Origin of the sequence: Streptomyces blattellae, from assembly GCF_009709555.1 — a bacterium.
Taxonomy (GTDB): Bacteria; Actinomycetota; Actinomycetes; order Streptomycetales; family Streptomycetaceae; genus Streptomyces; species Streptomyces blattellae.
This window is the reverse complement of sequence record NZ_WJBG01000147.1, coordinates 1-55,965: the sequence shown is the minus strand read 5'-3', so window position 1 is coordinate 55,965 and position 55,965 is coordinate 1. Positions and strand designations below refer to the sequence as shown.

At 70.6% G+C, this 55,965-nt stretch carries 51 protein-coding genes and 3 pseudogenes (1 of these 54 only partly in view); 26 read left to right on the top strand and 28 right to left on the bottom strand.

The window, feature by feature from the left end:
- On the top strand, positions 1-634 hold the final stretch of the coding sequence (locus tag GFH49_RS16165) for a glycoside hydrolase family 84 protein (protein ID WP_155056581.1). 1,373 nt of this gene lie to the left of the window's left edge; the window shows 634 of its 2,007 coding nt (coding positions 1,374-2,007); its start codon lies off the left edge, out of view; the stop codon is at positions 632-634.
- A 292-nt stretch (positions 635-926) separates the two neighbouring features.
- On the opposite strand, the gene GFH49_RS16160 is transcribed toward GFH49_RS16165, so the two are convergent.
- Positions 927-2,072, bottom strand: coding sequence for a flavin-containing monooxygenase (locus GFH49_RS16160; protein ID WP_230396327.1), 1,146 nt, complete (start codon positions 2,070-2,072; stop codon positions 927-929).
- Between the two features lie 414 nt (positions 2,073-2,486).
- Between GFH49_RS16160 and GFH49_RS16155 the strand changes: the two genes are divergently transcribed.
- Entirely contained in the window at positions 2,487-2,900 is a 414-nt protein-coding gene (locus tag GFH49_RS16155) for a Zn-ribbon domain-containing OB-fold protein (RefSeq protein ID WP_155056579.1), read from the top strand.
- 103 nt (positions 2,901-3,003) lie between these two features.
- Here the strand turns inward: GFH49_RS16155 and GFH49_RS16150 are convergent, their stop codons facing one another.
- Complete coding sequence (locus tag GFH49_RS16150; RefSeq protein WP_155056578.1) at positions 3,004-4,176, bottom strand: thiolase C-terminal domain-containing protein; 1,173 nt, start codon at positions 4,174-4,176, stop codon at positions 3,004-3,006.
- 76 nt (positions 4,177-4,252) lie between these two features.
- Between GFH49_RS16150 and GFH49_RS16145 the strand changes: the two genes are divergently transcribed.
- Positions 4,253-5,449 (top strand): acyl-CoA dehydrogenase family protein, encoded by a 1,197-nt coding sequence (locus tag GFH49_RS16145; protein WP_155056577.1) that lies wholly within the window; start codon positions 4,253-4,255, stop codon positions 5,447-5,449.
- On the top strand, positions 5,449-5,985 hold the full coding sequence (locus tag GFH49_RS16140; RefSeq protein ID WP_155056576.1) for a nitroreductase family deazaflavin-dependent oxidoreductase: 537 nt from the start codon (positions 5,449-5,451) through the stop codon (positions 5,983-5,985). The genes GFH49_RS16145 and GFH49_RS16140 overlap by 1 nt, the downstream gene beginning before the upstream one ends.
- Before the next feature lie 54 nt (positions 5,986-6,039).
- On the opposite strand, the gene GFH49_RS16135 is transcribed toward GFH49_RS16140, so the two are convergent.
- The gene (locus GFH49_RS16135; RefSeq protein WP_155056575.1) at positions 6,040-6,660 is read right to left on the bottom strand and encodes a LysE family translocator; all 621 of its coding nucleotides are present in this window, start codon (positions 6,658-6,660) and stop codon (positions 6,040-6,042) included.
- 82 nt (positions 6,661-6,742) lie between these two features.
- Here GFH49_RS16135 and GFH49_RS16130 point away from each other — a divergent pair, with 82 nt between their 5' ends.
- Positions 6,743-7,192, top strand: a complete 450-nt coding sequence (locus GFH49_RS16130; RefSeq protein WP_155056574.1) for an Lrp/AsnC family transcriptional regulator — start codon at positions 6,743-6,745, stop codon at positions 7,190-7,192.
- A gap of 195 nt (positions 7,193-7,387) precedes the next feature.
- On the opposite strand, the gene GFH49_RS16125 is transcribed toward GFH49_RS16130, so the two are convergent.
- On the bottom strand, positions 7,388-8,023 hold the full coding sequence (locus GFH49_RS16125; RefSeq protein WP_155056609.1) for a TetR family transcriptional regulator: 636 nt from the start codon (positions 8,021-8,023) through the stop codon (positions 7,388-7,390).
- A gap of 134 nt (positions 8,024-8,157) precedes the next feature.
- Between GFH49_RS16125 and kbpA the strand changes: the two genes are divergently transcribed.
- Positions 8,158-8,901, top strand: a complete 744-nt coding sequence (kbpA, locus tag GFH49_RS16120) for an AfsK-binding protein KbpA (RefSeq protein WP_155056573.1) — start codon at positions 8,158-8,160, stop codon at positions 8,899-8,901.
- 258 nt (positions 8,902-9,159) lie between these two features.
- Positions 9,160-11,538, top strand: coding sequence for a protein serine/threonine kinase AfsK (gene afsK / locus GFH49_RS16115; RefSeq protein WP_155056572.1), 2,379 nt, complete (start codon positions 9,160-9,162; stop codon positions 11,536-11,538).
- A gap of 207 nt (positions 11,539-11,745) precedes the next feature.
- Here the strand turns inward: afsK and GFH49_RS16110 are convergent, their stop codons facing one another.
- From GFH49_RS16110 to GFH49_RS16100, 3 genes are read right to left on the bottom strand one after another with little or no spacing between them, the layout of a single operon-like run.
- A complete protein-coding gene (locus tag GFH49_RS16110; protein ID WP_155056571.1) occupies positions 11,746-12,519 on the bottom strand; it encodes an enoyl-CoA hydratase/isomerase family protein in 774 nt (257 codons plus the stop codon).
- On the bottom strand, positions 12,516-12,932 hold the full coding sequence (locus GFH49_RS16105; protein ID WP_155056570.1) for a Zn-ribbon domain-containing OB-fold protein: 417 nt from the start codon (positions 12,930-12,932) through the stop codon (positions 12,516-12,518). The genes GFH49_RS16110 and GFH49_RS16105 overlap by 4 nt, the downstream gene beginning before the upstream one ends.
- Before the next feature lie 5 nt (positions 12,933-12,937).
- Positions 12,938-14,086, bottom strand: a complete 1,149-nt coding sequence (locus GFH49_RS16100) for a lipid-transfer protein (RefSeq protein WP_155056569.1) — start codon at positions 14,084-14,086, stop codon at positions 12,938-12,940.
- 145 nt (positions 14,087-14,231) lie between these two features.
- Here GFH49_RS16100 and GFH49_RS16095 point away from each other — a divergent pair, with 145 nt between their 5' ends.
- The gene (locus GFH49_RS16095) at positions 14,232-15,788 is read left to right on the top strand and encodes a FadD3 family acyl-CoA ligase (protein WP_230396321.1); all 1,557 of its coding nucleotides are present in this window, start codon (positions 14,232-14,234) and stop codon (positions 15,786-15,788) included.
- A 97-nt stretch (positions 15,789-15,885) separates the two neighbouring features.
- Here the strand turns inward: GFH49_RS16095 and GFH49_RS16090 are convergent, their stop codons facing one another.
- The 3 genes from GFH49_RS16090 to afsR form a co-directional block, all read right to left on the bottom strand.
- On the bottom strand, positions 15,886-16,812 hold the full coding sequence (locus GFH49_RS16090) for a hypothetical protein (RefSeq protein ID WP_230396320.1): 927 nt from the start codon (positions 16,810-16,812) through the stop codon (positions 15,886-15,888).
- 160 nt (positions 16,813-16,972) lie between these two features.
- Positions 16,973-17,146 (bottom strand): co-regulatory small protein AfsS, encoded by a 174-nt coding sequence (locus GFH49_RS39395; RefSeq protein WP_196218012.1) that lies wholly within the window; start codon positions 17,144-17,146, stop codon positions 16,973-16,975.
- 194 nt (positions 17,147-17,340) lie between these two features.
- Positions 17,341-20,334, bottom strand: a complete 2,994-nt coding sequence (gene afsR, locus GFH49_RS16085) for an SARP-family global regulator AfsR (protein WP_155056568.1) — start codon at positions 20,332-20,334, stop codon at positions 17,341-17,343.
- A gap of 186 nt (positions 20,335-20,520) precedes the next feature.
- On the opposite strand from afsR, the gene GFH49_RS16080 reads away from it, so the two are divergent.
- The 3 genes from GFH49_RS16080 (at position 20,521) to GFH49_RS16070 (ending at position 23,558) form a co-directional block, all read left to right on the top strand.
- Positions 20,521-21,753 carry an amidohydrolase family protein gene (locus GFH49_RS16080; RefSeq protein WP_196218011.1) on the top strand — a complete coding sequence of 411 codons (1,233 nt, stop codon included), beginning with the start codon at positions 20,521-20,523 and terminating at the stop codon, positions 21,751-21,753.
- Positions 21,750-22,700, top strand: coding sequence for an LLM class F420-dependent oxidoreductase (locus GFH49_RS16075; RefSeq protein ID WP_155056566.1), 951 nt, complete (start codon positions 21,750-21,752; stop codon positions 22,698-22,700). The genes GFH49_RS16080 and GFH49_RS16075 overlap by 4 nt, the downstream gene beginning before the upstream one ends.
- Before the next feature lie 222 nt (positions 22,701-22,922).
- Complete coding sequence (locus GFH49_RS16070) at positions 22,923-23,558, top strand: response regulator transcription factor (protein ID WP_328288281.1); 636 nt, start codon at positions 22,923-22,925, stop codon at positions 23,556-23,558.
- A gap of 235 nt (positions 23,559-23,793) precedes the next feature.
- Here the strand turns inward: GFH49_RS16070 and GFH49_RS16065 are convergent, their stop codons facing one another.
- Together GFH49_RS16065 and GFH49_RS16060 are read right to left on the bottom strand one after the other, a co-directional pair.
- A complete protein-coding gene (locus GFH49_RS16065) occupies positions 23,794-24,585 on the bottom strand; it encodes a hypothetical protein (protein WP_155056565.1) in 792 nt (263 codons plus the stop codon).
- A gap of 55 nt (positions 24,586-24,640) precedes the next feature.
- Entirely contained in the window at positions 24,641-25,387 is a 747-nt protein-coding gene (locus GFH49_RS16060) for a hypothetical protein (protein ID WP_196218010.1), read from the bottom strand.
- A gap of 198 nt (positions 25,388-25,585) precedes the next feature.
- Between GFH49_RS16060 and GFH49_RS16055 the strand changes: the two genes are divergently transcribed.
- From GFH49_RS16055 to GFH49_RS16040, 4 genes are all read left to right on the top strand, one after another.
- Positions 25,586-26,341, top strand: coding sequence for an SDR family NAD(P)-dependent oxidoreductase (locus GFH49_RS16055; protein ID WP_155056564.1), 756 nt, complete (start codon positions 25,586-25,588; stop codon positions 26,339-26,341).
- Between the two features lie 101 nt (positions 26,342-26,442).
- On the top strand, positions 26,443-27,561 hold the full coding sequence (locus GFH49_RS16050) for an LLM class flavin-dependent oxidoreductase (RefSeq protein WP_155056563.1): 1,119 nt from the start codon (positions 26,443-26,445) through the stop codon (positions 27,559-27,561).
- Positions 27,562-27,603: 42 nt separating this feature from the next.
- Complete coding sequence (locus GFH49_RS16045) at positions 27,604-29,370, top strand: N-acyl-D-amino-acid deacylase family protein (RefSeq protein WP_521969809.1); 1,767 nt, start codon at positions 27,604-27,606, stop codon at positions 29,368-29,370.
- A complete protein-coding gene (locus GFH49_RS16040) occupies positions 29,367-30,818 on the top strand; it encodes an aldehyde dehydrogenase family protein (RefSeq protein WP_155056561.1) in 1,452 nt (483 codons plus the stop codon). Before GFH49_RS16045 ends, GFH49_RS16040 begins: the two co-directional genes overlap by 4 nt.
- A gap of 253 nt (positions 30,819-31,071) precedes the next feature.
- On the opposite strand, the gene GFH49_RS16035 is transcribed toward GFH49_RS16040, so the two are convergent.
- Genes GFH49_RS16035 through GFH49_RS39385 form a run of 3 tightly spaced genes read right to left on the bottom strand, consistent with a single transcriptional unit; the run spans position 31,072 to position 32,070 of the window.
- Positions 31,072-31,488: a hypothetical protein gene (locus tag GFH49_RS16035; RefSeq protein ID WP_155056560.1), complete on the bottom strand. Its 417-nt coding sequence runs from the start codon at positions 31,486-31,488 to the stop codon at positions 31,072-31,074.
- Between the two features lie 55 nt (positions 31,489-31,543).
- Positions 31,544-31,843, bottom strand: a complete 300-nt coding sequence (locus tag GFH49_RS39390) for a type II toxin-antitoxin system PemK/MazF family toxin (RefSeq protein WP_196218009.1) — start codon at positions 31,841-31,843, stop codon at positions 31,544-31,546.
- The gene (locus GFH49_RS39385) at positions 31,840-32,070 is read right to left on the bottom strand and encodes a hypothetical protein (protein WP_196218008.1); all 231 of its coding nucleotides are present in this window, start codon (positions 32,068-32,070) and stop codon (positions 31,840-31,842) included. The genes GFH49_RS39390 and GFH49_RS39385 overlap by 4 nt, the downstream gene beginning before the upstream one ends.
- A gap of 169 nt (positions 32,071-32,239) precedes the next feature.
- On the opposite strand from GFH49_RS39385, the gene GFH49_RS16025 reads away from it, so the two are divergent.
- On the top strand, positions 32,240-32,989 hold the full coding sequence (locus tag GFH49_RS16025) for an endonuclease/exonuclease/phosphatase family protein (RefSeq protein WP_230396318.1): 750 nt from the start codon (positions 32,240-32,242) through the stop codon (positions 32,987-32,989).
- On the opposite strand, the gene GFH49_RS16020 is transcribed toward GFH49_RS16025, so the two are convergent.
- Positions 32,976-33,170, bottom strand: coding sequence for a DUF397 domain-containing protein (locus tag GFH49_RS16020; protein WP_155056557.1), 195 nt, complete (start codon positions 33,168-33,170; stop codon positions 32,976-32,978). The two genes, GFH49_RS16025 and GFH49_RS16020, sit on opposite strands and share 14 nt — an antisense overlap.
- 10 nt (positions 33,171-33,180) lie before the next feature.
- On the bottom strand, positions 33,181-34,032 hold the full coding sequence (locus GFH49_RS16015) for a helix-turn-helix domain-containing protein (RefSeq protein ID WP_155056556.1): 852 nt from the start codon (positions 34,030-34,032) through the stop codon (positions 33,181-33,183).
- A gap of 200 nt (positions 34,033-34,232) precedes the next feature.
- Here GFH49_RS16015 and GFH49_RS16010 point away from each other — a divergent pair, with 200 nt between their 5' ends.
- The 3 genes from GFH49_RS16010 to GFH49_RS16000 are packed head-to-tail and all read left to right on the top strand — an operon-like array spanning position 34,233 to position 35,182.
- Positions 34,233-34,673: an ATP-binding protein gene (locus GFH49_RS16010; RefSeq protein ID WP_155056555.1), complete on the top strand. Its 441-nt coding sequence runs from the start codon at positions 34,233-34,235 to the stop codon at positions 34,671-34,673.
- Positions 34,674-34,723: 50 nt separating this feature from the next.
- A complete protein-coding gene (locus GFH49_RS16005; RefSeq protein WP_155056554.1) occupies positions 34,724-34,990 on the top strand; it encodes a hypothetical protein in 267 nt (88 codons plus the stop codon).
- Between the two features lie 6 nt (positions 34,991-34,996).
- Positions 34,997-35,182: a hypothetical protein gene (locus tag GFH49_RS16000; protein ID WP_155056553.1), complete on the top strand. Its 186-nt coding sequence runs from the start codon at positions 34,997-34,999 to the stop codon at positions 35,180-35,182.
- Between the two features lie 48 nt (positions 35,183-35,230).
- Here GFH49_RS16000 and cyaB read toward each other — a convergent pair whose 3' ends face one another.
- On the bottom strand, positions 35,231-35,812 hold the full coding sequence (gene cyaB, locus GFH49_RS15995) for a class IV adenylate cyclase (RefSeq protein WP_155056552.1): 582 nt from the start codon (positions 35,810-35,812) through the stop codon (positions 35,231-35,233).
- A 432-nt stretch (positions 35,813-36,244) separates the two neighbouring features.
- On the opposite strand from cyaB, the gene GFH49_RS15990 reads away from it, so the two are divergent.
- Together GFH49_RS15990 and GFH49_RS15985 are read left to right on the top strand one after the other, a co-directional pair.
- A complete protein-coding gene (locus tag GFH49_RS15990) occupies positions 36,245-37,075 on the top strand; it encodes a transglutaminase-like domain-containing protein (RefSeq protein WP_155056551.1) in 831 nt (276 codons plus the stop codon).
- Positions 37,076-37,295: 220 nt separating this feature from the next.
- Positions 37,296-38,006 carry a hypothetical protein gene (locus GFH49_RS15985; RefSeq protein ID WP_230396317.1) on the top strand — a complete coding sequence of 237 codons (711 nt, stop codon included), beginning with the start codon at positions 37,296-37,298 and terminating at the stop codon, positions 38,004-38,006.
- A gap of 151 nt (positions 38,007-38,157) precedes the next feature.
- Here GFH49_RS15985 and GFH49_RS15980 read toward each other — a convergent pair.
- Positions 38,158-39,627, bottom strand: a pseudogene (locus tag GFH49_RS15980) (CehA/McbA family metallohydrolase).
- A 268-nt stretch (positions 39,628-39,895) separates the two neighbouring features.
- On the opposite strand from GFH49_RS15980, the gene GFH49_RS15975 reads away from it, so the two are divergent.
- Together GFH49_RS15975 and GFH49_RS15970 are read left to right on the top strand one after the other, a co-directional pair.
- The gene (locus GFH49_RS15975) at positions 39,896-42,526 is read left to right on the top strand and encodes a bifunctional FO biosynthesis protein CofGH (protein WP_155056550.1); all 2,631 of its coding nucleotides are present in this window, start codon (positions 39,896-39,898) and stop codon (positions 42,524-42,526) included.
- 71 nt (positions 42,527-42,597) lie between these two features.
- On the top strand, positions 42,598-43,158 hold the full coding sequence (locus tag GFH49_RS15970) for a hypothetical protein (protein WP_155056549.1): 561 nt from the start codon (positions 42,598-42,600) through the stop codon (positions 43,156-43,158).
- 15 nt (positions 43,159-43,173) lie between these two features.
- Here GFH49_RS15970 and GFH49_RS15965 read toward each other — a convergent pair whose 3' ends face one another.
- The 4 genes and pseudogenes from GFH49_RS15965 to GFH49_RS15950 form a co-directional block, all read right to left on the bottom strand.
- Complete coding sequence (locus GFH49_RS15965) at positions 43,174-43,743, bottom strand: hypothetical protein (protein WP_155056548.1); 570 nt, start codon at positions 43,741-43,743, stop codon at positions 43,174-43,176.
- The gene (locus tag GFH49_RS15960; RefSeq protein WP_155056547.1) at positions 43,733-45,685 is read right to left on the bottom strand and encodes a caspase, EACC1-associated type; all 1,953 of its coding nucleotides are present in this window, start codon (positions 45,683-45,685) and stop codon (positions 43,733-43,735) included. The genes GFH49_RS15965 and GFH49_RS15960 overlap by 11 nt, the downstream gene beginning before the upstream one ends.
- On the bottom strand, positions 45,685-46,212 hold the full coding sequence (locus tag GFH49_RS39380; RefSeq protein WP_196218007.1) for an effector-associated constant component EACC1: 528 nt from the start codon (positions 46,210-46,212) through the stop codon (positions 45,685-45,687). Before GFH49_RS39380 ends, GFH49_RS15960 begins: the two co-directional genes overlap by 1 nt.
- 52 nt (positions 46,213-46,264) lie before the next feature.
- Positions 46,265-46,765, bottom strand: a pseudogene (locus GFH49_RS15950) (DUF2165 domain-containing protein).
- Positions 46,766-47,276: 511 nt separating this feature from the next.
- Here GFH49_RS15950 and GFH49_RS15945 point away from each other — a divergent pair.
- A complete protein-coding gene (locus tag GFH49_RS15945) occupies positions 47,277-48,392 on the top strand; it encodes an ADP-ribosylglycohydrolase family protein (protein ID WP_155056546.1) in 1,116 nt (371 codons plus the stop codon).
- A 44-nt stretch (positions 48,393-48,436) separates the two neighbouring features.
- Here GFH49_RS15945 and GFH49_RS15940 read toward each other — a convergent pair whose 3' ends face one another.
- Complete coding sequence (locus GFH49_RS15940; protein WP_155056545.1) at positions 48,437-50,026, bottom strand: sodium:solute symporter family protein; 1,590 nt, start codon at positions 50,024-50,026, stop codon at positions 48,437-48,439.
- Between the two features lie 147 nt (positions 50,027-50,173).
- Positions 50,174-50,959: an SDR family oxidoreductase gene (locus GFH49_RS15935; protein WP_155056544.1), complete on the bottom strand. Its 786-nt coding sequence runs from the start codon at positions 50,957-50,959 to the stop codon at positions 50,174-50,176.
- A 75-nt stretch (positions 50,960-51,034) separates the two neighbouring features.
- Between GFH49_RS15935 and GFH49_RS15930 the strand changes: the two genes are divergently transcribed.
- Positions 51,035-51,874 carry a hypothetical protein gene (locus GFH49_RS15930; RefSeq protein ID WP_155056543.1) on the top strand — a complete coding sequence of 280 codons (840 nt, stop codon included), beginning with the start codon at positions 51,035-51,037 and terminating at the stop codon, positions 51,872-51,874.
- Between the two features lie 95 nt (positions 51,875-51,969).
- Here the strand turns inward: GFH49_RS15930 and GFH49_RS15925 are convergent, their stop codons facing one another.
- The 3 genes from GFH49_RS15925 to GFH49_RS15915 all read right to left on the bottom strand — a co-directional run bounded on the left by GFH49_RS15925 (position 51,970) and on the right by GFH49_RS15915 (position 54,431).
- Positions 51,970-52,179 (bottom strand): DUF397 domain-containing protein, encoded by a 210-nt coding sequence (locus GFH49_RS15925; protein ID WP_155056542.1) that lies wholly within the window; start codon positions 52,177-52,179, stop codon positions 51,970-51,972.
- Positions 52,180-52,394: 215 nt separating this feature from the next.
- Positions 52,395-53,252: a type II toxin-antitoxin system RelB family anti-toxin gene (gene relB / locus GFH49_RS15920; protein WP_155056541.1), complete on the bottom strand. Its 858-nt coding sequence runs from the start codon at positions 53,250-53,252 to the stop codon at positions 52,395-52,397.
- Positions 53,253-53,666: 414 nt separating this feature from the next.
- Entirely contained in the window at positions 53,667-54,431 is a 765-nt protein-coding gene (locus GFH49_RS15915; RefSeq protein WP_155056540.1) for a GOLPH3/VPS74 family protein, read from the bottom strand.
- A 227-nt stretch (positions 54,432-54,658) separates the two neighbouring features.
- On the opposite strand from GFH49_RS15915, the pseudogene GFH49_RS40130 reads away from it, so the two are divergent.
- A pseudogene (locus tag GFH49_RS40130) lies at positions 54,659-55,965 on the top strand (MSCRAMM family adhesin SdrC); the annotation flags it as partial.

Here is a 55,965-nt window from a genome sequence, read left to right as displayed (position 1 = left end):
GTCCGGCATCGTGCTCAACCCCATGAACCAGGCGTCGGCCAGCAAGGTGGCGCTCTACGGCGGAGCCGACTTCAGCTGGAACGACACCGCCTACGACCCGGAACGGACCTGGCGGGCCGCCGCCGACTACCTGTCCGGGGGCGACGCCAGGACCACCGAGGCGCTGCTGGCGTTCTTCGACACCCAGCACTACGCCTCCACCTTCGGCTCCACCCCGTGGCAGCCGCAGGCTCCCGAACTCACCCGCAGGCTGGACGCCTTCCGCACCACCTGGGCCGCCGGCGACCGGGAAACGGCGCTGCGCGAGCTGCGCCCGTACGCCGAGCTGCTGGCCGCCACCCCGGAGCGGCTGCGGGACGGCGTGCAGGACGAGGCGTTCATCGCCGACAGCGAACCATGGCTGGATGCGCTGGACCTGTGGGGCGAGGGGTTCCTGACCACCCTCGACGCCCTCGCGGCCAGGGCGGACGGTGACGAGGCGCGGGCCGCCGAGTTGTTCGACCGGGCCGCCGAACTCGCCGACGAGGCCGGGAAGATCAGGACGATCCCGGGCGAGACCAGGCCGGAAGGCACGGTCAAGGTGGCGGACGGCGTGCTCGACACCTTCCTGGAGGAGGCCCCGGAACTGGGCTGAGCGCCGGGGCGGGCTGAAGATTCAGCCGCCGGGACGGGCTCAGAATTCAGCCCGCCCCGGCGCCTGACCGGGACCCTCGCCCGGCACGCCAGCCGACCACCCGGCACGCCAGCCGACCACCCGGCACGGTCGCCGGGCAGCAGCGCCCAACCCCCGCGTCCGGCCGCCCCTCGAACCGATCCGGACCCGAGTCTGAGCCGGGGCATCCGCGGCTCCACGGCGCACGCGGGAGCAGGCCGGACAGGCCCACCCCGTGATCGGCCCGGCCTGCCACGGGCCGGACCTGCCTGCCTCACACCGGCAGCCGTGACACCGAACCCGCCCCCCTCTTCGCGATGGCCTTCGCGATCTTCTCGGCGTCGATGGCCAGCTCGCGGAGCATGCCGCTGATGGGGTTGGTGAAGCCGGTGAAGTACAGGCCGGGGGCGTGCTGAGGGGTGCGGGCGCCGTGGACGACCGGTTTGCCGCGGGCGTCGAGGACGTCGAGGTGGCCGATGAGGCCGTCGAGTGCCCGGACGTAGCCGGTGGCGGCGATCACGGTGTCCGGGCCGACGCGGTCGCCGTCGGCGAGGACGACCTTGCCGTCCTCGAAGCCGTCGACGGCGGCCACCACCTCGACGGCGCCCTTGCGCACGGCGTCGATGAGGCCGACGTCCTGCACCGGGATCGACCCCTCGTTGACCCGGCTGTAGAGGCCGGTGCCGGGGCGCGGCAGGCCGTGTTCCGAGAGGTCCGGCACGCTGAGCCTGGCCAGCGGACGGGCGAGGCGGTCGACGAGGCCGACCGGCAGCCGGCGGCACAGCACGCCCGTGTACTGGGCGGCCCAGCCCGCGGTCGACCGGCGCACGATGTGCGGGGCGGTGCGGACGGACAGCCGTACGCGGGAGGCGCCGCCCTCGACCAGGTCGACGGCGATCTCGGCGCCGGTGTTGCCGACGCCGACGACGAGCACGTCACGGCCGGCGTAGGGCTCGGCGTTGCGGTAGTCGGCGGCGTGCAGGAGTTCGCCGGTGTAGGAGCCGCGGCCGGGCCAGTCGGGGAGCCGGGGGGCGTGGTTGTAGCCGGTGGCGACGACGACCGCGGCGCCGGTGAGCTCGCGCCCGCCGGTGGCGTGCAGCAGCCAGCCGGTGCCGTCGGGGGCGCGGTCGACGCGGGAGACCTCGACGCCGGTGACGATCTCCAGCTCATGGTGCTCGGCGTACTTCTCCAGGTAGCGGACCACGTTGTCGCGGGACACCCAGCGTCCGAAGCGGCGCGGCATGGGCAGACCGGGCAGGCCCGAGAGGCGGCGGGTGGTGTGCAGACGCAGCCGGTCGTAGTGGCGTCGCCAGGACGCGCCCACGCGGTCGGACCTCTCCAGGACGACGGCGCGTATGCCGCGGGCGCGCAGGGCGTATGCGGCGGCGAGTCCGCCGGGACCGCCGCCGATGACGTACACCGGACGGTCTGCGGCGCTGTGCGCCGCGGAGGGTGCGGGGCTCTGTGCCGCGGAGGGTGCGGGGCTCTGTGCCGCGGAGGGTGCGGGGCTCTGTGCCGCTTGGTTCGCGGGAGATGCGGACGCGGTGGAGTCGGCCATGAGCGGGAGCGTAATCACGCCTCTGGTTGATGGGTCTCAGTCAAGACCGGAATTGGTTGCGGATTGATCACGCATGTAGGAGGAGTGGGTGGGATCGGTGGCGTAGGGCGACTGATTGTGGCGGCTTCACGGACCTGTTTCTGTTCGTCCGTATCTGTTCGTCGCGCGTCTCGCTCAGGGGCGCCGACAGCTCTTGCGTGACCGCGTCCCGGCTGCTGAACTGGACCGAACCGTCCTGACGCACCGTCAGATTCGGCAGCTGTCACAGGAGCGCGCATGGACGTCCCGGAGATCGACGCGTTCACCAGGGCCTACTGGGACGCGGCCGCGGAGGGCCGTCTGCTGATCCGCCGCTGCGGGGAGTGCGGCCGGGCCCATCACTACCCCCGCGAGTTCTGCCCCCACTGCTGGAGCGAGGACGTCACCTGGGAACCCGCGACCGGCCGCGCCACCCTCTACACCTGGTCCGTCGTGCACCGCAACGACCTGCCGCCCTTCGACGGGCGCACACCGTACGTCGCCGCGGTCGTCGACCTCGCGGAGGGGCCGCGGATGATGACGGAGGTCGTGGGGGGCGGGGAACTGCGGGTGGGGATGGAACTGGAGGTGGGGTTCCGGGAGGGGGTGCCGGTGTTCCGGGTTCCTGCCGCGAAGGCGAGACCGCCGGGTCGAAGGGGCGGAGTCCGGTGACTCCCGCCTCCCAGACGCGCGACGACCGCAGCAGACGTACGAACTCGGACTCCATGCTCCGATTGTCCCGTTGTTTACAGGCGCCCGTTCCCCCCGGCCGGCCTCAGCTCCCCAGCACCACCGTCCCCGACGAGCAGAACCACCCGCCCGTCCCGGACGCCACCGCGAGGCGCGGCAGCCGCCCGTCCGGTGTGCGGACCTGCCGCGCCCCGCCCACGTCCCCCCGCAACTGCCGCACCGCCTCCACCAGCAGGAACAGCCCGCGCATTCCCGGGTGCTGAGCCGAAAGGCCGCCCCCGTCGGTGTTCACGGGCAGTTCCCCGCCTACGACTTTCAGCCGGCCTTTCTCGACGAAGGCCCCGCCCTCCCCCTTCCGACAGAATCCCAGATCCTCCAGCGTCACCAGCGTCATGTACGTGAACGCGTCGTAGATCTCCGCGAAGTCGATCTCCTCCGGCCGTACACCCGCCCGCTCGAAGGCGAGCCGTCCGCTCACCGCCGCCGGGGAGACGGTGAAGTCCGGCCACTGGGACATCGCGGTGTGCGAGACATGCTCCCCGGTGCCCAGCACCCACACCGGCGCCGTACGGCAGTCCCGTGCGTACTCCTCCGCCGCCAGCAGCACCGCCGCCCCGCCGTCGGACCGTATGCAGCAGTGCAGCTTGGTGAAGGGGTCCGCGATCATCGGGCCGTCGAGCACGTCGCCGACGGTGATCGGGGTGCGGAACATCGCCTCCGGGTTCAGCGCGGCGTTCGCCCGCGCCTGCACCGCCACCTCCGCCAACTGCTCGATGGTCGTGCCGTGTTCGTGCATGTGGCGGCGGGCGGCCATGGCGTACTTGGCGATGAGGGTGTGGCCGTAGGGAACCTCGAACTGGAGCGGGCCGCGGGCGCCGAAGGACAGGTCGCCGGTCCTGCGGCCCGCCTTGATGTCGGCGCGGGCGGTCGAGCCGTAGACGAGCAGGACGGCGTTCGCGTGCCCGGCCGCTATCGCGTCGGTCGCGTGTGCGGCCATCACCTCCCAGGTGGAGCCGCCGACCGAGGTGGAGTCGACCCAGGTGGGGCGCAGGCCCAGGTATTCGGCCACCTCCGCCGGCGCCAGGGTGCCCAGGCCCGCCGACGCGAAGCCGTCGACGACGGCCTTGTCGAGGCCCGCGTCGGCCAGGGCGCGGCGGGCGGCCTGGGCGTGCAGGGCGTACGGGGTCGTGTCGGCCACGCGGCCGCAGTCGGAGAGGGCGGCGCCGACCACGGCGACTTTCCGGCTCCCGGGAATCATGAGCGGCCTCCTGCCCCTGTGCATCTCGTTCGCGGGCTCCTAATATGACGGCCCGTCAGATCGGGAGGGAAGAGTCATGGACGCCAGCTTCACCACCGAACAGGACGAGATCCGCCGCACTCTGCGCGAACTGCTCCACAAGCGGTGCGGACCGGAGGAGCTGCGCGCCGCCGTCGATCAGCCGGCCGGCCACGATCCCGCACTCTGGACAGCCCTCGCCGAGCAACTGGGCCTCCCCGGGCTCGCCGTTCCCGAGAGCTATGGCGGTGTGGGGTGCTCAGTGACCGAACTCGCCCTCGCGGCCGAGGAGACGGGCCGGGTCCTCGCCCCCTCACCGCTGCTCGCGACCACTGTCCTCAGTGCGCCCCTGCTGCTCGCCCTCGGCACCCCCGCCCAGCGCGCCGAACTGCTGCCCCGCCTCGCCGCGGGTTCGCTCACCGCGGCCCTCGGCGTGCCCGGCGCCGCACTCGCCACCGCGCTCGGGCTGACCGGCGGCAACGGCGGTGACGGCGGCGACTGGGCCGGAGGGGGACGCGCGGGGGGCGTCCAGGCGCGGCGGACGGAAGACGGGGGCTGGCGGCTGTACGGGCAGGTCGACCAGGTCCTCGACGGGCACAGCGCGCGGCTGCTGATCGTCGCCGCCCACGCGGGGGGCTTCGCCCGCTCGCGCACGCTGCTGTTCCTCGTCCCCGGGGACTCGGCGCGGCTCGTCCGCACCCGGCTGACCGCGCTCGACGCGACCCGTCCGCAGGCCCGCCTCCAACTGCGCGATGTCGACGCCGAGTTGCTGGGGGACGAGAGCGGCGATGTGCCGGCGGCCCTCGCCCGCGTCGGCGACGCCACCGCCGCCGCGCTCGCCTGCGAGGCCGTCGGAGCCGCCGACCGGGTGCTGGAGCGGACGGTGGAGTACGTGGGGCAGCGGGAGCAGTTCGGGCGGGTGATCGGCTCCTTCCAGGCGGTGAAGCACCGGCTGGCCGATGTCTACGTCCAGGTCCAGGCCGCCCGCTCGGCCGCGTACTACGCCGCGTGGGCCACCGCCGGTGGCGCGAGGATGGGCGGGCTCGCGCTCGCGCAGGCGCTGGAGGCGTTGCGGGGTGCGGCGGCCGACGGGATCCAGCTGCACGGCGGCATCGGTTTCACCTGGGAGCACGAGGCTCACCTGTACTTCAAGCGGGCCGCGGGCGACGAGCTGCTCTTCGGGCCGGTGCACCGGCTGCGGGCGCATGCCGCCGGCGCGGCGCGGCTCTTCGAGGGCGGGGAGGTGACCGTCTGATGGGCGTGGGGGTGCGGTTCACGCAGGTCGGAGCGCGGTTCACGCAGGCCGGAGCGCGCGTCACGCGGTTCGGCGTGCGGTTCGTGCAGAAGGTGTCGTCCACGCCGGGCTTCGCCAAGGTCGCCCCGCATGTCGTGCCCGCGCTGGACCGTGCCGTCCACCGGCTCACCCGCGGCAAGGTGCTGCTGAGCGCGCGGATGCTGCCGGGGGTGATCCTGACCTCGACGGGGGCGAAGAGCGGGCTGGCCCGTCGTACGCCGCTCGCCTGTATGCCGCAGGACGGCGGGCGCAGCTGGATCCTCGTCGGCTCCAACTTCGGACGCACTGATCACCCCGCCTGGACCCACAACCTCCTCGCCCGTCCCGACGCCGAGGTCAGCTGGAAGGGGCAGGACATTCCGGTCCGGGCCCGGCTGCTGGAGGGGGAGGAGCGGGCGGCGGCCTGGAAGGCGGTGCTGGAGTTCTGGCCGCCGTATGCGGCGTATCAGGCGCGGGTGGAGCGCGAGATCCGGGTGTTCAGGATCGTACGACGATGATCCTGAAGACGACCCCTTACGACGACCCCTTACGACGACCCCTTACGACGACCCCTAAAGCGTCGCCAGCCGCTGCACCAGCAGAAACGCGCCGATTCCCAGCATCGCCGCGCCCGAGGTACGGGTGACCGCGCGGGCCGCTGCCGGGCGGGCGCCGAGGACCGCGCGGGCCGTGACACCGACCGTCAGATAGACGGCCGCGCAGCACGCCATGTGCAGGACGCCGAGCGTGGCCGTCTGCACCGGCACCGGCAGCTGTCCGGCGCCGGTCACCAGGAACTGCGGCAGCACCGACAGATACAGCAGCAGCCCCTTGGGGTTCAGCCCGCTGATCGTGGCGCCGCGCAGAAAGACCCGGCCGCGACTGGCCGCCACCGCCCGGCCCGCCCCCGGCACCCCTGGATTCCGCAGCACTCCCCACCCCAGCCACACCAGGTACCCCGCCCCCGCCACCGTCAGTGCGGTCAGCAGGCCCGGCGACCCGCCCACCAGCACCGCGAGGCCGGCCGTCGCCAGAGCCGTGTGCAGGGCGTAACCGGCGACCAGGCCCGCCACCGCGGGCAGGGCGGAACGGCCGCGCAGGCCCGCTGAGATCACGTACGCCCAGTCGGCGCCCGGTACGCACACCAGCAGCAGGACGACGGCGAGGAAAGAAATCAGCGTTCCGGGGTCCATGGCGGGGACATTAGGCGGGAACGGCCCGAAAGTGTTCCTTAAATTTGCCCGTCACGGGTGAATGTGAGGGAAGATCTGCCTCGTGGATGACGTAGATCGGAAGATTCTTGCCGAGCTCCAGCAGGACGGGCGGCTGACCGTCACCGAGCTGGCCGAGCGGGTGCGGCTGAGCGTCTCGCCGTGTCACCGGCGGCTGCGGGAGCTGGAGCGGGCCGGGGCGATCCAGGGGTACCGGGCCGTCGTCGATCCGGCGGCGGTGGGGCTGAACTTCGAGGCGCTGGTCTTCGTGTCGATGCGGCAGGAGGACCGGGACACGGTCGCCGAGTTCGAGCGGGCGCTGAGCGACGTGGAGCACGTACTTCAGGCGCAGCGGCTGTTCGGCGACCCCGACTACCTGCTGCGGGTCGTCACGGCGGACCTGGTGGCCTTCCAGCGGCTGTACGACGAGCGGCTGGCCACGCTGCCGGGGGTGCAGCGGCTGACGTCCACGCTGGTGATGAAGCACGTCGTCAGGGACCGGCCGCTGCCCTGACGCTCCGCTGGGAGTGCCGCGATACGCTCGATCGTCTGTGGCACGCGTCATCGCTGGTCGCGCCCGCGCGGCGGAGCCGCCTATCGACACAGCCCCGCGCCCCTTCGGGGTGGCGCGGCAAGCGGCGGCCCACCGCAGTGAACCGCCGCCTGCCAGACAGGACTTGGCGCCCGAGTGCGAACCCGTGGACCGGCGTTACTTCGTCGGCTTCCTGCCCGTCACGCCCAGGTGCACCAACAGCGCCAGATTCGGCTTGAGTTCAGCCTGCTTGACGCCCCACGTCTGGAAGCCCTTCTGGTGCGAGGCCACGGCCGCGAGCATCGCGACCAGCGAACCGGCGACCGCGGCCGGGTTCACGTCCTTGTCGACCCTGCCCTTGGACTGGAGTTCGGCGACGGCGTCGACCAGGGAGTTGTTCACCGAGTTCAGGATCTTCATGCGGATCTTGTAGAACCGTTTGTCGCCCTCGGCTGCACCGAGATCGACGACCCTGAGGATCGCGTCGTGCTTGCGCCAGAACTCCAGGAAACCGTCCACGAGTTCCTGCGCGGTCTGCCAGCCGGCCTTGCCGACCCATGAGCGGCCCTCAAGGAGTTCGGTCAACTGGCCGCCGTCGGTGGCCATTTGCTCGGCGATCTCCAGGACGGCGCCTTCGACGTCCGGGAAGTACTGATAGAAGGTCGCGGGCGAAGTCCCCGCCTTCCGGGCGACATCGATGACTTTGACGTCCCGGTACGGGGAGGAGCTGAGCATCTCGCTGAGGCAGTCGAGCAGCTTCTGCCGGGTCGCCTGCCCACGCCGGCCGGCCACGCGGCCGTCGACGGTACGCACTTGTCCTGTCATGTCGTCAGCTTACCGAGGGGTGATCGGAGCGCGATTCGGCCGACTGCAAATGGGGTGCACAGGGGCGGAGCGGGTGGTGTGCCTGGTCTGCGCGGTGCGCGCGAGCCCGATACGTTGACGGTATGGCCGAAAACAGGGCATCCGCGGGCGAAGAGGCATACGGCGAGGGCGTCGCGTGCTGGGTCGAGGCCCAGCTGCCCGACGTGGCGGCGGGCAAGCGGTTCTACGGCGAACTGTTCGGGTGGACCTTCGAAGACCAGCCGGCGGCGCACGGCGGCTCCGTCTGGGCCCTTCGCGACGGCGCCCCCGTCGCCGCGCTCGCGCGCAAGGCGGACGGCCGTATGCCCACCGTGTGGACGGTGTACTTCGCGACGCCGGACGCTCAGGCGCTGGCCGTGCGGGTCCAGATGGCCGGCGGCCAGATCGTCACCGCGCCCCTGCACGTCGCTGACCTGGGCAGGGCCGCGCTGGTCGCCGACCCGGAGGGTGCCGTCTTCGGCCTCTGGCAGGCGGCCTCGCACCGGGGCTTCGGCAGGCGGCACGAGCCCGGCACCTTCGCCTGGACCGAGCTGTATACGCGGGACACGGAGCGTGCCGACCACTTCTACGGCGGTCTGTTCACCGACGCCCTGTTCGGGCCGGACGCCACGCCCGACTTCGGCCGCGCGCCCGTCTCCGACGTCTTCCCGCCCCAGATGCCGCCCCACCTCCTCGTCCACTTCGGCACCGCCGACTGCGACGCCGTACTCGAAGCGGTGCGGCGGCTCGGCGGACGCGTACAGGCACCCCCTTTCGACGCGTCATACGGCAGGGTGGCCGTTGTCACGGACAATCAGGGCGCGTCCTTCGCGCTGCTGCAACGCTGATCCGACGTTGATTCCTCGCCGAGATGCCGCGTCCAGCATGCGAAAGGGGCCTTTGCGCGGAGCGGGACCTGTGTTTTTGTCCCAGGGCGCTGTGTTTTTGCCCCAAGACACCCCGATTCCGCCCCCGGGTTCGCAACCAGTGCCCGGGACAGGAAGAATCAGGGTGCGTGCCGCCGAGGCGGTGCGGTGGTGAGACGCTGCACTTCGGTCGCGTACATATGTGGAATGACGCGGCTCGTACGGGGAGGTGGCAGGCAAGTGGTGGATCAGCTGACGCAGCACGATCCGCGGCGGATCGGGCCGTTCGAGGTGCTGGGACGGCTGGGTGCCGGCGGCATGGGGCTGGTCTATCTCGCGCGCTCGGCTTCGGGCCGGCGCGTGGCGATCAAGACGGTCCGGACGGAGCTGGCCGAGGACCAGCTCTTCCGCGTCCGCTTCACGCGCGAGGTCGAGGCGGCACGGGCGGTCTCCGGTTTCTACACGGCGGCCGTGGTCGACGCCGACCCGCGTGCGGCCGTGCCCTGGCTGGCCACCGCGTATGTGCCCGCGCCCTCGCTCGAAGAGATAGTGAACGAGTGCGGGCCCCTCCCGGCCCAGGCGGTCCGCTGGCTCGCGGCGGGTGTGGCGGAGGCGCTGCAGTCCATCCACGGCGCGGGCCTGGTCCACCGTGACCTGAAGCCGTCGAACGTCCTCGTGGTCGAGGACGGCCCCCGGGTCATCGACTTCGGTATCGCCTCCGGCGTATCGAACACCCGTTTGACGATGACCAACGTCGCCGTCGGGACGCCCGCCTACATGTCGCCGGAGCAGGCCAAGGACTCGCGGAGCGTGACCGGCGCGAGTGACGTCTTCTCGCTGGGCTCGATGCTCGTCTTCGCCGCCACCGGACACGCCCCCTTCCACGGCGCCAACCCGGTCGAGACCGTCTTCATGCTCCTGCGCGAGGGCCCGGACCTCGAAGGCCTCCCGCAGGAGCTGCGCCCCCTCATCGAGTCCTGCATGCAGATGGAGGCCACCGGCAGACCCAACCCGGCCGACCTCCAGGCCCAGCTGGCCCCCCATCTCTTCGGCTCCGGTTCCGACGACAGCGGTACGGCGTCGGCGTGGCTGCCCGAGCGGGCGGTGAGCCTGATCGAGGCCCGCCGCAACGGTCGCCCGCCGACCAGGTCCACCCCCGGCTCGGGCCGCAGCGGCGGCCGGGCCGCAGTGCCGCATCCGCCCCCACCCCTGCCCCCGCATCCGCCCGCGCACGACCCGTTCGTCCCGGCGCCCGTCCCCGCTCCGGTCGGCGCCCCCGACACCGGTCCCGTACGGCTGGCCGGTGCCGCGGTGCCGATCGGGCCCGGTCCGCGCGTCGCCGACGCCCGCGCCGCCGCCGTGAAGGCACCCCCTCCGGAGGCCGGCCTGGTCGCCTCCTGGTCCCGCCCCCGCCCCGGCGTCAACGGCACCGGCCCGGCCGTGGGCCCCGCAGTGCCCGCACCGCCGCCCGCACCCCCGGAGAACGCGGCCGGCTGGCGCCCCTGGCGCTTCCGCATGTCGAACGACGTATGGGGCACCCCGTCCGTCTCCGGCGACCTCGTCTACGTCACCTCCTTCGAGGTGCACGCCCTCGACGTGGCCACCGGCCGCCGCCGTTTCAAGACCCGGGACGTCGCGTGGTCGATGGCGGTCGCGGACGGCCGTATCCACGCCTCCGACGGGCCCACCCTGTACGCCCTCGAAGCCCGGGAGGGCGCCGACCTGTGGCGGCTGTCCACCGACGCCTGGGTGTACTCCCTCAAGGCCGGCCGCGGCACGGTGATCACCGGCACGCGCGGCGGCGGCGTCCAGGCGTGGGAGGCCTCGAACGGGCAGAAGCTGTGGGAGATCACCGGCGCCCAGACCGACTTCGAGTCCCCGGAGGCCGGGCCCGCGCTGTACGACGGCACGGTCTTCGTCTGGCAGGACGCCCGGCTGCGCGCCCTGGACGCCCGCACCGGCGACGAGCGCTGGTCGTACCCGATCGGCGACGCGGCCTCCTGCGGCGGCGTTCCGGTGCGGGTGGCGCGGGCCCACGACGGATTCGTGTACGTCTCCGCCGGGACGCGCGTCCTCGCCGTCGACGTGACCTCCGGCCATGTCCGCTGGCACTTCGAGGCCCCGGCGGCCTTCCTCTGCCCGCCCACCTTCGTCCCCGGCCCGGCCGTCACCGGCGGCGGGATCTACCTCGCCGACTACCTCGGCACGGTCTACGCCCTCGACGCCACCGACGGCCGCGACCGCTGGCGCATCGCGACGGAGTCCCGCGCCTCCATCGAGCCGGTACTGGTGGCCGCGGGACATGTCCACGTGGGCAGCGGCAAGGGGCTCTACACCCTCGACGCGGTCACCGGCACGCCCAAGTGGCGCTTCCAGGCGGGCGGCGACGTCGTGGGGGCGCCGTCCGTGGCGGAGGGGCGTATCCACTTCGGCTCCACCGACCACCTGCTCTATACGCTCAAGGCCGACGACGGGCGGCTGCGGTGGAAGCTGGCGACCGGTGGGGAGATCACCGGGTCGCCGGTGGTGCGGGACGGCGTGGTGTACGCGTGCAGCAAGGACAGGTGTGTGTACGCACTGGACGCGGAGAAGGGGACGGGGACGGCGAGAACCGCCTGAGAGCGGCCCGGGACGGCCGTCGTACCGGGCGCACGGAAGGGTCGTTCCGGACGGCGGCCGTCGCTTCGGAGAGAGCGCGTGTACCGCTCTCACGGCGAACGCTACGCCCGGTCGGCGGGCCCCGCCATGTGGCCACGGCCATGTGGCCACCGTCATGTGGCCACCGTCATGTCCACCGTCATGTGGCCACCGTCATGTGGCGTCGGCTCAGCGCAGCCGGAATTCCCCGCCCCGCCGCCCGGCGAACAGCTCCGCCTGCCGCTCGCCCGGCAGATTGCCGAGCGCGACGAGATACGGCGCCTGCGCGAACCCCTGGGCCACGACCCCCTCCCGGGCCGCCCACAGCGCCCGTACGGTCCCCTGGACCGCCTGCGCCGGGTACCCGGCGAGCACCGTGGCGCACTCGGTCGCCGCCGCCAACGCCCCTCCAGGTTCCGTGAGTTCGGAGACGAGCCCGATGTCGTAGGCGCGCTGGGCGGAGATCCGCTCGGCGGTCCCCATCAGCGCCATCCGCGCGGCCTCCCCGTACGGCATCCGCTGTGCCATCAGCACCGACTCGTACGCGCTGACCATCCCGTACCCGGTGTGCGGGTCGAAGAACGTGGCGGTCCGGTCGGCGACGAGGAAGTCGGACTCGCCGAGGAGATAGAAGGCGCCGCCGCAGGCCATGCCCCGCACGGCCGCGATCACCGGTTTCCACAGGTCGTTCGCCTTCGGCCCGATACGCAGCAGCGGATCGTCCGTCATGTACGGCGAGTCCGGCTGCGGCACGACCGAGTCCCGGTCGATCCCGGTGCAGAACGCCCGCTCCCCGGCACCGGTGAGGACGACGGCCCGCACCGAGTCGTCGAACCGCAACTCCCCCCAGGCATCGTGCAGTTCGGCGACCATGGCCAGATCGATAGCGTTGAGCCGGTCCGGCCGGTCGAGGGTGACGACCGCGACGCCGGTGTCCTTGTCGGTCGTGCGGGTGAGGCTCATGGGCGCTCCAGGATCCACTGCGGCAGGCCGGTGCCGGTGAACACGACCTGCACCTTGGCGCCGATGCGAATGCGGTCGGGGGAGAGGGAGTTGAGCGGCGCCCCGGCCTGAGTGACCAGGTTCCCCACGAGGCGTATGCGGGGCGCGTCGGCGAGTTCGACGACGATGACGTTGTACGGCGCCTGCGCCGCGTAGTCGGGCAGCAGGGGCGGGTGGGGGACGACGTACGACCAGATGCGCCCGTGCCCGCCGAGCTGCCGCCACTCGCTCGCGAAGGACTGGCAGTCAGGGCAGCAGGGGCGGGGCGGGAAGCGGGGTTCGCCGCAGTCGGCGCAGGCCTGGACGCGGAGTTCGCCGTGGGCGGCGTAGCGCCAGAAGGGGGCGCCGTCGGCGTCGGTGACGGGGGTGAGCATGCGCGTCAGCTCCTCAGCAGCAGGGCGGACGTGGGAACCCCCTCGCCCGCCGTGACCAGGCAGGTGGCGGCCCCCGGCACCTGGGCGGTACTCGTGCCCCGTAGCTGCTTCACGCCCTCGTTGATGAGGTTGAAGCCGTGCACGTACGCCTCGGACAGCCCGCCGCCCCCGGTGTTCAGCGGCAGCCGCCCGCCGATCTCCAGCGCGCCGCCCTCCGTGAACGCCCCGCCCTCGCCGCGCCCGCAGAAGCCGTAGCCCTCCAGGGAGAGCGGGATGAGGGACGTGAACGCGTCGTAGATCTGGGCGACGTCGACGTCCTGCGGGGTGAAGTCGGCGTGCTTCCACAGGTGCCGGGCGGTGGCGTGGGCCGGGCCGGTGAGCGGGTCGTCGTTCCAGTAGTTGACCATGCCGTGGTGCTGGGCGGGCAGGCCCTGCGCGGCGGAGTGGACGTAGACGGGGGTGTGCCGGCAGTCGCGGGCCCGCTCCCTGCTGACGATGACGCACGCCAACGCCCCGTCCGTCTCCAGGCAGTTGTCGAAGAGGCAGAGGGGTTCGCTGATCCAGCGGGAGGTCATGTACATCTCGCGGGTGAGGGGGCGGTCGTACATGATCGCGGCGGAATTCTGGTTGGCCCGGTTGCGGCAGGCGAGGGCGACGTTGAAGAGATGGTCGCGGGTCGCGCCGTACTCGTGCATGTAGCGGCGGGTGAGCACGGCTATCTCGTCCGCGGGCCGCAGCAGGCCGAAGGGACGGGTCCACTGCGCGGGCGTCGGCAGCTGTACGGCGGTGTCGGTCCACGGCCGCGGTCCGCTGCCGCGCTTCCGGGACCGCCAGGCCACGCCCACGGTGGCCTGTCCGGTCGCGATGGCGGCGGCGAGATGGGCGACGGTGGCACAGGAACCGCCGCCGCCGTACCCGACCTTGCTGAAGAAGGTGAGGTCACCGAGCCCGACGGCCTTCGCCAGCTCAACCTCGTCCGTCTCCTCCATCGTGTACGAGGCGAGCGCGTCGACCTCGCCGGGGGCGATGCCCGCGTCGTCGAGGGCGGCGAGGACGGCACGGCAGGCGAGGGTCCGCTCGTCGTCGGGGAGGTGCTTGGCGAAGGGGGTCTGCCCGATGCCGACGACGGCGGTGGCGTCCTTGAGCCCGGCCATGTGCACACCTCCACGCGGTTCGATGCGGTGACCTGGCGGTGACTTGGCGGTGACTTGGTGGTGGCTGACAGACCGTCAGGTTACAACTAATCTGACGGGCAGTCAGCTAGGAGTTCGGGTACTGGTTTCGGTCCGGGAGGCTGTTGTGCGCGGTGACTTGGAGTGGGGCAGCGTTCCGGGACTCGTCCGGTCCGCCGCCGAGCGGTACGCGGACGACGAGGCGGTGGTGGAGGGCCGCACCCGGATCTCGTACGCCGAACTGGGCGCCCGCGTCGAGCGGTCGGCGGCGGCCTGCATGGCGAACGGGGTCGAGCCCGGCGACCGGGTCGCGATCTGGGCCCCGAACTCCCTCGACTGGATCGTGGCGGCGCTCGGCGCGGTGTCGGCCGGGGCGGTGCTGGTCCCCGTAAACACCCGCTTCAAGGGCGTGGAGGCGGCGGATGTGCTGCGCAGGAGCGGGACGCGGCTGCTGTTCGTGACGGGGACGTTCCTCGGGACGTCCTACGTGGCATCGCTGCGCCGGGCGGTCGCGGAGGGGCCGGGCCTGCCGGAGCTGGCGCAGGTGGTCGTGCTGTCGGACGACGCGCCCGCCGACTTCCGTACGTGGAAGGACTTCCTGGCGAGCGGCGAAGGCGTGGAGCCGGCCGAGGTGCGGGCGCGCTCGACGGCCGTGGACGGTTCCTGGCCGTCGGACATCGTCTTCACGTCCGGTACGACGGGCCGCCCGAAGGGCGCGGTGATCACACACGCGCAGACGCTGCGGGCGTACGAAGTGTGGAGCGATCTCGCGGGACTCAGGCGCGGCGACCGCTACCTGATCGTCAATCCCTTCTTCCACACCTTCGGCTACAAGGCGGGCGTGATCGCCTGCCTGATGCGCGGCGCGACGATGATCCCGCAGCCGGTGTTCAACGTCGACACGGCACTGGCCAACATCGCGGCGGAACGCGTGTCGGTCCTGCCCGGACCGCCCACCCTCCACCAGTCCCTGCTGGACCACGCCTCCCGCGACACCTACGACCTCTCGGCGCTGCGGCTGGTGGTGACGGGCGCGGCGGTGGTGCCGTTGCGCCTGGTGGAGCGGTTGCACGGGGAGTTGGGCGTGGAGACCGTACTCACCGCCTACGGCCTCTCGGAGGCGAGCGGCATCGTGACGATGTGCCGGCGGGGCGACCCGCTACCGGTGATCGCGTCGACGTCCGGGCGGGCGATCCCCGGCACGGAGGTGCGGGTCGAGGCCCCGCTCGGCGAGCCCGGCGAGGTCCTGGTCCGCGGGTTCAACGTGATGCGCGGCTACTACGGGGACGAGGCGGCGACGGCGGAGGTGCTGGGCGAGGACGGGTGGCTGCGGACGGGCGATGTGGGCGTGCTGGACGGCGAGGGCAACCTGCGCATCACGGACCGCATCAAGGACATGTTCATCGTCGGCGGCTTCAACGCGTACCCGGCGGAGATAGAGCAACTCCTCGGCCTGCACCCCGATGTGGCGGACGTCGCGGTGATCGGCGTACCGGACACACGGCTGGGAGAGGTCGGGAAGGCATACGTGGTGCGGCGGCCGGGGTCGGTGACCACCGGCGACGACCTGATCGCATGGGCGCGGCGCGAGATGGCGAACTACAAGGTGCCCAGGGCGGTGAAGTTCGTCCCCGACCTACCGAGAAACGCCAGCGGAAAGCTCCTGAAGCGCAACCTCCGCTGAGGTAGTTGGATGGCTGGGGGATCGGTGCGTTTGTCCCGTCCATGGACGGAAGTGCGCAGGAAGCAGAGGCCCGGTGTGGGACAAACGCACCGATCCCTCAGGTCTGGCGCGCGAGGGTGGCGTGGATTTCGGTGGTCATGCGGGTGGGGTGGTAAAAGACGGTTTCGGCTGTGTAGCGGAGGAGGGTGCGGACTTCGGGGCACTGGTGGATCTCGTTGAAGCGGGTCAGGTCCCGGCGGTGGGCGTCGCGGGTGCCGTGGTAGGCGTAACCCTCGATCTCCACGGCCAGGCCCTCGGGCCGGAACAGGAAGTCGAGGTAACGGCGGCGGCCGTCCCGCGTGCGCACTTCGGCCTGCGTCTCGGGGCGGAGGCCCGCGTCGAGCATGTGCAGGCGGGCGACCGTCTCCGCGGGGGAGCCGGAGCCGCGGTCGACGAGCCTCAGCCACCGCCGTGCCCTGACGGCGCCGAGGAGCGGGGCTTCGAGTGCGAGGGCGAGGCGGGCCGGGGTGACCAGCGGCGTACGGCGCACACCGCCCACTCTGCGACAGCCGAGCGCGGACTCCACGGAGACCAGGGCGTGGTTCCTCGGACCGGCCCGGAGGAGGTCGGCGAGGGTGCGGGCGACCTCGGTGACGCGCACGCCCTGCCGCTCGTCGACGTCGGCCGGGTCGACGGGGATGCGATGCACGCGTACGCCGGGGACGCGCCGATGAGAACCGAGGGCGGGGTCGATGAACTCGACGAGGCCGGGCGGATCCGTGTCCAGCGTCTCGATCCGCTGGAGTCGAGCCGCCGAGTGGTGACTCACGACGAGCCGGGGATGCAGAAGCCGGGTCGCGCTCAGCCGTACACCGAAGTCGATCGCCCTCCCGGGCTCGGCCCAGGCACCCTGCCGGATCCGGGTCCAGGACTCCGAAACCAGCCGCCGGGACAGCGAGCTTCTGGACCACCCGGCCTCCAGCGCACGCGAGGTGAGCAGCACACCCTCCTCGACGAGCGCCCTCAAATCGTCCCTGGTCTCCACGGCAACAGTGTCGTGGAGGACACGACATGCCGCTTCGCGCCTGTGGACAACCTCATCGTGACGTGCGTCGGCCGCGGCGGCTTCCCCCCCCCGCAGCCGCGGCCGACGCACGTGTGTCCCGGTGTGGGGCCGGTGTGGGGTCAGGCCTGTTCAGGCCTGTTCAGGCCGGTTCGCCCGTCGCGTGGTTGTCGAGCGGCCTCACCGTGTCGCCCGTCGCGTGGTCGGAGAGAGTGGTGATCTCATCGGTGACGTGGTCCTGCGTGGTGACGTCCGTGACATCCGTGGCGTGGTTGTCGAGCGGCTTCGCCACGGTGTCCTTCTTGGCTTCGCTCATGGACTCGCAACTCCCCGTTGACAGCTGGGAGCTGCCCGTCCGGCAGCTCCCCCGCGGGCCGCCGGACGGGCAGGTCAGGGCCGTACACCCTAGCGGCGACGATCACCGCTGACCCGTCTGCCCCCGACACGACGGATCGACAAGGCCCACACTGCCGTGGCGCGATAAACGAACGATGAACGCGCCGCGGGGGCTCAGGCGGCTGCCGCGGGCGTGAGCAGGAGCCGCACCTCGGCGGCCTCTGGTGAATCCAGCGAGTCGAAGATGGAGAGGGCCTCGTGCCAGCAGGCCCGCGCCCGGCCGGTCTGGTTCAGGTCGCTCAGCGCGCGGCCGAGGACGGTGAGGATGTTGCCTCGGCGCCATTCACCGCCGATGCCGCGCAGGACGGCCTGTGCCTGCTCCGCCAGAGCCGCGGCCTTGGCGGGCCTGCGCGCCGCGAGATGTGCTTCGGCCATCCGGAAGAGCGTCATCCCCTCCCAGAGCCGCTGCCTGCTGTCGCGAAACACCTCCAGGGCCTCGGTGAGCCGGTCGACAGCCGCGCTCAGTCCGCCCTGGCCGGTCAGCGCCATCCCCAGGGCGTAGCGGCCGTTGGCGCCGCGCAGTGCGTGGCCGAGGCGGTCGTATATGGCGATGCCCTGCTGTGCGAGTTCCACCGCGCTGCCGACCCGGCCCAAGGCAAGGTGGATACGCGAGAGGTTGCAGAGTGCGCTGGCTTCTCCGGCGAGGTTCTCGTCCTGACGGAAGCTGTCGATGGCCTGCCGGAGATACGCCTCACCATCCGCGTAACGCTTCTGATAGAGCGCGATGATGCCGCGGTCGTTGGCGGCCCAGCACCTCGGTGCCAGGTCGTCCACGGTGTGGGCCAGCTCCATGGCACGTCGTGCTGCGTCGTCCGCCGCGCTGAAGCGTCCGGCCACGAGGTGGACGTTGGTGAGCGTCGTGAGCGCCCGGCTCAGAGCCTGAGGGTCCCCGGCCCGATCGGCCGCACCTTGCAGCGTGACTGCGACGGTCTCGTACTGCTTGGAGTTGGCGCCCGACTCGGCGAGATCCTTCACCGCCCACAGCAGATCCACCGCCCGCCGGAGCACGGTGGCCCCGGTGCACTGCTGGATGAACGCGAGCAACGCATGGGCTTCGGAGTACAACCAGTCCCGCGCCTTGTGCCGGTCCTCGAATCGCAGCCCCGGGTAGTCGGTGGCCTCAAGGTGATCCACCAGCCGGTCCCCAGGCCGCTCGATCGCGTAAACCCCCGTCGCCGTGGCCAGGTAGAAGTCCAGCAACCGGGACATCGCAGCGCCCCGCTCACTCGGCGGCCACTCGTCCCTCTCCGCACATGCACGCGCGTAGAGCCGCACCAGGTCGTGGTACCGGTACCGGCCGGGAGCCGCCGACTCCAGCAGCGACGTGTCGACGAGGGACTCCAGCAGGTCCTCGGTGTCCTCCACCGGCAGGTCCAGCACCGCCGCCGCAGCCGCCAGCGAGATGTCGGGCCCGCCGGCCAGGCCCAGCAGCCGGAACGCCCGTGCCTGGGCGGGTTCCAGGGCGCCGTAGCCCAGCTCGAACGTCGCCTTCACCGCCAGGTCGCCGGCCTGGAGTTCGTCCAACCTCCGTCGCTCGTCCGCCAGCTTCGCCGCCAGCACCGACACCGTCCAGGTGCGGCGTGCCGCCAGCCGTGATGCCGCGATCCTGATCGCCAGGGGCAGGAAGCCGCAGGCCGCGACGACGTCCAGGGCGGCCTCTCGCTCGGCGGCGACCCGCTCCTCGCCCATGATCTTCGTGAACAGCGACAGCGCCTCGTCGGGCGACATCACGTCCAGGTCGACGAGGTGGGCGCCCGCGAGATCGACCATACGAACCCGCGACGTCACCAGGGCCGCGCAGCCCTCCGTCCCCGGCAGCAGCGGACGTACCTGTGCCGCGTCCCGTGCGTTGTCCAGCAGGACCAGCACGCGCCGCCCGTCCAGCACGGACCGGTACAGCGCCGAGCGCTCCGCCAGCGAGTCCGGGATCGCGGAGTCCGGTGTGCCCAACGCCCGCAGGAACGAGCCCAGTACGGTCTCCGGCTCGGCAGCCCTGGTTCCCGCGCCCTGCAGGTCCACGTACAACTGGCCGTCCGGGAAGGCCGCCCGTGCCTGGTGTGCCACATGCACGGCGAGGGTCGTCTTGCCGACGCCGCCGATCCCGGCCACCGCCGAGACCGCCATCACGCGGCCCTCGCGGCCCTCCGCCAAGGCCAGTACCTCGCTCAGCTCGGTGACGAAGGAGGCCCGCCCCGTGAAGTCGGAGACGGTCGCGGGGAGTTGTGCAGGACGGACCGGGACGGCGGCCGGTTCCGTCACCGGTGCCGACGGCTCGGTCAGGCCGGGGTCCGCCCGCAGGATGCGCTGCTGGAGTTCGCTCAGGCCCGGGCGCGGGTCGACGCCCAGCTCGTCGGCGAGCAGGCGCCGCGTGTCCGCGTACACCGCGAGTGCCTCCGCCTGGCGGCCCGAGCGGTACAGCGCCAGCATCAGCAGCTCACGCAGACGCTCCCGGAGCGGATGCGCCGCCGTCAGGGCCGTCAGTTCCGACACGCTCTCCGCGTGGCAGCCCTGTTCCAGGTCCATGTCCAGGCGGCATTCGAGGAGTTGCAGGCGCCATTCCTCCAGGCGTACGCGCTGGGCCTCCGCGTAGGGGCCGGGTACCCCCGCCAGGACCTCGCCGTCCCACAGCGACAGCGCCCGGCCCAGCACCTCCCGCGCATGGCACAACTCCCCGGCGTTGCGCGCCTTCTCCGCCTCGGCCGCCAGGTCCTGGGCGACCGTGAGATCCAGGGAGCCGTCCGGCAGGCCCCGGATCGCGTAGCCGCCGGACTCGCTCACCAGGACGCCTGGGTCCAGCACCTTGCGCAGGCGGGAGGCGTAGGTGCGCAGGGCCGCCAGGGCCTGGGACGGGGGTTCCTCGCCCCAGAGGGCGTCGATCAGCTCGGCCGCGGTCGCGGTGCGGCCCTCGCGGAGGAGGAGGGCGGCGAGCAGGGCGCGTTGCTGGGGGGACCCGGTGGCCAGCGGTTCCTCGCCGTGCCAGGCGCGCACCGGTCCGAGCACACCGAAGCGCAGCGCCGCCGAGACCGGCTCCGCCGCGTCTGTCGGCTCCGCCCGATCTGTCGAGGAGCCGGGACGCCTCCGCTCCGGCACTGGCGGTACCCCGTCCATCGCAGTCCCCCTAGGACCCGTCTACATCCCCGCCAGTCTGCCTTGTTCCGGCAGATGCGTCAGCTGTGGAGAGACCGATCACACGCAGGCGCGCGGGATGTCACAAGTCCCTCACGCGCCCTTCGCAAGATGGTGGCCACTCCGCCGTAGCTGACGCATCGTCAGATCAGCGCTACCGTGGCGGACATGGACACCGAGACGACGTTTCCCCTGATCATCTCCGTCGACGACCACACCGTGGAGCCCGCGGACGTGTGGCAGAACCGGCTTCCGAAGAAGTACCTGGACATCGGACCGCGCGTCGTCCGCGCGCCACTGAAGGAGATGTCCTTCCTCGGTGGCCGCTTCAAGCCCGTCATGGGCACCCCGGGCGGTGACGACGGACCGATCGGCGACTGGTGGATCTACGAGGATCTGCATCGGCCTCTCACCCGCCTGGACACGGCCGTCGGCTACAGCAGGGACGAGATCAAGCTGGAGGTGATCACGTACGAGCAGATGCGCGTCGGGTCGTACGACGTCCCCGCCCGCCTCGCCGACATGGACGTCAACCACGTCCAGTCCGCCCTCTGCTTCCCCACCTTTCCCCGCTTCTGCGGGCAGACCTTCACGGAAGCCCGGGACCATGAGCTGGGGCTGCTGTGCGTGCAGGCCTACAACGACTGGATGGTGGAGGAGTGGTGCGGGCCCGCGGCCCAGGGCCGGCTCATCCCGCTCACCCTCATCCCCCTCTGGGACGCCGGGCTGGCGGCGGCGGAAGTACGGCGCAACGCCGCCCGTGGCGTCCGTGCCGTCGCCTTCTCCGAGATACCCCCGCACCTCGGCCTGCCCTCCGTCCACACCGACGACTGGGACCCCTTCCTCGCCGCCTGCGCCGAGACCGGCACCGTCGTCGCCATGCACATCGGCTCCAGCAGCCGTATGCCCTCCACCTCCGCCGACGCCCCGCCCGCCGTCGGCTCCACCATCACCTTCGCCAACTGCTGCTTTTCGATGGTGGACTGGCTGATGAGCGGCAAGTTCGAGCGCTTCCCGGGGCTGAAGGTCATGTATGCGGAAGGGCAGATCGGCTGGATCCCCTACATCCTGGAGCGCGCCGATGTGGTGTGGGAGGAGAACCGGGGGTGGGGCGGCGTCGCGGACAAGGTCCACCGGCCGCCGTCCGAGCTCTTCGCCGAGCACGTCTACGGCTGCTTCTTCGACGACGCCTTCGGGCTCAGGAACCTGGACTCCATCGGCGTGGGCAACGTCCTGTACGAGACCGACTACCCCCACTCCGACTCCACCTGGCCCGAGTCCCGCAAGGTCGGCGAGACGCAGATGGGGCACCTGGCGGCGGACGTCGTGGAGCGGATCGTGCGGCGCAACGCGATCGAGCTGCTGGGGCTGACCCCCGAGGGCCTGTGGAGCGGTGCATGAAGTACGGTATCCAGCTCCCGGTCCAGTCCCAGAGCGCGATCTACGCCGAACCCTGGGAGGCGGCCGCGGGGCCCGAGGACCTCGCCTGCATCGCCCGCGCCGCCGACCGGTCCGGCTTCGCCTACCTCGCCTGCTGCGACCATGTCGCCATCCCGCGCCGGCTCGCGTCCGCGATGAGCACGGTGTGGTACGACCCGGTCGCCACGCTGGCCTTCCTGGCGGCGGTCACCGAGCGGGTCCGGCTGCTCAGCCATGTGGCCGTGGTCGGGCTGCGGCACCCGCTCCTCACCGCCAAGCAGTACGCCACGCTCGACCACCTCTGCGGGGGGCGGCTGATCCTCGGGGTCGGGGCCGGGCACGTGCGGGAGGAGTTCGAGGCGCTGGGGGTGGACTTCCGGCGGCGGGGGGCCGTACTCGACGAGACGGTCGACGCGTTGCGGGCGGCGCTGGGGGCGGAAGAATTCCCCGAGCACCACGGGGAGTTGTACGACTTCGAGGGGCTCGGGCAGCGGCCCCGGCCCGTGCAGCCCTCGGTCCCCGTGTGGGTCGGCGGCTCCTCGCCCGCGGCCGTACGGCGGGCCGCGCTGAAGGGGGACGGGTGGCTGCCGCAGGGAGACCCGCGTGAGCGTTTGCCGGAGCAGATCGCCACGGTGCTGAGGATCAGAGGGGACGCGGGAGTCGAGGAGCCGTTCACCGTCGGCGCCATCGCCGAGCCGCTCTACGTCGGTGAGCCCGGGTGGGACGTCGGGCGGCGCACGCTCAGCGGGGAGCCGGAGGCACTCGCCGAGTCGTTGCGGGCGTACGCGGCGATGGGGGTGGACCAGATCCAGGTGCGGTTCCGCAGCCGGAGCCGGAGCGAACTCGTCGACCAGATGGGCCTGTTCGGTGCCGAGGTGGGGCCGCTGCTGGAGAAGGGATGGGAAAGAGGCCGGGGCATCGATCATTGAATGTTTGAGCATGCAGGCGCCGGGGCGCGTATGTAAGGAGGTCACGACTTCGGCGGAAGGACTCGTGAGGTGCGTTCCCCCAGGCAGCGGCACAGGCCCAAGCACAAGCACGTCCGAACCTTCTGGCAGGCCGGCCCGGCGAAGACCTCGTCCACGGCCATCGACAGTGACATTGGCAGCGACAGTGACATTGGCAGCGACAGCGACATTGAAAGTGACAGGTTGTCCGTCGCCCTCGCGTGCGCCGAGGGCACCTGGCCGCACGGGGACTGGCCGGGCCCCGACGACCCGTACGTGGGCCGGGTGTTACCGGTGGGCCCGCCCTACGGCGAGGTCCGGGAGGCGGCGGTCGATGTCGTCGTGCTGCGGTGCGAGGACCCGACGGTCTCGTTCCCGGAGCTTCAGCGGGCCATGGGCAACACGGGTCCGCCGGTGATCGTGGTCAGTCCGCGCAGGGACGCCGAGGCGGTCGTCGCGGTGTTCCGGGGCGGGGCGGGCTACCTGGTCGAAGACGACTACTGCACCTGCATGCTGTCCTCGGCGGTCACCGCGGCCACGGTCGGTCACACCTACCTCTCGCCGGTGGCGTGTGCCGCCCTGCGGGAGGGGGCGCGGCGGGCGGCGTGCGGAGCCAGCGACCCGACGGAGCGGCTCCGTGCACTGCTCTCGCCGCGCGAACAGCAGGTCATCGAGCTGCTGTCGACCGGGCTTGGCGCGCAGGAGATCGCCCTGAGATTAAGACTGACCGAGAAAACCATCCGCAACAACCTCAGCAACATCTACGCCAAGCTGGACGCCCGCGGCAGTACGGAGGCGGTCCTGAGGTGGCTGGGAGCGGGACCGGCGACTCATGTGTGACTCTGAAGTCCTCTGATTCCTCTGATTCCTCTGATTCTTCTGATTCCCGGCTTCCCGTCTTCGCGTATGAGAATGTCTGGGAAGACGTCCACAAGGTCGAGTCCCCGTGTCTCCACGGGGACTCGACCGGATTGAATCAGCCGGTGGCCGCTTTTACACCGGCCGATTCTCTCCGTAATTTACTTCTCGTCACTCCACGGTGATCTCCGACGTCACTCCACGGTGATCTCCGACGTCACTCCACGGTGATCTCCGACAGCGGGATCTCGACATCGGTCACATTGTCGCCCCCCTCACCGAACCCCGGTTCGGCGCGGATACTGTTCTGGTTGTTGAGAATGCCGTCGGCCTCCGGTGTACCGCATTTCACATTGCGCAGCCAGAGGCGGCCGTCCGGGGTGCCGCTCGGCAGGAGCTGCGGATAGAAGACGTGGACGGTATTCCCTCCCTCACTGGGGGAGAAGAACACCTTCTGGCCGTCCTGCTCCTCCTTGTAGGTGGCCCGCAGGTATCCGCCTACGTCCGACCGCTTGTGGGACCACATGAAGAAGGCGATGTGGTCGGCCTTCACCGTGTCGCTCCGGGTGAAGGAGAAGGACGATGTGGTGTCGTCACGCTGGATGTTGATTTCCAGCGTGAGGAACTTGACGCCGACCTCGAAGACGGAGCTGCCCAGCTTCGTACTGCCGTCGACCTGGGATCCGTTCTCCAGTTGGATGATGCGGGTCGCGGAGGCGGTTCCGCTGAAGGACTTGGTCGCCTCGCTGGTGCTCCCGCAGTTGTCGCTGACGCTGGTGACCCGCTCGTTGGGGCCGAGGCTGTTCCTCTTGACCTGCACGTCGACGAACTCGCAGTTCTCCAGCTTGTCCGAGTCCGCGCTGCAGTCCGCGGACACCTCGTCAGGGGTGGCGGCACCCGCGCTGTACATCAGCGGAACGGCCAGTCCGAGGGCGGCGATCGGCGCGAGGGTGAGGGTGATGCGCTTCTTCTTGCTGCGGTGATTGCCGTTGCGCCCGGTGCGTGCCATGTATGTCTCCTGCAAGGGTTGTCGGGGGAAAGCGTGCGGTGGGGGCGGCCGGCGGTCAGCAGTCCTCCAGTACGACCTTGGTGGTGCCGTCCGCGAGTCCGGGAGCGCCCGCGGCGCCCGGCAGGATGGCCGGCCCCTCGACGACTTCCTCGGCCACATAGTTCTGCTCGGGCCTCGGGTTGGAGGTGGTGCTGCCGGGTACGGCGTCGATATGCACGCGCCATTCGCCGGTCATGCGCTGCATCTTCGGTGTGAATGTCACATGCATGACCTTGCCGACGGGAACTTCCCGCTGTTCCGACTCACTTGCGGTGGCCGACTCGATGTCCATCTCCAGCGTGCCCTCGTGCTCCACCCAGGAGCCGCTCAGGACTCCGAAGAGGCCACCGGTGGCGCCCTGCTGCGTCAAGGTGTACTTGCCCTGGCCCTGGGCCACCGTTCTCGAGAACTCGGTGGTCACCGTCGCCGGGTCGGTGGCGTTCTCCTCGCAGTTCGGGAAGTCGACGGTGACCTTCTCCGTGGGGCCGTCGAAGGTTTCGAAACCCGTCTCGACGTAGTCACAGGTGTCGGAGGCGAAACTGGGACCGGCGACGGGATGGCCGCCGAAGTCGGAGATGGACTGCGGCTTTCCGTTGAGCACTTCGGTCCGGTTGCACATCTCGATGATCTGCTCCGCCGTCGGCTGCTCGTCGGCGGCATTGGCCGAAGGCAGCAGAATGGCTGCGACGGCCGCGCCTGTCACGAGTGAAGCCCCGATCGCGATGTATCGGACCTTCCTGTTCTTGTACCGCCTCTTCGCCATGCTCGGTCCTCTCCCTGGGGGCTGGTCTCTGGTTCGACTGGAGAATCATCGGGTCCCGCACCGCTTACCGACAGAGTCAAATATCCCTACTCGTTGGTCACTTGAAGTTTTGCTTCCGTAATCGCACGACCTGAATCTGACGCTCCGTCAGATAGGCCGTTACGCTGGCCCAACCAACACACCGCGAAGGGGATCCGCATGGGCAAGCTCGACGGACGTGTCATCCTCGTCACCGGCGCCGCTCGTGGTCAGGGCGAGCAGGAGGCCCGCCTGTTCCGGGCGGAAGGGGCCGAGGTCGTGGTCGCCGATGTCCTCGACGGCCAGGGCGAGGCCCTCGCCAAGGAGATCGGCGCGTGCTACGTCCACCTCGACGTGGGGGAGGAGGCCGACTGGCGCTCCGCCGTCACCGCGGCCAAGGCGGAGTACGGCCGGATCGACGGACTCGTCAACAACGCCGGCATCCTGCGCTTCAACTCCCTCGTCGACACCCCCCTCGACGAGTTCATGAACGTGGTGCGCGTCAACCAGGTCGGCGTCTTCCTGGGCATCAAGGCCGTGGCCCCCGAGATCGGGGCGGCCGGCGGCGGGACCATCGTCAACACCGCCTCGTACACGGGCCTGACCGGCATGGCGTACGTCGGCGCGTACAGCGCGACCAAGCACGCGATCGTCGGCCTCACGCGTGTGGCCGCGCTGGAGCTGGCCCCGAAGGGGATCCGCGTCAACGCCGTGTGCCCGGGTGCCGTCGACACCCCCATGAGCAATCCGGGCGCCGAGGCCGAGGCGGGGGCCGTCGACGCGCTGTACCGCAGGCTCGTCCCGCTGGGCCGGATCGGCAGGCCGGACGAGGTGGCCCGGCTGGCCCTCTTCCTGACGTCGGAGGACTCCTCGTACATCACCGGGCAGCCGTTCGTGATCGACGGTGGCTGGCTCGCGGGCGTCTCCGCCATCTGACTGGCCGTCAGCTATTGACGGTGTCTGCGCCCGGTGCCACAGTCGGCGGCAGATCAAGAATCTGACGGAGCGTCAGGAACGACTGGGGACGGTGAACCTCCTTGGAATTCGGGCTCTTTGTACAGGGATATGTGGGCAAGCGAGCCGAGACCGACCCGCTGGCCGAGCACAAGGCGCTGATGGAGGAGACCGAGTACGTCATCCAGGCCGACAGGTCCGGGTTCAAGTACGCCTGGGCCTCCGAGCACCACTTCCTGGAGGAGTACTCGCACCTCTCCGCCAACGACGTGTTTCTGGGGTATCTGGCCCACGCGACCGAGCGGATCCACCTCGGCTCCGGGATCTTCAACCCCCTGGCCCAGGTCAACCACCCGGTCAAGGTCGCCGAGAAGGTCGCCATGCTCGACCATCTCTCCGGCAACCGCTTCGAGTTCGGCAGCGGGCGGGGCGCCGGGTCGCACGAGATCCTCGGGTTCCTCCCCGGCATCACCGACATGAACCACACCAAGGAGATCTGGGAAGAGACCATCGCCGAGTTCCCGAAGATGTGGCTCCAGGAGGAGTACGCCGGGTTCCAGGGCAAACACTGGTCGCTGCCGCCGCGGAAGATCCTGCCGAAGCCGTACGGGAAGTCCCACCCCGCGATGTGGTACGCGGCGGGCTCGCCGCCGTCGTACGCCATGGCTGCCCGCAAGGGGCTCGGTGTGCTCGGGTTCAGCGTGCAGAAGGTCTCCGACATGGAGTGGGTCCTTGAGCAGTACAAGACGGCCGTCGTGGACGCGGAGCCCGTCGGGGACTTCGTGAACGACAACGTGATGGTGACGACGACGGCGATCTGCGCGCCCACGCACGCCGAGGCGATCCAGACCGCCGTCAACGGCGGGCTGCACTATCTGCCCTCGCTGGTCTTCCGGTACCACGACACGTTTCCGCGGCCGGAGGGGTTCCCGGTCTGGCCCGAGACGCTTCCCGAGTACACCGCGGAGTTCGTGGAGGTGCTCATCGAGGAGGAGTTGCTGATCTGCGGCGATCCGGACGAGGTGCTGACCCAGTGCAAGCGGTGGGAGCAGGCGGGGGCGGATCAGCTGTCGTTCGGGTTGCCGGTGGGGGTGCCGAAGGAGGAGACGCTGCGGACGATTCGGCTGATCGGGGAGCACGTGATTCCGAAGATCGATACGGATCCTGTTCATCGGACGTCCCGGTTCCGGGCTGCCGCGTAGTCGCCGTCGCGGGGTGCGGGTCGTCTGTGGTGCCCCTCAAGTATCTCCACTCGCCGGGAGTTCAAGGAGGCAAGGCTCATGCTCGATCACGTCATCAAAGGCGCGACCGTCGTCGATGGGACGGGGGCGCCGGGGTACACGGCGGACGTGGGCATACGAGACGGTCGTATCGCCGTCATCGGTACTGCTACCGAGGATGCCCGGACCGTCGAAGACGCTTCCGGACTCGTCCTCTGCCCCGGCTTCGTCGACCCCCATACCCACTACGACGCCCAGCTCTTCTGGGACCCGTACGCGACGCCGTCCCTGAACCACGGGGTGACCACCGTCGCGGCCGGGAACTGCGGGTTCACGCTCGCGCCCCTCAACCCCTCCCGCCCCGAGGACGCCGACTACACCCGCCGCATGATGTCCAAGGTCGAGGGCATGTCGCTGGTGGCGCTGGAGGAAGGAGCGCCGTGGAGCTGGAGTGGCTTCGGTGAGTATCTGGACGCCCTCGATGGGCGTATCGCCGTCAACGCGGGCTTTATGGTGGGGCATTGTGCGCTGCGCCGGTACGTGATGGGACCGGATGCCGTGGGCGGGCAGCCTTCCGAGGAGCAACTGGCCGCCATGCTGCGGCTGTTCCATGAGGCGATGGACGCGGGTGCGTGGGGTTTCTCGTCCACGCAGTCCTCCACTCACTCCGACGGGGACGGGCAGCCCGTCGCCTCCCGGCATGCGACCCCCGCCGAGCTGCTGGCGCTCTCCCAGGCGGTCGGGGAGCACGAGGGCACGCAGATCGAGGCGATCGTGGCCGGCTGCCTGGATCAGTTCAGCGACGCGGAGATAGACCTCTTCGTGGAGATGAGCGCGGCGGCGGGGCGGCCGTTGAACTGGAACGTGCTGACGATCGACTCCGCCGTCCCGGAGCGGGTGCCGAGGCAGCTGGTCGCGAGTGAGCGTGCCCGGAAGGCGGGCGGCAGGGTCGTCGCGCTGACCATGCCGATCCTCACGCCGATGAACATGTCCCTCGGCACGTTCTGCGCCCTGAACCTCATCCCCGGGTGGGGGCCGGTTCTGGGGCTGCCGGTGCCGGAGCGGATCGCGCGGCTCAGGGACGCCGGGGTGCGGGCGGAGATGCTTCAGCGGGCGGGCAGCAAGGAGGCGGGTGTCTTCCGGCGGCTGACGAACTTCGGGCGGTACGTCATCGGCGACACGTACAGCGAGGCGAACCGCGGGCTGAGCGGGCGGGTCGTGGCGGACATCGCGGCGGAACGCGGCCAGGACCCCTTCCACTGCATGGTGGAGATCTGTGCGGCCGACGACATGCGTACGGTGCTGTGGCCGATGCCGACCGACAACGACCCGGCGTCCTGGGCGATGCGGGCGGAGGCCTGGCGGCACGAGGACGTGCTGCTCGGCGGGTCGGACGCGGGGGCGCATCTGGACCGGATGTGCGGGGCGCCGTACACGACCCGGTTCCTCGGGGACTGTCTGCGCGGCCGGAAGCTGGCCGGGCTGGAGCAGGCGGTGAAGATGCTGACCGACGACCCGGCGCGGCTCTTCGGGCTGCGGGAGCGGGGCCGGGTGGCGGAGGGCTTCCATGCGGACCTCGTCCTCTTCGACCCGGAACGGATCGACGCCGGCAAGGCCACCCTGGTGCACGACCTGCCGGGTGACAGTCCGCGGCTGGACTCCAGGGCGATCGGGGTGCGGGCCGTGTGGGTCAACGGGGTCGAGGCGATCCGGGACGACGTGGTGACGGGGGCGGTGCCGGGGAAGGTGCTGCGGTCCGGGCGGGACACGGCGACGGTGAGCACCAAGTGACCGACGGGCAGCGGCTGTTCATCGACGGCCGGTGGGTCGAGCCGGACGGCGGCCACTACGAGGTGATCGACCCGGCGTCGGAGGAGAACGTCGGGTGGGCGCCGGAGGCCTCGCGGGATCAGGTGCACGCGGCCGCCGCCGCGGCCCGCGAGGCCTTCGGCCCGTGGTCGCGTACGACTCCGGAGGAGCGGGCGGCGGTGCTGGCGCGGGCGGCGGACATCATCCGCGGCCGGCTGGAGCCGTACGCCCGCCTCGCCCAGGCGGAGACGGGGGCGACGACCGGGACGGCGTACGGCATGCAGGTCGGGGTCGGCGCGGCCCGTTTCCGCCGGTACGCGAAGGCCGAACCGACCGAGTGGGCGATCCCGCCGCAGATCAACGAAGCGGGCCCGATGGGGAAGGCGGCGGTGATGGGCGCCCTCGCCGTACGCCAGCCCGTCGGCGTCGTCACCTGCATCACCTCCTACAACAACCCCTGGGCCAACCCGGCCGGAAAGATCGCCCCCGCCCTGGCCATGGGCAACACGGTCGTCGTGAAACCCGCCCCGCAGGACCCGCTGTCGGTGTTCCGGATGGCGGAGGCGCTTCAAGCGGCCGGGGTTCCGGCGGGCGCGGTGAACGTGGTGTGCGGCCGGTCGGTGGAGGTCGGCGAGGCGGCCGTCTCGTCCCCCGACGTCGACATGGTCAGCTTCACCGGCTCCACCGCCGTGGGGCAGCGCATCGCCGAGGTGTGCGGGCGGGACATGAAACGCCGGCTGATGGAGCTGGGCGGGAAGGGCGCGGCGCTCGTCTTCGACGACGCGGACCTCGGCTCGGCCGTGGCCGGCATCGGGACCACCTTCTCCTTCTACAGCGGCCAGATCTGCACGGCACCGACGCGAGTGCTGGCGCAACGCGGCGTGTACGCCCGGCTGGTGGAGCAACTGGCGGGCTATGCGGGCCGGTTGAAGGTCGGGGACCCCCGGGAGCCGGGAACGGTGGTCGGCCCGGTGATCTCGGCGGAGCACCGGGACCGGGTGGAGTCGTACGTCGAGTTGGGCCGCAAGGAGGGCGCCACCCTGGTGGCGGGCGGCGAACGCCCCCCGTACGACCGCGGCTTCTACGTCCCCCCGACCCTCCTCGCGGACTGCACCCCCGCGATGCGCGTGACCCGGGAGGAGATCTTCGGCCCGGTCGTCTGCGTCCTCCCCTTCGACGAGGAGGAAGAGGGAGTCGCCCTCGCCAACGACAGCGACTACGGCCTGATCGACTACGTCTGGTCCGGGGACGTGGCCCGCGCTTTCCGGGTCGCCCGGCAGCTACGGGCCGGCGGAGTGGGTGTGAACACGGTCGGCCGGAACATGGAGGCACCCTTCGGCGGCTTCAAGAAGAGCGGGGTGGGCCGGGACGTCGGCTCGTACGCGCTGCATGCGTACAGCGAGGTGCAGGCGATCGTGTGGCCGGGGTGACGGTGGTCGGGGTGGCGGTGGTCGCTGTGACGGTGGCCGGGGTGGCTGTGGTCGCTGTGACGGCGGCCGGGGTGGCGCTCGCTCGCATCCGCACACGGGCCGGGCGCCGGCTCACGCGGTAGCGCTGGCCGGCACCCGGCGCTTTGAGGGGCTGTTTACGGGTGTCTGTTTGCAGGTTTCCGCGTACGGATGTCCGCGTACGGATGTCTGCTTACGGATATCCGCTTACGGATGTCTGCTCACGGATGTCTGCTTACGGGTGGATTCGAACTGTCCGGGCCGTGTTGCCGCGGACGTCCTTGACCGTGAAGTCGACGCCGTTGATGGTGCAGCGCAGCGGCGCGTTGCCTCCGCAGACCATTTCGGTGCCGTTGCCGTAGGCCTTGATCTCGATGTTGTTCTTGCTGATCTTCGGGAAGGTGACGCGCTTGATCCAGAACCGGTGAGCCTTGAACCCTTCACCCTTCTTGATCGTGACCTTGCAGTCGAGGTCGGCGCACTTCTTCAGGCGCGAGGGATAGGAGATGGCCTGCGTGTCCGCTGCCGCCGCCGAATTGGCCGCGACACCCGACACGGCCAGAGCGAGAGCGACCGAGCCCATGATCATGTTGCGGGAGCGAGCGGCTGCACGCCTGGTCGCTCCCCCCGTCGTCTTCGTGGTGTGTCCCATGCGGCGGTTGTACCGCGCCGCCGGTGGGACGGGTCCCGAGCGTCCGTGCATGGTGTTACAGGTCGAACACGGCGCGGAGCCCGATCTCCACTGCTTCCATGACGCGCTCGTCCACAGGGCCCAGATCCTGGGTGAAGCGGACGTTGGACAGCGTGCGGAACTCGCCGAGCACGATGGTGCCGGTCGAGGGCGAGGTGACGGGGATGTCGACGAGTGTGGCCTCGCGTAGTTGCTGGGGGTAGAGCAGTACGCAGGTGGCGCACTTGTTCTGCTCGTTGAGCGCGTCGGAAGAGATCACCAGGACGTGCGCGGGCCCCCCGGCGAAAGTCACTTCGTAGATGTGCCCGCGCTTCACCGGCCCGCCACCCGGCCCCACCGCTCCAAGGTGTCCTCCTCGCTCTCGTCCGGCTCGCCGACCGTCGTCACGATCCCGGCTTCGGCGCGCAGCCGCGCGGACCGTTCCAGTTCCTCGGCGAGCATCTGCCGTCGCAGTATGCGGGCCGTGTAGGCCGAGGCGTTGCCCTTCGATTTCACGAAGGCGGCCACCTCATCGGGCAGGCTCATCGTCATGTTCACCGTCATGTTGCCATCATACAGTTGGTCATGGCACTGTGTGACATCTCCTCCGTGCGATGCGCGCACGCCCCGCCTCGGCCACGTCACCAGCTGGCGGTCACCGTCCGGTTTCCGGCGCCTCCAGATCCACCCGCACCGTGGGCAATCCCGACCCCACCAGGGAAGGCGGTGGTGGGTGGCGCGCGAGCTGTGCCCCGATGTCGTCGGCTTGCAGGAGGTCTGGGCGGGTGACGACGGGGAGAACCTCGCCGAGTGGCTGGCCGGGGAACTCGGCCTGCACTGGGCCTGGGGACCCTCGCCCGCGCCCGAACGGTGGCAGCGCAGGATCGGGGACCCGAGCGTCGGCATCGGCAACGCCGTACTCAGCCGCTGGCCCGTCGCCGACCAGGCCGTGCTGCCCCTGCCCGCCCCCACCGACGTAGCCGACGGCCGCCTGGCCCTGTACGCCCGCCTGGCCACCCCTTCCTACGACATCCCCTTCTTCACCACCCACCTCACCTCCGCCCTCCACGCCTCGGCCGTGCGCTGCCGTCACGTCGGAGCGCTGGCCGAGTTCGTAGCGGAGTACCGCGGCGGCACCCCCTTCCCGCCCGTCGTCACCGGCGACTTCAACGCCCTCCCGGACTCGGACGAGATCCGCCTCTTCGGCGGCTACCGCACCGCCCCCGCCGTCCCCGGCCAAGTCCTCTACGACACCTGGGAGTACGCCGAACCGAACGCCCCCTCCGCCACCTGGGACACGTCGAACCCCTACGCCGCCGCCGTTCTGGCCCCCAGCGCCCGCATCGACTACATCCACGCCGGCCCTCCCGGCCCCGGCGGACTCGGCCATGTACGCGGCGTACGGCGCGCGGGCGACGGTCCCGTGGACGGCGTATGGCCATCCGGCCATGCGGCGGTCGTGGCGGACCTCAGTGTTGGGTGATGTGCGCGGTTTTCAGCGCGCCGAGCAGGGCGGCGAAGGCGACGGGGCCGGTGGTGAGGACGGCTTGGGCCGGGTCGGTGCTTTCGGTGACGTGGATGGTGGCGGGAGTGGTGGCGGATATGTGGACGCAGGATTCGCCTTGTGCGCAGTAGGACGACTTCTGCCATGCGTAGGCGGTCATGCGGGTCCTCTCACAGTTCGGTGGCCAGATTGCGGATGAAGTCCCGGGTCTTCTCCGGGGGCAGCGCTACGGACTCCATGCGGTTCAGCAGATTCCGGTACGTGTCCAGTTCGGTCTCGGCATCGACCAGCGCGGGGCCGTGCGACTGGTCCAGGGAGACCGTGTCGAGCCGGGGGACAGGACCGTGGATGTAGAGGAACGTCTGGCCGGAACCCGGGTAGGCCCCGATGGCGAAGGGGATCACCTGGATCGTGATGCCGTAGCGCTCGCTTTGGGCCAGCAGGTGCTTCAGCTGGCGCGTGGCGACCGACGTGCCGCCCACAGGTACGCGGAGTGCCGCTTCGTGAATGATGGCCTGGTACGGCACCGGGTTGTCCTGGTCCAGCAGCGCCTGGCGCTGGAGCCGGTGATTCACCCGGAGCTCGATGTCTCGGCGGCTGAACTCGGGTACGGCCTGCTCATAGATCGCCCGGGCGTGGTCGGCGAGCTGGAGCAAGCCCGGAATGTGTGCCGTGTTGGCCGCCTGGAGCCGTACGGCGTGGTGCTCGATCTCCGCCAGGTCGAGCAGTGCGGCCGGGAGCACCTCCCGAAACGTCTCCCACCAACCGCCCTTCCGCTCACCGGCCAGCTCGATGAGACCGTCGAGGTACGCGGCGTCGGAACAGCGGTAGATGCGGGCCAGGGCACGCAGACGGTCCGCGCTCACACCGAATCGGCTGGCCTCGATGTTGCTGAGCTGCGCTTGGCTGACGCCGAGTCGACGTGCCCCCTCGGTGACGGACAGACCCGCTCGTTCACGAAGCCTGCGCAGCTCCGTGCCGAGACGGAGGCGGCGGGCGGTCGTGGCGGTCTTGGGCGCCATGGGTCAACTCTCCTTGGGAAGCCGCGCGTTGGTGTCACTCACACGAGGGAAAAGCTCATGCGATTGCCGTAATGGGAAATGTATTAAATGGCGAGCCGGTAGCTTACTCAATCAGGCGCCGCGCCCGGAAGCGCACCGTGGGACGCCACGGCACAGACACCGGGCATCGTTCAACTCCCCTCAGCGACCGGAGACTTCCGATGGCCACCGTATCCCCGCGCTGGAACTACACCCTGCACCTTCCGCACGATCCACGCGCACCGGGTATCGCGCGAGGCGCTCTCCGACTCATTCTCGCCGCCCACGAGATGCCCGAAGCAACCGCCACGGCAGAACTGCTGGCGACGGAACTGCTCACCAACTCGCACCGCCATACCAGAGGTCCGTACGCCCTCCGAGTCTGTCCGGCGCTCACCGTCGACGGGGTTCGAGTGGCCGTATGGGACACCGACCCACGCGTACCACCCGGGTTCGCCCGCCCGAACCCTCCACCCGCACTGGACACCGAGCACGGCCGTGGACTGCCCCTCGTCCAGGCCTGCGCGGACGCGACAGGCGCCTCGGTGCTCCGCGAGCTGGGCGCGTCGAGGGGCGGCAAGCTGCTGTGGGCCGAGTGCGGAGGCGGGGCGGGGGCGTGGTGAGCAGGGCCATACTGGGGTGTGGAGCCTTGCCCGTTCATCAGGAGCTGATCATGAGCGCACAGCCGGAGCACGGCTGGGGAGCGATGCCCCTGCCGCAGATCCGCACCGTGGACGACCTGCGCAGTGCCCTGAGCCGCTATGGCTTCCCGGGCGACAGGGAACGGTTCGAGGAGGAACTGGCGGCCGCCATAGGAGCCGCCCCGACCAACGACTTCGCGGGGCGCCGCGGCCGTGGTCCGGGCCTACCGGCACAGGGTGCTGATCAGGAACTCGCCCGAGATCATGGCGGCTCTCGAAGACGCGCGCGCCGGAGGTAGCGGTACGTGAACGAAGTCCCGCTGGAGGAGGCCGAACCTGCCAGGAAGGCGTACGCGGGCCGCGGCTGCTCGGGGACCGGGGGGGGGCGGACCGAGTGCATCGGGATCATCTGGGCGGGTGACGACGGGGAGAACCTCGCCGAGTGGCTGGCCGGGAAACGGCACCGCTGGGCAGGCAAGAGCCTGAGCTGACCGGGCTTTTCGGCTCGGCGGGCGGTGAGGCCGTACTGGCTACGGGGGTCACGCAGGTGTGTGGCTGAGGGCGAGGTCGCGGTACGGCAGATCGACGACCGGAAGGTCGGCCACGCCCAGGCGCCTCTCGGTGTCCGCCACGGTCCTCGCCGCCGCAGCTGCGTCCCTGCTGATGACCTCAGTCTCCACAAAGGCACCGACACCGGCCACCATGTCGATGCTTACCGATACTCCCGGATGCGCCGGGTGCCGGTAGGTCGTCCGGTGCTTCTCTACACGGACCAGACGCCGCATCCCGATGTTCTCCAGGAGCTGGTCCGCCCGTTCCGCGTGGTCGGGCACAAGATGCACGTTCGTCTCCGGCTTGGAGATCACGCTGTCGGTGCTGTGGGTGGCCGGAGTGGACGGCGGTTTGTAAGTGATCTCTGAGAAATCGTCGCGCCGTCGCACCCGCAGGCATTCGACGGTCTTCATGAAGTCGACGTCCGGGCGGGTGTAGTAGGTGTCCACCTCCATCACGGACGCGTCGGGCGTCCAGCTGAGACCGGTCAGCAACCGCGCCAGGGCCTCCCCGCCGTCGGCCAGTTCCCGCTTTCGTTCGACTTCGATCTGTCCGTCCACTGCGGTCATTCTCCTGAGTTGATGGCTGCGTACACACGGGCCAGGCTGCTCTTGCCGCACCACTGCTGAAGGCAGTGCATCGCGTCTCCCATCGAATCTCTGCTGCACGCCCGGCTGGCCGACTATGGTGCTGGATCGGCATCAGGGAGGATGCTGACGAGCGCCCGGTGCATGCCGTCAGAAGCGCCAGACTCGACACCTGCGAGCTCACGCGCTGCGTGTCATCCCGAGCCCGAGCAAGGAACCAGGCCTTCTCGCCCGCCTCCTGCACGGCGCGCTCCACGCGCACGCCGACAGAGTCGCCGAGCAGATCGACCGTCGCGGCGACAAGCGGCAGCGCGTCAGGTCCTCGTCGGCGGAAGAGTCGATGCAGCGCAGCCACCAACGATCGTCCGGCTGGGCCGGTCCAGATGTCAGACCGGGTCCCTACGATGCCCGGTTATGACCGACGACGTGCTCAACTACGCGCAGCCCGGGCCCTTCACGACCCTGGATACGACGCAACTCCCACTCATCGATGGACTGCCACGCGACCCCGTGGGCATCTGCACCGCCGTTCAGAGCCTGGTCATCCAGCCTGCGGACGCCATGGCGTTGGGGATTGCCGAGGACCGGATCGCGGAGAAGAACATCCGCCCGGTCAGCGAACTGATCACCGCACTGACCGCCTTGGACCCTGCTCCACTGCACCAGCCCCGCACGCCAGAGACGCGCGTGGTCGGCACCTGCCGTCACTTCGCCACCATCGCCTGCGCGATCCTGCGGGCGCGAGGTGTAGCTTCCCGGGCCCGCTGCGGTTTCGGCACCTACTTCCAGGAGGGGCGCGGCTTCGACCACTGGATCACCGAGTACTGGGACGATGCCCAGCGCCGATGGGTGCGCGTCGACACCGAACACCTCGGCAGGAACCTCGTCGATCACTTAGACGACCTCGCTCCGGGCGAGTTCCTCACCGGCGGCGAGGCGTGGGTCCAATACCGCAACGGCATGATCGATCCGTACACGTTCGGGGTGGTCGGCACCGATCACGCCTGGGGGCCGCATGAGATCAGCGGCAACGTCGTCCGTGACCTCGCCTCGCTCTGCAAGCAGGAGACCCTGAACTGGGACGAGTGGGGCCGCATGACCGCCGCCTATGAGGGCGAGACCGGACCCGATTACGACCGGCTCATCGACGCGGTCGCCGATGCCTGCTCCAAGGACGATCCGCAGGCATTGACCCTCCTCTTCGCCAGCGAGGACCTGGCAGTCCCCCAGCACATCATCGCTTGAGACCGATTGTCCCTCGCCGTCGCAGTCCTGGAGCAGATGGGGCTCATAGGACGGATTCACCGGGAAGAACGGGATGTCCTCGCATCGCGGCTGGTTCCAGCAGGGTCTCCGGGGCGGAGGCGTTCCAACGTGCACTCGGCGGCGGAGAGTTGCTCCCGCCCGCGCGCCAAGCGACCTCGGCTGCACCGACCGCATGACCCGGCTGTGACAAGGACAGCAGATGACGCACCCTACGCATGACGACCGGCCCTCCGCGGCGGCATTCTCGGACGCGAACCCGGCCACGCTCACGCTCCCGCATCCGCTGCTCGGGTACTTCCTCGACGCCGCTGAAGGACGCTTCCCGCCCGTCGACGGGGTCGTCACGGTGCTGCCCGGTCTGCCCGGCGGCCTGGCATGCTCGGTCGCCTTCACCGGCCACGCCGTCGTCGCCACTGCTCTGCCCGCCGCGCAGGTCCGCGCCCACCGGCCTGACGCCTTCGGCGGCTCCCTGTCCCCGGACTTCCTGCGTGCCCTCGCCGGCCCGGCGGGCTGGATCGACGTCATCGACGCCACCCTGGTAAGACGCGGCACCGGCGGCACCGCCCGTCTGCAGCCGCTCGCCGACACCGACGACCACCCCCGAGTGCAGCACGCCCGACGGTTGCGCACCGACGTCCGGGTATTCGGTGACGACCGGGGACTGGTCACCCTCGCGGCGGGACTCGCCGGGCGCACAGAACTGAGCATCGAACTGCATCGCAACGCAGCCGACGGCCGTGGACATGGCAGGTCGCTGCTCACCGACGCGCTCTCGCTGGTGCCCGAGGACGAGCCCGTCTTCGCCGCGGTCTCCCCGGGCAACGCCCGCTCCCTGCGTGCCTTCCTCGCCACCGGGTTCACCCCGATCGGTGCCGAGGTCCTCGTCCGACCTGATCGGACGCGCGCATGACAACACATCCCAGCGCCGCGGCGTCTCCCGCGGCCCGGGCGGGGTGGACAGCATCGGCGGGCCCGCGGCTGCTCGGGGACCGGGGGCGCTTCGGCCCGAGCGCAGTGGGATCATCTGGGCGTCGTCGCCTTCGACGCGGGGCTGTGGCAGTTCAGCCGCGTCCCAGGAAGATCGGATTCGTGAAAGCCGCCGGCGCCCCCGGCAACGGCCCGAGCGCCGTCTCATGCCGTAGCTCCGCCCGTACATAGGCCGCGTACGACGGCGTCGTCCGCCACTCCACGCTCCCCGTCCCCGACACCGGCAACGGTGCGCTCGTGAACAGCACGCCCTGGTCGGTGACGAGCCGGACCGTGCAGCGTGGTGCGCCGGTGACATCCACGCGGACGGTCACCGGGGTGTCGGGGCCGACCTCCAGCCGCTCGCCGATCCCCGCGTGCTCACCGCGCCCGCCCGCCGCGCTGAAGGCGACGGAGACATGCTGAGACTCGGCGACGTACGAGCGTCCCGCGCGGATGCCCGCCTGGATCGCCTCCCGGCTCAGACCGTCGGCCAGGACGACGGTCTGGGGGAGGCCGACCACGTCCGGACGGCGGTGCGCGTCACTGTTCCCCATCGCCGGAATCCACTCCCGGCCCTCGGACCGCACGGACGCCACCAGCGTCCCGTCCCACTCCGCCAGCGCCACCTCGTCGTCGGGCGTCCACGGCCCGTTCCACACCTCCACGGCGTCCGCCTCGCCGAACCCGTTACTCCAGTTGCAGCCGATGCAGGTGGCGTGCGGATGTGCGGGCACGACGAGACCTCCCGCGCGGCGGATCTGCCGGGCGAACCGGCCGAACCGGTTGTCGCGGGCCCGGTAGCGCCAGTCGACGAACGTGCCCGGGTCCGTGCCCAGCGCCACCACATGACCGTTCCGCGTCGTCACCTCCTCACCCAGCATGATCAGCAGGTCGTCGCCCGCCTCCTCGGCCCAGTGCGCGTGTGCCGAGTACGTGTTGTGCTCCGACGTGTTGATGAAGTCCAGCCCCGCCGCCCGCGCGAGCGCCGCGATCTGCGCCGGGGTGCGGCGGCCGTCGGAGTGCCAGGAGTGCAGATGGCAGTCCCCGCGGTACTAGGCCAGGCCTCGCCCCTTCGCACGCGAGGGCGGGTACACCGGCTCGGCGACGGCGCCCGGTTCGCCGTAGGACAGCGTGATCGTGATCTCGTACGGCAGACCCTGCGGCGCCACCGTGTACGGGCCGAGCGCGATGTGCCAGGTGCCGGGGCGGATGGGGCCCGGGATGTAGCCGGGGGTGGCGTCGTCCGCGCGGAGGAAGAACTCCGTGCGCGCCCCGCCCGACCAGCCCCTGAAGCCACGGCCGCCCAGCTCGGTGCCGCGTTCGTCGAAGATGCCGATGTCGAGCGCGTTGCCGGGGGTGCCGGCCGGGACGGAGGGCTTGTCGTAGGTGTACGCGACCCTGATCTCCCGTACGCCGGGCGGGACTTCGAGCGGCAGGTGGACGTAGTCGGGTGATCCGGTGGGCAGGGTGCCGCGAACCGTCTTCGTCTCCGGGGTCCGGCCGTCCGCGGCCGAGGCGAAGCTCACGCTCCCAACGTAAGCGCGGGTGGCCGCCCCCGTCACGCAGAGCGCGCGTCTGCCGTCGCTTGGATCCCGACCGGTCGGTAGTTGCCTCCGGCGGGGGAGGCGGAGGTGTTGCGGGTGCTGGACGAGTACGCGGTGTACCGGTAGCCGCCGGGAGGGGGAGGGCGACCAGCCGCAGCCAGCTCGCACCCGCCACGACCCGCACCCGCCACGACCCGCACCCGCCACGACCCGCACCCGCCACGAACCGCAGCCCCCAGGCCCCCGACCCCGCTGAACCGGTGGAGCCCCTCCGTATGCTCGAAGGATGACGACTTCCGCGACCTCCGGAACCGGCCCCGACGGACCCACCGGTCGGACCAGCCCCACAGGTCCGACCGGCCCCACCGCGAACTCCATGCGTCGCGCCCTCAAACGCGCCCGGGACGGCGTCGCCCTCGACGTCACCGAGGCGGCGGTGCTCCTCCAGGCCCGTGGCGAGGCCCTCGACGACCTGACCGTGTCCGCCGCCCGGGTGCGGGACGCGGGCCTCGACGCGGCCGGCCGCCCCGGGGTCATCACGTACTCGAAGAGCGTCTTCATCCCGCTCACCCGGCTGTGCCGGGACACATGCCACTACTGCACGTTCGTGACCGTGCCCGGCAAGCTGCGCCGGGCCGGACACGGGATGTTCATGTCCCCGGACGAGGTCCTCGACATCGCCCGCCGCGGTGCCGCCCTCGGCTGCAAGGAAGCCCTCATCACCCTCGGCGACAAGCCCGAGGAGCGGTGGCCTCAGGCGCGCGAGTGGCTCGACGCGCACGGCTACGACGACACCATCGCCTACGTCCGCGCCATCTCCATCCGCATCCTGGAGGAGACGGGGCTGCTGCCGCACCTCAACCCCGGGGTCATGTCGTGGACCGACTTCCAGCGGCTGAAGCCGGTCGCTCCGTCCATGGGCATGATGCTGGAGACGACCGCCACCCGGCTGTGGTCCGAGCCGGGCGGGCCGCACTACGGCTCCCCGGACAAGGAACCCGCCGTACGGCTGCGGGTGCTGGAAGACGCGGGACGGTCGTCGGTCCCCTTCACGTCCGGGCTGCTGATCGGGATCGGCGAGACGTACGAGGAGCGCGCCGAGTCGCTGTTCGCGCTGCGCCGCGTAGCGCGGTCGTATCACGGCATCCAGGAACTCATCATCCAGAACTTCCGCGCCAAGCCCGACACCGCGATGCGCGGCATGCCGGACGCGGAACTGGACGAGCTGGTCGCGACGGTGGCGGTGGCCCGGCACATCATGGGCCCGGCGGCCTGTCTGCAGGCCCCGCCGAACCTGGTCGACTCCGAGTACGGTCGGCTCATCGGCGCCGGGATCGACGACTGGGGCGGGGTGTCGCCGCTGACCATCGACCACGTCAACCCGGAACGCCCCTGGCCGCAGATCGAGGAGCTGGCGGCGAAGTCCGCAGCCGCCGGTTTCGAGCTGCGGGAACGTCTCTGCGTGTACCCGGAGTTCGTCCGCCGCGGCGAGCCCTGGCTGGACCCGAGGCTGCGCCCGCACGTGGCGGCCCTGGCCGACCCGGAGACGGGCCTGGCCCGCCCGGACGTGGCCGTCGAGGGCCACCCGTGGCAGGAGCCGGACGAGGCGTTCGTGTCGTCAGGCCGTACGGATCTGCACACCACGATCGACACCGAGGGCCGTACGTCCGACCGCCGCGACGACTTCGACGAGGTGTACGGCGACTGGGGCGCCCTGCGTGAGGCGGCGGCGCCGGGCATGCTGCCGTCCAGGATCGACACCGACGTACGCGCCGCTCTGGCGACGGCGGCGGACGACCCGGCGAAGCTGACCGACGAGGAGGCGCTGGCGCTGCTGCACGCGGACGGTCCGGCGCTGGACGCGCTGTGCCGGGTGGCCGACGACGTACGCAAGTCGGCGGTCGGCGACGACGTCACCTACATCGTCACCCGGAACATCAACTTCACCAACGTCTGCTACACGGGCTGCCGATTCTGCGCCTTCGCCCAGCGCCGCTCGGACGCGGACGCCTACACGCTCTCGCTGGAGCAGGTGGCGGACCGGGCGCGGCAGGCGTGGGACGTGGGGGCGGTGGAGGTGTGCATGCAGGGCGGCATCCACCCGGACCTGCCCGGCACGGCGTACTTCGACATAGCGCGAGCGGTGAAGTCCCGCGTCCCCGGTATGCACGTGCACGCCTTCTCACCGATGGAGGTCGTGAACGGCGCCACCCGCACCGGCATGTCCATCCGCGAGTGGCTGACGGCGGCGAAGGAAGCGGGCCTCGACTCCGTCCCCGGCACGGCGGCCGAGATCCTCGACGACGAGGTCCGCTGGATCCTGACGAAGGGCAAGCTGCCGACGGCCACCTGGATCGAGGTGATCACGACGGCGCACGAGCTGGGCATCCGGTCCTCGTCGACGATGATGTACGGCCACGTGGACCAGCCACGCCACTGGCTGGGCCACTTGCGGACGCTGGCGGGGATCCAGCAACGGACGGGCGGCTTCACGGAGTTCGTGACCCTGCCGTTCATCCACACCAACGCGCCGGTGTACCTGGCGGGCATCGCGCGGCCGGGCCCGACGATGCGGGACAACCGCGCGGTCACGGCGATGGCCCGCCTCCTGCTGCACCCGCACATCCCCAATATCCAGACGAGCTGGGTGAAGCTGGGGACGGAGGGCGCGGCCGAGATGCTCCGCTCCGGCGCCAACGACGTCGGTGGCACGCTGATGGAGGAGACGATCTCGCGGATGGCGGGGTCGTCGTACGGCTCGTACAAGTCGGTGCGTGATCTGGTGGCCGTGGCGGAGGCGGCGGGCCGCCCGGCGAAGCCGCGTACGACGCTCTACGGGGAGGTGCCTCAGGAGCGGCAGCGGGCGGCGGAGGCGTCGGACGGGCATCTGCCGGAGCTCTTGCCGCTGTTGGACTGACGGACAGGAGGCTCACAGTACGATGATCTGACCCCTGCTTCGGGGGCCCGTAACGGAGGAGATGCGTACCCGTGCCAGGCTCGAAGACCTGGGTGACCGGTCTGACGGTGGGAGCGACAGCCGTGGTCGCCGTCCTGGCCGTCCAGGCCGGCAACGGTCCGCGCCCCACGGCGGCGGCGGCCGGTCCCAGCGCGTCGGCGTCGGCTTCCGGGGGCGCGCGGCCCGGCCCCGACCCCACCGCCTCCGCACCGGCCGCGGTACCGGACGCCTCCGGCACCGGCCGGCGCATCGTCTACTCCCTCGGGCAGCGGCGGGTGTGGCTGGTCGACGAGAGCGACGCCGCCCGCCGTACGTTCGCCGTGTGGCCGGGGACGGTCGCCCCCGACCCCGGCAGCTACTCCGTCGTCGGCCGCCGGGACGCGACGACGGGCTCGGACGGGGTGGAGGTCGAGAACATCGTCTACTTCGCCACCAAGTCCGGCCTAAACATCGCCTTCTCCAACGCCGTCGACGGCTCCTCGCCCCCGCCGCCCTCCGGCACCCCGACCGGCGGCATCCGGATGGGCAGGGCCGACGGGTCGGCGGTGTGGACGTTCGGCTCGCCGGGGACGACGGTGGTGGTCGTCGACTGAGGGCACGGTCCGGTGCTAGCCGATCGGTCCTCGCTCGACTCGCGCGTCTTTCCATTCGGCGCTGAAGGAGGGGCAGCCCGCGTCGCCACCGTCCCAGTACATGGTGATCCCGACCGAATCCGGAGTGCGGTCGATGGCGAAGTCGGTCTTCACCGTGTACGTGTGCAGCCATCTCAAGCTGCCGCCCCCGGCCCGTTCACCGTCGACGCGGATCTCCCAGCGGATGCGCCGGTCGGCGCAGTCGCGGGGCACGGAGAAGCTGAGCTCTCCGCGCAGTTCGCGGCCCTCGAAACCGAAATCGCGGCCGGTGCCTTCGGGGCGGAAGCTGCTCTCGGCACGCTTGTGTACGTCCCAGGTGAGATAGCGCTCTTCGGTCGCTTCCTGCCCACCGCGTTTTTCCTTACGGAAGACGGGAGTCGATCCGTGTTCGGCGTGCGTCAGATAGAGGGTGTTCGTCGCGGTGAGCAAAAGAGGCAGGCCGGCGAACACGACCACGAAAGCGAGGAAGGCGAGGCCGGGGACCCACCCCGCGCTGTGTCCGGTGGCAGGCCCCTTTTGGTCTCCCTCTCCGTCGTCAGAAGGCATAGAACACGTCGTAGCTCTTGGAGAGACCCGGCCCCTCCCACACCAGGCCGAAGGTGTCACATGTACCGGCGGCCCCGGTCGAACCGACGCTCAGCGTGACCTCGTGCACGGTGGGCCCGTAGGGGAAATCGGTCGCGATCTCCGTGCCTGCGCCCGGCTTTTCGACCTTCGCCGTTCCGTTCTTGAAGCGGTGCCCGTCAATGGCGATCTCCCATTCGGCTTCGACGGGATTTCCCTCGCACTCTCTTCCCACCTCCAGGCGCAGACTGCCCTGAAGGCGGTCGGTCGGGGCGCCGCCGTCCGCTGCGAACTCGCTCTCCACTCTGCCCGCCACATCCCAGATGTACGTGTCGCCCGCGACGGTGGGCTGACGGCCGCCGGAGGGCTTGAGATCGACGGTGACAAGGCTGACGAACACGCCGATGAGCAGATAGAGCGGTACCGCCGCGGACAGCACGGCGACGAGGACGCAGCCGGCGCCCCGTGCGGAGGGTGGCGGTGCCGTCGCATCGTGGGGGGCGGCGGGGGCCGGGGGCGCGTCCGGTACGGTGTCGAGCGCGACGGCCGGACCGTCGCCTTCGGCGCGCACCTCGTCTGCCACCCTGACCGGCGCCTTCGCGCTGACGGTGGAGTCACCTGCCGCCGACTCGCCGGTCTCCGCGGTGGATTCCGGGGCCAGAAGCCTGCGCACCTGCCGGCGCAGCACGTCGACCTCGCGCCTGAGCAGGCGGACGTTCTCCCGTTCGTCGGCCAACTCGCCCGCGGTGTCCCTGACGTACTGCCGGGCGTGTCCGAGCTGACGCAGCAACCTGTCCCGTTCCGCACGGAGCGCGGATCCGTCCAGCTCCTGGGCGAGGTCGTCCAACTCGGTCTTGAGCCGGTCCGCCTCCTCCCGCCAGTACAGCAGTTGCGTGTCCGTGTCCTTGCTCGCGCGTTGTGCGGCACGTCGGAGGGCGTGCAGCCGGGCCAGGTCCTCCGCCGGGAGCGGGCTGCCGTATGAGCGAATGAAGTCCGCGAGTGCGTCGAGCACCTGCTTCGGAGCGATGCGCCCGCCCTTGAGGTAGCGCTTGACCTGTGCCGGGGGCAGTGCCAGTGCTTCGCTCAGATCCCGGTGCGGGCCGCCGCGCTCGTCCAGAGCGGGCCGGACGGCCGCGCCCAGGGCTTGTGCGTATGCGGCGGCTTCCGGGCTCACCGCCTGGTCCCACCGGTTGTGCGCGAGGACGATGCGGTGCCCGAAGTGGTCCGCGCGCTGCTGGGGTTCGGGACGGCCCTTGGCGATCAGCTCGCGGCGGACATGTCTGAAGAACGAATCCGTGTCGAGCAGGTCCGGGCCATCCGGAATGCCCTGGTCCAGCGCCTTGATGATCTCGCCGGTGAACGCCGTGAACTCCTCGCCCTTCGGGGCCAGCGCGCGAGCCGTCGCCGACGCCGCCGTCAGCAGGTACGTACCCTTGATCCCCGCCAGGTCGGCCAGTTCCTCGTTCGGTGCGCCGAGATGGTCCGCGAACGCCCGCCCGCCGTAACAGCAGTCCAAGATGACCAGGCGCTGCCGAGCGGTGCACACCTCCATCAGCGTGTGCCGGATGTGGTTGAAGTCCAGGGCGTTGTAAAGGCGTTCGGAGTCCCCGCCGGGCAGGGCCAGGTGCAGGCCGAACTTGAGCGGGGAGAGGCCGTGTCCGGCGAAGTACACCAGGAGGGCGTCCTTTGCCTGCTCGGCGGCCGTGTGCAGGGTCTGCATGACCTCCTGGGCGGAGGCGACGTCCTCGCCGGACAGTGCGATGCAGTGTTCCTCGGGCAGGCCCCACAGGTCGCCGTCCATGAGCAACTCCCTCAATTTGCTCACGTTGTTGGTGACCGCGGGCAGATCCGGCAGCTTCTCGTAGTCGGCCACTCCGATCAGCACGGCACGGGAGCGGGCGGGGTCGGGGAAGGGGGTGTTCATCAGGCGCCGAGCGGCCCTCGGTCGCCGCGGTTGTCTCCCGCTCTGCCGGTGTCGGTGTCAGTGGTGCGGGTACCGGATCCGGGATCCTCGGCAGGAGCGTCCGCTTCGGGCACACCGTCTTGGGGCACACCGTCTTGGGGCACACCGCCTTCGGGCACACCGTCGTGAAGCGCCGCCATGATGCGGCGGATCTCTTCGTCGGAACAGCCGTGGACCGTGACGGAGCCGCGGCTGGTCGTCAGCGTCACCGCGGGCGCGGAGGGGCGGGCGGTGCGCCAGGAGGCGTACGCGAGCGCCAGGTTGAGGGCCGCGAACCCGTGGCCCAGAGCCAGGTCGATGATCTCGGCCGCGCCCATGGCCTCCGTGTCGTCCGGCTGCGCGGGACGGAGGCTGATGTCCGAGTGCTCCCGGACATCAGCCGTCTGCCTCAGCCACGCGTAGAGATCGAGGGTGGCCCTGTCTCCGCCCTCGGCCCCGGACGCGCCGAGACTGATCTGCACGCTTCCGGCGCTGCGCTGACGTTCCATGAGAAGCAACGGTAGCCAGAAACCGTCCCGAACACAGGCAAGTTGTCCAGCATCACGACTCACCCCGTCCACCGGTCAGCTGCACCACGAGCAGCACCGTCCCGCTGAACACGAAGGCACGCGTCGCCGCGTCGAGCCCGTTCCAGTCCGCCGACTGCTACATCGCGAACCACTCACCGCCGATCGCGATGAACCCGGCGCCGAACAGCAGCAGGACCATCAGCAGGCCGTACGTCGAGAACCGCCGGGCGCGGGTGTCGTCACGGCGGAACCAGAGCCACGTGCCGTACAGCAGCACCAGCGCCGCGACCGTCTCCCAGACGATGATCACCACGTACGCCGTGTCCTGAAGCCCCTTGCTGGTGATCGCTCTCCACATCACGTCGTCGTCCTTGAACGTCGTGTCCATCGCCAGGACGTGCCGCACGAACTGCTGGTTCGTCCCGAAGTCCGTGATGTTCCCGAAGGCGACGAGCGCTATGTAGAGCGCGACGGTCGCGGTGAGCAGGGTTGCGGTGAGGTGGAGGGCGCTTCGTGGGGTTGTCGTTGCCATGAAGGTCATCCTGCCTGCCGGAACGCGAATGTCTGTGCGGAACCTGTGAGTTGCTCTCGCGAGCCCGACGACGGCGAGTACTCCCACCGGGGACACTCCTGACCGCCGAGGTTGCCCGTGACCGGACGGCCCGGTGTACGGACGGGCGGTGGCGTGCCGTGGTGAGGCGCGGAGGAAGCTCGGCGTCGAGGCGCGCGGGGGGCTGAGTGGCGGCGTCTTGTCCGGCCACGGCTCTGGGCGTGGCCGGACGACGCTCCCGCACCGTATCGACGGGCGACGGGCCGTACGGACCGCTGATCCCCATGTCCGAACCGCTCCGGAGGCCTTGCGCGGCGGTGATGAGCCTCGCGCCCCTCCGCGCCGTGCGTGAGCCGGCGAAGTCCGCCCATAGCCGACCGCCCCGGACGACCCTGGCACACCCCGCATACTGATCCGCCCCCTCAACGGACCGTCCCCGTTCGATTACAGTGCTGAGCTGTCGTACGTGCGGGCGATACCAACGGAGGTCTTGGTGGGTGCGGCAGCCGGGGCCGTCTGGGGACGTGCCGAGCAGCAGGACTTCCGTAGCCGGGTGCGTGGGACGCTGCTCGGTGCGGCGCTGGGGGATGCGCTGGGCGCTCCCGTCGACGGGCTCGGGAGTGATGAGATCCGGGAGGCGTACGGCGCCGAAGGGCTCGTCGATCTTGCCGTCGGGTATGGCAGGCGGGGCGCCGTCACTCATCTCACCCAGCTCACCCTCTTCTCGGTCGACGGGCTGATACGCGCCCAGGTGCGCCGGGACACCGGCGCCTGGCATCCGCCGACCGATCTGCACCGGGCCTATCTGCGATGGGCGGCGACCCAGCGGGACTGGGGACCCGACGAGCGGCGCAAGGACGACGGGTGGCTGGCCCGGGAGGAGTGGCTGTACGCCCGGCGGGATCCCGCGCGCTCGCTGCTCGTCGGGTTCGGGGACGAGGCCATGGGTACGCTCGACGCGCCCAAGAATCCCGGTGAGACGGGGCCCGAGGCAGCCGCCCGTTCCGCGCCGTTCGGGCTGCTCGTGGGATGGGAGCCGCAGCTGGTCGTGCAGCTTGCCGTGGAGTGTGCCGCGCAGACGCACGGGCACCCCGCCGCCTACCTGTCCGCGGGCGCGTACGCCGTGATCGTGCACTCGCTGGCCCGCGGTGAGAGCCTCGACGGCGCCGTGCAGCGGGCCCTCTCACTGCTCGCCGCCCGGCCCGGGCACCAGCCCGTCTCCGACTCCCTCCAGCACGCCCTGGGCGCCGTACGGCAGGGCATGCCCTCGCCCTCGCGGGTGGAGCAGCTGGCGGGGGACGGGACGGCGGACGGACTGCTGGCCGCCTCCGTGTACTGCGCGCTGGTCGGCGAGGACGTCCGGCACGGGCTCTGTCTCGCCGTGAACCAGGCCGGGCCCTCGGCTGCGGCCGGCGCGCTGACCGGCGGGCTGCTGGGCGCCCTGCACGGCGAAACGGCCCTCCCGCCGGCCTGGCTGGCCGAACTGGAGGGCCGTCCCACGATCCTGGAACTCGCCGACGACTTCGCCATGGAGATGACGCAGGCGCCCGCGCTGCATGGTCCGACCGGCTCGGCCCCCGGCTGGATCGCGCGGTATCCGAGGGCCTGACCGGTTCCGCCTGCCGCCGACTCGGTTCAGTCCTTTCAGTCCTTTCAGTCCTTCGACATACGCACCACGTCGTCCCCCGCCGCAGCCCCGGTCCCGGTCCCGGCCGGAGCCGGCACCGCCGCAGCCGCCGCCCCGTCCCCGTCCGTGTTGATCTTCTCGATGACGGCGAGCCGCTCCGGGGTGTCCTCCGGCTTGATGAAGCCGATGAGGATGTAGAGGACCAGCGACACCGCCAGCGGGACCGACACCTGGTACTGGAGCGGGACGCCGCCGTCGACGTTCCAGTGGATCGGGTAGTTGACCAGCCAGAAGGCGAACAGGCCCAGGGCCCAGCTGGTGAGCGCGGCGGTCGGGCCGGAGCGGCGGAACGGCCGCAGCAGGCCCAGCATCATCGGGATCGCCATCGGGCCCATCAGACCGGCCACCCACTTGATCACGACCGTGATGATGTCGCCGAAGGTCGGGGAGTTGACCTGGGTGGCCGCCGCCATGGACAGGCCCAGGAAGACGACCGTGGTCACGCGGGCCACGCGCAGGCCCTGCCCCTGGCTCCAGGTCCGTGCCCGGCGCCAGACCACCGGTGCGCAGTCGCGGGTGAAGACGGCCGCGATCGCGTTGGCGTCGGAGGAGCACATGGCCATGGTGTGCGAGAAGAAGCCGACGATCACCAGGCCCAGCAGGCCGTGCGGGAGGAGCTGTTCGGTCATCAGGCCGTAGGAGTCGGAGCCGTCCGGATTCTGCGCCTCGACCAGCAGCGGCGACATCCACATGGGGAAGAACAGGACGAGCGGCCACACCAGCCAGAGGATCGCCGACAGGCGTGCCGACCGCTCGGCCTCGCGGGCGTTGGGCGTGGCCATGTAGCGCTGGGCCTGGTTGAGCATGCCGCCGTTGTACTCGAACAGCTTGATGAAGAGGAAGGCGAGGAGGAAGACCGTTCCGTACGGTCCGACCAGCGGCTTCTCGTGGCCCTGCAAGGCGGGTTCGTCCCAGGCACTGAAGAACCCGATGCCCTTGTTGTCGAGTTCGACGATCACCGCGACGAACATGGCGATACCGGCGAGGAGTTGGATGGCGAACTGGCCGAGTTCGGTCAGCGCGTCCGCCCACAGGCCGCCGATGGTGCAGTAGACGGCGGTGATGCAACCGGTGATGAGGATGCCCTGGTTCAGGGACACACCCGTGAACACCGACAGCAGCGTCGCGATCGCGGCCCACTTCGCGCCCACGTCCACGATCTTCAGCAGCATCCCGGACCAGGCCAGCGCCTGCTGGGTCTTGAGGTCGTAGCGGTTCTTCAGGTATTCGAGCGGGGAGGCAACGTGCAGCCGGGAACGCAGCCGGTTGATGCGTGGCGCGAACAGTTTCGACCCGACGGCGATACCGAGGGCGATCGGGAAGGACCAGGTCACGAAGGACGTGACGCCGTAGGTGTAGGCGATGCCCGCATAGCCGGTGAACATCACCGCGCTGTAGCCCGACATGTGGTGCGAGATGCCGGAGAGCCACCAGGGCATCTTGCCGCCGGCCGTGAAGAAGTCGCTGACGGTGTCCACGCGCTTGTGCGACCAGACGCCGATGGCGACCATCACACCGAAATAGCCGATGAGCACGGCCCAGTCGAGACTGTTCATGTGCCCCCTTCCAGGGTCCGCCTTGTGAACGGCCCGCTCATCGTGAGTGTGTTTACAGGGGCACGACAAGCAAGCGTAAGGTCAAGGGGCGGTAAAAATGTTCCCCTAAGTGACCTACGTTCATGGACGTGAACGCTGGAAAATGGCTCAGCGCATCAGCTCCCCCGCGTTGACCAGCAACGACTGCCCCGTGATCGCCCGCGCCCGGTCCGACGCCAGGAAGACGGCCGCGTCGGCCACGTCCTCGTCCGTGGCCAGCTCCGGCAGCGCCATCCGATCCGTCAGCCGCTTCAGTACGTCCGCCTCCGGCACCGCCTCGGTCTCCGCCGCGAACTGCACGTACGCCCGCACCGGCGGCCCCCACATCCACCCCGGCAGCACGGTGTTCACCCGGATCCGGTACGGCCCGAGCTCCCGCGCCAGCGAGTACATCGCGCTCGTCAGCGCCCCCTTCGAAGCCGCGTACGCCGCCTGCCGCACCTGCGAGGGTGCCGCCACCGCCGACTGCGTCCCGATGAACACCACCGAGCCCCCGCACGCCTTGAGCGCCGGCAGGCACGCCCGGGTCATCCGCAGCGAACCCAGCAGATTCACGTCGATGACCGACTGCCAGGTCACGAAGTCGGCATCCTCCAGACCGCCGAAGCAGCCGTCCCACGCGGCCACATGGACGACCGCGTCGATCCCCCCGAACCGCTCCCGCGCCAGATCGGCGAGGGCCCCGCACTGCGCCTCGTCGGTGATGTCGGTGGCCCGGTACGCCGTGTGCGCCCCGTCCGGATCGATCTCGGCGGCGCTCTTGGCGAGGTTCGCCTCCGTCCGCGCCCCCAGTACGGCATTGCCCCCGTCCCGTATGACGGCCGACGCGACCTGATGCCCGAGCCCGGCCCCGACTCCCGACACGACGACCGTCCTGCCCGCGAGCAGCGACATATCGATCCCTCCCGGCTCTGGCGCTCTATCTGACGGAGCGTCAGAGTATGGGCGTGCGCAGGAAAGGGGAACCGCATGAGCGACGACACCCGCAGCGACACCTACGCCGAACTGGCCGCCGTAGGCCCGTACGGTGTCCACCCGGGCCACGCCCTGATCACCATGGTCGAGCCGCATCCGGGCCACGAGTACGCCTACAACCGCTGGTACGAGGACGACCACTACTACGCCGGCGCGATGGCCATGCCCTGGATGTACGCCGGGCGCCGCTGGGTGGCCACCCGCGACCTCCAACTGCTCCGCTACCCCGAGGAGTCGGCGATCGCCCAGCCGGTCACCGACGGCTGCTACATCTCGACGTACTGGATCACCGACGGCCGCTACGACGACCACATGAAGTGGACCGTCGGCATCAACAAGCGCCTCAACCGCGACGGACGCGTCTATCAGGACCGTACGCACGTCTTCACGGCCTTCCAGGACCACGAGGCGACGGTGTACCGGGACGGCGCGGCCGGCCCCCGCGACCACCACGCCCTCGACCACCCCTACGCCGGACTGGTCGTGGAGGTCATCGACGCCGAATCACCCGGGCAGCGGGCCGAACTGCTGGAGTGGTTGCGTTCCCGCCATCTGCCGAAGCGGGTGGCGGGCTCGCCGTGCGCCATGGTCGTCGTCTTCCGGCCGACCCCGCTGCCGGGAGATCGCATGTCGTACGTGAAGCAGGTCGAGGGCGTCGATACCCGGCTGACCCTGCTGTGGTTCCTCCAGGCGGATCCGCGGGAGTGCTGGGAGGCGTACTTCACCGGGCTGGACACGGCGGTCGGGGAGGCGGGGCTGGGGAGGGTGGAGCTGGTGGCGCCGTTCGTGCCGACGGTGCCCGGGACGGACCGGTACGTGGACAGGTTGCGGTGATCGGTGGAAGGGGTGAGCCCCCTCGGCAAGGACGGCGGGCTGGTCGAGAGGGCTCTTGCTGTGGTGCTTATGGAGTTGTGGGAGATCGGTGCCGCTCAGCCGAGGTCGAACGCTCCCCGGCCGGCCTGAGCCACGAAGGCGTTCCACGCGTCCGCCGGGAAGGCCAGCGTGGGGCCCTCGGGGACCTTGGAGTCCCGGACGGCCATGGCCGCGAGAACCGGTGACTTGATCTCGACGCACGCGCCGTTTCCCGTGGAGTACGAGGACTTGGTCCACGTGTCCGTGGCGCCCTGACGAATTGCCATGTTCGCTCCGCATTGCCAGTTGATGAGTTGCTGAGTTGCGTAGTTGCTGAGATTGCGCCAACGGTGTTGCTCGATGGCGTGATCGACGCTACTCGCCAACATCGGCTGATGAAGTGACCATTCACTCGACCGGATGGCATATTCCAATGGAGCTTCCATTTCGGCCAGGTGAAGGTGTACTGTACGCCTCTTTCTGCCCAGGGTCCCAGGGTGGGTCAGCGGGCGTAGTCCTTCGCGATGTTCGCGATGAACTCCCGGGACTGATCCACGTTCAGGGCCTGGGCGCGCAGGTGCTCGTACATCACCGCGTACTTCTGCACGTCGTTCGCCTTCTCCAGGTACAGATCGCTGGTGACGCCCTCGATGTAGACGACGCTCGAATCCGCCGCGTCCGGGAACTCCAGGATGGCGTACTGCCCGTTCAGGCCGGGATGGGCGCCCATGTCGAAGGGGATCACCTGCACGGTGACGTGCGGCAGCTGCGACTGCTCGACCAGGTACTCCAACTGCTCCCGCATCAGGGAGCGGTTGCCGACCACCCGGCGCAGGGCGGCCTCGTCCAGAACGGACCACAGGCGCAACGGGTTGTCCGGGGCGGTGATTCGTTCCTGCCGGCGCAGCCGCACCTGGACGCGCTTGTCGACCTCGCCCGGCGCCGTCTCCGGCAGCGCGCCCGCGATCAGCGCCTCCGCGTACGGCCGGGTCTGCAGCAGGCCGGGGACGACCTGCGGGTCGTACACCCGAAGGCTCGCCGCGTCCGTCTCCAGCCCGATGTAGACGCTGTACGGGATGTCGCCGAACGAATGCCACCAGCCCTGCTGGCGGGAGTCCTTGGCCATTTGCATCAGCGAGTCGACGATGCGGTGGTCCTCCACCTCGTAGACCCCGCACAGATCGCGGACGTCGCGCTGGCTGATGCTGCGCCGGCCGTTCTCCAGGCGGCTGATCTTCGACTGTGAGACCAGGAGCCGCTCCGCCACTTCTTCGGCCGTCATGCCCTTGAGCTCGCGAAGCCTGCGCAACTCCTGGCCCAGCCGGCGTCGCCTGACGGTGGGATTGACATTGGACGCCACGGGACGTGCACCTCCGGCTGCGTGCCTTGATTTGCCACTTTGCGTATCTGCTGCTGAGCAGACTGCCACCAAGGTGCTTCTTACCGCTGGGAAACGGTGGATATACGGCGGGTACGCGCCAGTTCGGACGCGGTGGCGCCGGGTGGCGCGGCAAGAATGCGCCGCTACGCACGGCCGCGCGGGGCGGTGAGGCCGTGTCGTCGTCCAGGACGTACGGCCTCATTGCCCCGCGCGGTCCAGCGGCTCCCGTACCGGTCCGGGGGATGCGGTGCGGCGCTGATGTGCGTGGTGCGGTGGTGCGGTTGTGGGTGGTGCGGCTGTGAGTGGTGCGTGGTGCGGTTCTGGGCTGTGCGGCGGTTCTGGGCTTGTGCGGCGGCGGTTCGGGTGGTGCTGCTCGTGTCGTGGGACTGCGGCTCAGTGAGCCACGGCACGCGTCATGGAACCGCGGCGCGGTTGCATCGGAACACCGCGGGCGGGTTCCGGTGCGGCCCTGCCGCCGGGGGCGGCCTGACGGCCGGCCGGCGATGGAGATGCCGGGCTGCGGCGCGGCTGGGCCGCGACGCCGTTCTGGACGTCCATCACGGCGTGCGCCACGAGGCCGCCCATGGGGTCGTGCCTGATCAGATCCCGTAGCCGGGAGCGGGACGAGCGTCCCTCATTGCCCGGGTACAGGTGCTTGCCGAGGCCGACCGCGTGCGCCAGTGCGGCGAGCGCCGCGGTCCGCGGGTCCGGCGGGACGCCGGTGCGGATCGCGGAATCCAGCCGGGCCCTGATCTCCCGGCTGATTTCGGTCTGACTGGCTTGGTAGCGAGTCGTCGGCAGCACCCCGCACATCTGGCCCGCCACGGCATGCACCATGCCGCACCGCTCCAGATGCGAGAGGTAGGTCTGGCGTAGGCCAAGGCGCGGCCCGCCAATCCAGTGGACTGCCCGCACCGGAGCGCCGCGCCTTCGCAGCAACTCGAGCGCACAGTCGAGAGTCGGATCTCCAGTCGGCCGTGGGGACACCACGGCGATACGATCCCCGTCTGGGGCTATCCGTCCGGCCAGCGCCAGCTCCACTAGCTGTGCTCCGGCCAGACCTAGGTCGAGCGACTGCGGCTGTGCAGTGGTACCCGTGGCCGGGTCCAGTGCCAGCAGCAGAAGCTCCTCCGGAAGTGTTCTGCGGCTCCTGCCCATCCATGCCTCCCCGCGTGGATGAATGACAGGGTGACCCCTCTCACATTGGTCTGTCGAGAGTGCGTGACCGGAATGTAGTGGAACCGGCAGGTATGTCGTTCTCGTCTACCGCAGAGGTTAAGCCCGCACACAGGACACTGGTACATGGTTCGGACAGGGGTAGGGACGCCGTGTCCGGGCGGGCGATTCACGGTTCGGTACGCGCACGGAAGGCTTCCGTGCGGCGCATGGAGGAGGCATCGGTGGCGGGCGAGTTCCCCGACAGGTCGAAGCAGCGCGAGTCGTCGGCAGAACCGACGTCGGGGAGCGCGGGTCCGGTTCCCGAAGCCAGGAGCGAGACCGCGGATCCGCGCCTCGCCGTGGCCCGGGACGCGGCCACGTCCGAGGCGCGGGGCGGGGTGGACACGGCGACGAGGGTCTTCTCCGTACGAGACCTCCCGAAGGATGTGCGGGGCGCCGAGGGCGGGAAGGGAGCCGCCGGCGTGGGTGAGAAGGGGGTCACCGGGGCCGCCGGTGCCGCCGGGGATGGCGGGGATGGCGGGGATGACGGTGCCTCCGGGGCCTCCGGGGCCTCCGGGGCCTCCGGGGCCTCCGGGGACGGCGGGGACGGCGGGGACGACGGGGTCGCCGGGGCCGCTGGAGAGGGCGGGGACGAGGTCGAGGGGGCCGTCGGCGTGGGTGAGAAGGGAGCCGCCGGAGAGGGCGGGGACGGGGTCGACGGGGCCGACCGCGAGGGTGAGGGTGACGGCGGCGGTGCAGAGGGCGCTGCCGGGACTGAGGGCTCTTCCACCGGGGACGCCGGGCATGCCGGGGACGCCGGGGACGCCGGGGACGCCGGGGACGCCGGGGGTGCCGGTGCCGGGGAGAAGCCTGCGGGTGAGGACCGGCTGCGGGCGGCGGTGGCCGCTTGGGTTGCCGGGGCGGATGAGAAGCCGTCGGAGGGGGACGCGGAGGCTGCTGGGGCCGACGAGGGTGAGGCCGGGGGCGTGGCGGCGTCTCAGGGCGCCGGTGGGCGCGAGGTGGCGTCCGGGGGTGCCGATCGGGGCGTGGCGGCGTCTGAGGGCTCCGGTGGGGGCGCGGAGGGCGGCGATGAGGCTGCTGGTGACGCGCAGGCGGCTGCGGGGGGCGATCCCGGGGCGGAGACCGACGCCGAGGTTGAGACTGACGCCGAGGTTGAGACTGACGGCGAGGTTGAGACTGACGGCGAGGTTGAGACTGACGCTGGGCCGGAAACCGACGCCGGTGCCGAGACGGATGCCGGCTCTGAGGGCGATGGGGACGCCAGCGGTGACGCTTCGGTTGACGCCGGGGGCGGGGCCGACCGTGAGGTGAGGGCCGGTTCCGGGGCTGATGTCGAGTCGGAGGGCGACTCCGACACTGACGGCGGGGCCGACGCCGAGGCCGACTCCGACGCCGACGCTGAAACTGACGTCGACGTCGAGACGGATGCCGACTCTGAGGGCGGCGCGGGCGCCGAGGGTGAGGCCGGTTCCGGGGCTGGCGTAGAGCCTGAGGACGACGCCGACGCTGCGGC

Bases quoted from the DNA above. Each gene is read 5' to 3' on its own strand.
- GFH49_RS16155 (WP_155056579.1), top strand. From the start codon at position 2,487: ATGGACGTCCCGGAGATCGACGCGTTCACCAGGGCCTACTGGGACGCG.
- GFH49_RS16150 (WP_155056578.1), bottom strand. From the start codon at position 4,176: ATGATTCCCGGGAGCCGGAAAGTCGCCGTGGTCGGCGCCGCCCTCTCC.
- GFH49_RS16145 (WP_155056577.1), top strand. From the start codon at position 4,253: ATGGACGCCAGCTTCACCACCGAACAGGACGAGATCCGCCGCACTCTG.
- GFH49_RS16140 (WP_155056576.1), top strand. From the start codon at position 5,449: ATGGGCGTGGGGGTGCGGTTCACGCAGGTCGGAGCGCGGTTCACGCAG.
- GFH49_RS16135 (WP_155056575.1), bottom strand. From the start codon at position 6,660: ATGGACCCCGGAACGCTGATTTCTTTCCTCGCCGTCGTCCTGCTGCTG.
- kbpA (WP_155056573.1), top strand. From the start codon at position 8,158: ATGGCCGAAAACAGGGCATCCGCGGGCGAAGAGGCATACGGCGAGGGC.
- GFH49_RS16110 (WP_155056571.1), bottom strand. From the start codon at position 12,519: ATGAGCCTCACCCGCACGACCGACAAGGACACCGGCGTCGCGGTCGTC.
- GFH49_RS16105 (WP_155056570.1), bottom strand. From the start codon at position 12,932: ATGCTCACCCCCGTCACCGACGCCGACGGCGCCCCCTTCTGGCGCTAC.
- GFH49_RS16100 (WP_155056569.1), bottom strand. From the start codon at position 14,086: ATGGCCGGGCTCAAGGACGCCACCGCCGTCGTCGGCATCGGGCAGACC.
- GFH49_RS39395 (WP_196218012.1), bottom strand. From the start codon at position 17,146: ATGAGCGAAGCCAAGAAGGACACCGTGGCGAAGCCGCTCGACAACCAC.
- afsR (WP_155056568.1), bottom strand. From the start codon at position 20,334: ATGGACGGGGTACCGCCAGTGCCGGAGCGGAGGCGTCCCGGCTCCTCG.
- GFH49_RS16080 (WP_196218011.1), top strand. From the start codon at position 20,521: ATGGACACCGAGACGACGTTTCCCCTGATCATCTCCGTCGACGACCAC.
- GFH49_RS16075 (WP_155056566.1), top strand. From the start codon at position 21,750: ATGAAGTACGGTATCCAGCTCCCGGTCCAGTCCCAGAGCGCGATCTAC.
- GFH49_RS16065 (WP_155056565.1), bottom strand. From the start codon at position 24,585: ATGGCACGCACCGGGCGCAACGGCAATCACCGCAGCAAGAAGAAGCGC.
- GFH49_RS16060 (WP_196218010.1), bottom strand. From the start codon at position 25,387: ATGGCGAAGAGGCGGTACAAGAACAGGAAGGTCCGATACATCGCGATC.
- GFH49_RS16055 (WP_155056564.1), top strand. From the start codon at position 25,586: ATGGGCAAGCTCGACGGACGTGTCATCCTCGTCACCGGCGCCGCTCGT.
- GFH49_RS16035 (WP_155056560.1), bottom strand. From the start codon at position 31,488: ATGGGACACACCACGAAGACGACGGGGGGAGCGACCAGGCGTGCAGCC.
- GFH49_RS39385 (WP_196218008.1), bottom strand. From the start codon at position 32,070: ATGACGGTGAACATGACGATGAGCCTGCCCGATGAGGTGGCCGCCTTC.
- GFH49_RS16020 (WP_155056557.1), bottom strand. From the start codon at position 33,170: ATGACCGCCTACGCATGGCAGAAGTCGTCCTACTGCGCACAAGGCGAA.
- GFH49_RS16015 (WP_155056556.1), bottom strand. From the start codon at position 34,032: ATGGCGCCCAAGACCGCCACGACCGCCCGCCGCCTCCGTCTCGGCACG.
- GFH49_RS16010 (WP_155056555.1), top strand. From the start codon at position 34,233: ATGGCCACCGTATCCCCGCGCTGGAACTACACCCTGCACCTTCCGCAC.
- GFH49_RS16005 (WP_155056554.1), top strand. From the start codon at position 34,724: ATGAGCGCACAGCCGGAGCACGGCTGGGGAGCGATGCCCCTGCCGCAG.
- cyaB (WP_155056552.1), bottom strand. From the start codon at position 35,812: ATGACCGCAGTGGACGGACAGATCGAAGTCGAACGAAAGCGGGAACTG.
- GFH49_RS15990 (WP_155056551.1), top strand. From the start codon at position 36,245: ATGACCGACGACGTGCTCAACTACGCGCAGCCCGGGCCCTTCACGACC.
- GFH49_RS15985 (WP_230396317.1), top strand. From the start codon at position 37,296: ATGACGCACCCTACGCATGACGACCGGCCCTCCGCGGCGGCATTCTCG.
- GFH49_RS15975 (WP_155056550.1), top strand. From the start codon at position 39,896: ATGACGACTTCCGCGACCTCCGGAACCGGCCCCGACGGACCCACCGGT.
- GFH49_RS15965 (WP_155056548.1), bottom strand. From the start codon at position 43,743: ATGCCTTCTGACGACGGAGAGGGAGACCAAAAGGGGCCTGCCACCGGA.
- GFH49_RS15960 (WP_155056547.1), bottom strand. From the start codon at position 45,685: ATGAACACCCCCTTCCCCGACCCCGCCCGCTCCCGTGCCGTGCTGATC.
- GFH49_RS39380 (WP_196218007.1), bottom strand. From the start codon at position 46,212: ATGGAACGTCAGCGCAGCGCCGGAAGCGTGCAGATCAGTCTCGGCGCG.
- GFH49_RS15940 (WP_155056545.1), bottom strand. From the start codon at position 50,026: ATGAACAGTCTCGACTGGGCCGTGCTCATCGGCTATTTCGGTGTGATG.
- GFH49_RS15935 (WP_155056544.1), bottom strand. From the start codon at position 50,959: ATGTCGCTGCTCGCGGGCAGGACGGTCGTCGTGTCGGGAGTCGGGGCC.
- GFH49_RS15930 (WP_155056543.1), top strand. From the start codon at position 51,035: ATGAGCGACGACACCCGCAGCGACACCTACGCCGAACTGGCCGCCGTA.
- GFH49_RS15925 (WP_155056542.1), bottom strand. From the start codon at position 52,179: ATGGCAATTCGTCAGGGCGCCACGGACACGTGGACCAAGTCCTCGTAC.
- GFH49_RS15915 (WP_155056540.1), bottom strand. From the start codon at position 54,431: ATGGGCAGGAGCCGCAGAACACTTCCGGAGGAGCTTCTGCTGCTGGCA.